The following is a 56,763-nucleotide window of genomic DNA, read 5'->3' on the forward strand; positions in this document are numbered from 1 at the left end:
GCCCACGCCAACCCCCACGCCGTCCCCCACGGTGGCCACCCTGGCGGTGTGCGGCGACATCATGAGCCACATGCCCGTCACCAACGACGCCTGGGACGAGGGGCAGGGGAGCTACGACTACTCCCCCATCTTCGCCCAGGCCGCGCCCTACCTCCAGGCGGCGGACTACGCCGTGGCCAACCTGGAGACCACCCTGTCGGAGGCGGGGCCCTATTCCGGCTACCCGGCCTTCAAGTCCCCCGCCGCCCTGGCCGGGGATCTGGCGGAGGCGGGCTTTGACCTGCTCCTCACCGCCAACAACCACTGTTTAGACCGGGGCTGGGACGGCCTGGTGTCCACCCTGGACGCCCTGGACGGCGCCGGGCTGGCCCACGTGGGCACCTACCGCTCGGCAGAGGAGCGGGCGGAAAACACCATCCACGTGGCCGACGTGGGGGGCATCTCGGTGGCCTTCCTGGGCTACACCTACGGCACCAACGGCATCCCCGTCCCCCAGGGGCGGGACTACGCCGTCAGCCTGTTCAACACCGACTACATGACCACCCTCTCCACCCCGGATACCGATAAGCTGGAGGCGGATCTGGCCGCCGCCCGGGCCCTGGACACGGATCTCATCGCCGTGATGATCCACTGGGGGGTGGAGTACCAGACCACCCAGAACTCCTATCAGGAGGAGCTTGCCGACCTGCTGATTTCCAACGGGGCGGATCTGGTGCTGGGGGGCCACTCCCACGTGCCCCAGCCCATCGAGCAGCGCACCGTCACCGGCTGGGACGGGTCGGAGCGCACCGGCTTTGTGTGCTACTCCCTGGGCAACTTCATCTCCTCACAGGTGGATCCCCTCACCGACACCACGGCGGTGCTCACCGTGGAGCTGACGAAGGACAACGCCGCCGGGAAGGCCTCCGTCACCGGCTGGGACTATGTGCCCATGCTCATGGTGCGCCGGGACGGGACGGAGCGGGTGTTCACCCTCACCGACGCGTCCTCCATCCCCGCCGGCGCCGACAGCGCCCTGGCCGCGCGGCTGGAGGAGGCCGCCGCCAACTGCCGGGAGATCCTGGGAGAGCCCCGTACCGGCGGCTGAAATTGTAAACAATTTTTGAACCCTCTTGAAATTTTCGGTTCGAAGGACTATGATAGCGTTAGCACTCGGAAACTTTGAGTGCTAACGCTGCTCTTTATTTGTAGGGCGCGGCATCCCTGACGCGCCGACTTTTTCACATAGGAGGCAACAACCATGGCAAAGAAACAGTTCAAGGCCGAGTCCAAGCGCCTGCTGGATCTGATGATCAACTCCATCTACACCCACAAGGAGATCTTCCTGCGGGAGCTGGTGTCCAACGCCAGCGACGCCCTGGACAAGCTGGCCTACAGGGCCCTCACCGACGACAAGGTGGGGGTGGATCGGTCGGAGCTGAAGATCACCCTCACCCCCGACCAGATTGCCCGCACCCTGACCATCAGCGACAACGGCATCGGCATGACCCGCGAGGAGCTGGAGAGCAACCTGGGCACCATCGCCCGCAGCGGCTCCCTCCAGTTCAAGCAGGACATGGCCGCGGCCGAGGGGGACAAGCCCTCTGACGTGGACATCATCGGCCAGTTCGGCGTGGGCTTCTACTCCGCCTTCATGGTGGCCGACAGGGTCACCGTCACCTCCCGGGCCTACGGCGCCGATGAGGCGTGGCAGTGGGAGTCCACTGGCGCCGACGGGTACACCCTCACCCAGTGCGGGAAGGACACCGTGGGCACCGACATCGTGCTCCACATCAAGGCCAACACCGACGACGACAAGTACGACGAGTACCTGGAGCAGTACCGCCTGGCGGAGCTGATCAAGAAGTACTCCGACTACGTCCACTACCCCATCGTCATGCTCATGCACAAGTCCCGCCAGAAGCCCCGCCCGGAGGACGCCGGCGACGACTACAAGCCGGAGTGGGAGGACTATGACGAGTGGGAGACCCTCAACTCCATGGTGCCCCTGTGGCAGCGGCCCAAGAGCGAGGTGAAGCCCGAGGAGTACAACCAGTTCTACAAGGAGAAGTACGGCGACTGGGAGGATCCCCTCAGCGTGATCCACGTGTCCGCCGAGGGCGCGGTGGAGTACAAGGCCATGCTCTATATCCCCTCCCACGCCCCCTTTGACTTCCACTCCCGGGACTACCAGAAGGGCCTGCAGCTCTACTCCTCCGGCGTGCTCATCATGGACAAGTGCGCCGATCTGCTGCCCGACCACTTCCGCTTTGTGAAGGGCGTGGTGGACTCCCAGGACTTCTCCCTGAACATCTCCCGGGAGATGCTCCAGCACACCCGCCAGCTCAAGGTGATCGCGGGCAACCTGGAGAAGAAGATCAAGGCCGAGCTGCTCCGCCTCCAGAAGGACGAGCGGGAGAAGTACGAGACCTTCTGGAAGGCCTTCGGCACCCAGATCAAGGTGGGCGTGGTGTCCGACTACGGCATCCACAAGGAGCTGCTGAAGGATCTGCTGCTCTTCTTCTCCTCCAAGGAGGGCAAACTCACCTCCCTGGCTGAGTACAAGGCCCGCATGCCCGAGGAGCAGAAGTATATCTACTACGCCTGCGGCGAGGACGCGGCCCAGCTGGACAAGCTGCCCCAGGCCGAGCGCATCCGGGACAAGGGGTACGAGATCCTCTACCTCACCGACGAGCCCGACCAGTTCGTGGTGGACGCTCTGGGGGCGGTGGACGAAATCCCCTTCAAGTCGGTGGACGACGCCGACGCCCTCCCCGAGACCGAGGAGGAGAAGGCCGCCCTGGAAAAGAAGGCCGAGGAGAGCAAGCCCGTGCTGGACTTCCTGAAGGAGACCCTGGGCGACCAGATCAAGGAGGCCCGGGTGTCCAGGATCCTCAGGAGCGGCGCGGTGTGCCTCACCGCCGACGGCCCCATCACCCTGGAGATGGAAAAGTACTTCCAGCGGGTGGATCCGGAGAACGCCAGGAACATGAAGGCCCAGCGGGTGCTGGAGCTCAACCCCGACTCCCCCGCCTTCGCCGCCCTGCAGCAGGCGGTGGAGACCGACAGGGACAAGGCCGCCAAGTACGCCAAGCTCCTCTATGCCCAGGCCCAGCTGATCGCCGGCATCCCCCTGGAGGATCCGGCGGGATACACCGAGCTGGTGTGCTCCCTGATGCAATAAGTTCATCACAAAACCGGCGCCCCGCGTGGAAACACGCGGGGCGCCGGTTTTGTCAGAACCGATAGATGCCGTCGGCGGTGAGGGTGAACTCCGCCTGATAGAGGGCGGCGCAGGCGCGGGCCAGGTACTCCGGATCCCGGCTGCCCGCCGTCTCCACGGCGGCGTGCATGGCCAGCTGGGCCATACCGATGTCCACCATGGGTATGCTCACCTGGCGGCCCAGGAGGTTGCCCAGGGTGGAGCCGCCGGGCTCGTCGGCCCGGTTGGCGAACACCTGCACCGGCACCTCCGCCTTCCGGCAGATGGCCTGGAACAGCCCGGCGGTGAGCCCGGTGGTGGTGTACTTCTGGCTGGCGGCGACTTTCACCACCACCCCGCCGTTGGGGTAGACCTTGTTGGCCGGGTCGGCCTTCTCGGGGAAGTTGGGGTGGACGGCGTGGCCGTTGTCGGCGGAGAGGAGCAGGCTGTTGGCCAGGGCCCGGCGGGCGTCCTGGGCCGACAGGCCCAGCACCTCCCCGATGCGGGAGAGCACGTCGGGCAGGAAGGTGCTCAGGGCCCCCTGGCGGGTGCCGCTGCCCACCTCCTCGTTGTCAAAGAGGCAGTAGATCTGCCCGAACCGCTGGCTGCCGCCAGCGGTGAGGAAGCCCTCCAGCGCGGCGTAGGCGCAGCCCAGATCGTCGATGCGGGGGGCCTGGAACAGCTCCCCCTCCGGCCCCAGGTACACCGGCCGCTGCCGGGGGCAGAGCATCAGGTCGGTGGACAGGATGTCCCCCGCCTCCACCCCCAGCTCCTCCGCGATCAGGGCGGTGAGGGGCGTTCCGCCGGAGAGGGCGTACAGGGGCTGCATGTCCTTCTGAGCGTTGTAGTCGTGGCCCTTATTCACGTCCCGCTGCTGGTGGATGGCCAGGCTGGGTATGGTGAGCAGATCCTGATCCAGGTATACCAGCCGGCCCTCCACGCCCTCGCCCGTGCGCACAATGGCCCGCCCCGCCACGGTGAGGGGGCGATCCAGCCAGCTGGCGCAGTTCATGCCGCCGTAGCCCTCCACCGACAGGCGGATGTAGCGGGAATCCCCCTCCAGGGCGTCGTTCTTCACGTGGAAGGTGGGGGAGTCGCTGTGGGCGGCGGCCAGGCGCCACCCCTCCGGCGCGCCCTCCGGAAGGCGGAAGGCGATCAGGCTGCTCTGGTTGCGGGTGGTGTAGTAGCCCCGCCCCCCCTCCAGCGTCCAGGGGGCGCACTCCTCCAGCCGGGTGAAGCCCGCCTCCTCCAGCAGGACGGCGGCGCTGTGCACCGCGTGGTAGGGGCTGGGGCTGTTTTCTATGTACTCCATGAGCAGATCTGTGGTCTGCATGGCAATCCCTCCTTTGTTCCCCCACATTATACGATATTCCGCCCCAAAAGAAAAGGTTGACATTGTCTGCCTTCTGTGATACATTACAGGTAGACAAAGTCTGCCTTTTACGGAATGAGGTGATTGCATGGAGCCGGTACGGCTGACGGGTACGGAGTGGGCGGTGCTGGACTGCCTGTGGGAGAAGGCTCCCCAGACCATGACCCAGCTGGCCCGCACGCTGTCTGCGCGGGAGGGCTGGGCCAAGGGCACCACCACCACGGTGCTCAAGCGGATGACCGACAAGGGCCTGCTGGCCTGCACCCAGGAGGGGCGGGCCCGGCAGTACGCCCCGGCGGTAGACCGCCGGGCCGCCGTGGTGGGGGAGACCCGCAGCTTCCTCCGCCGGGTGGGGAAGGGCAGCGTGGAGCTGCTCATGAGCGCCGCCGCCCAGCCCGAGGAGCTGAGCCAGGAGGAGCTGGACGCCCTCTACGACATTTTGAAGGGACTGGAGGAGAGCCGCCATGACTGAGTGGATCATCACGTCGTCCCTGCTGATTCTCATCGTCCTGCTGGTGCGCCGGATCTTCCGGGGGAAGCTGTCCCTGCGGCTGCAATACGCCCTGTGGCTGGTGGTGCTGGTGCGCCTGCTCATCCCCGGCACGGTGGCCCAGACGGGCCTGAGCGTGCTCAACTACCTGCCCCGGACGGAGGTGGAGGTGAGCCAGGGCACCGTCACCGCCCCCGCCCCGATTGACGGCGGCGGCGTGCAGACGCAGCCAGCCGAACCGGCGGGGGACGGAGAGGCAGATCCCGTCCAGCCCGCCGCCCCAGCGGAGCCGACGGGGGAGGGGGAGCCGATCCAGACGCCCTCCCCGCCGGAGCCCATCCCCTGGCAGGGGGTGCTCACCGCCGTGTGGCTGGCGGGTGCGGCGGCTGTGGCCGCCGCACTGGTGATCTCCAACCTGCGGTTCTACCTCCGCCTGCGGCGGGTGCGGCGGGCCCATCCAATTCCGGGGCTGGCCGTTCCGGTATATGTGGCCCGGGGGCTGCCCTCCCCCTGCCTGTATGGCTTCCCCCGCCCGGCGGTGTACCTGACCCCCGCGGCGGCGGAGGATCCGGCGGTGCTGGGCCACGTGCTCTCCCATGAGCTCACCCACCGCCGCCACGGCGACCACGTCTGGGCGGTGCTGCGGGGGGCGGCCCTGGCTCTCCACTGGTACAACCCTCTGGTGTGGCTCTCCGCCGCCCTGTCCAAGCGGGACGGGGAGCTGGCCTGCGACGAGGGGGCCCTTCGGCACGCGGACGGCCCCACCCGGGCGGCCTACGGCCGGGCGCTGATCCGGCTGGTGACCACCAAGCCAGCACTCACCGACCTTTTCTGCTGCGCCACCACCATGACCGCCGGCAAGTCCGGCCTGAAGGAGCGCATCGCCATGATCGCCAGGAGGCCCAGAACCCTGCTGACCGCCTTTGCGGCGGCGGCCTTTCTCGTGGGCCTGGCGGTGGGGTGCACCTTCACCGGCGGGCGGAGCGACACCTGGGAGCCCCTGTCCGACGAGGAGCTGGCCTGGTTCAACGGAGACGAGTTCTTCAACGGGGACTACCTGAACATCCGCAACCAGTTTTTGAGCTCCACCTATGAAAATCCGGAGGACGTCGACCTGTTTGAGCTGTTCTACTGCGGGGACGGGGCCGCCAACTACGCCGATGCGCCGGAGGGCGTGGACGCGGCGGAGCTGGAGGCCGCTATGCTGGCCGCTATAGGGGGAGAAGACCCCGACTGTCCGGCCACCATTCTGACCACCGCCCGGATGGACGCGGTGCTGGAGGAGTACCTGGGCCTCACCCTGGACGAGACCAACCAGGTGGGGCTGGACAATTTTACTTATCTGCCCGAGTATGATATTTACTACTATTTCCACGGAGACACCAACTACCGCGCCTCCGTCACGTTTACCAGCGGGGAGCGAAACGGCGATCTTGTGCGCCTGATCTACGACGCCACCTTCCTGGTCGATGATCTCAAAGAGGTCACCCTGCGGGAGCACGGGGACGGCTGGCGGTTTGTGTCCAACCTGGCCGTGGAGGAGGGGGACAGCGTCCCCCTGGAGAGCCGCCTGGCCGCCCTGCCGGGCAGCCTGCCGGACAGGGTGGTGGTGGTTGAGCCGGGGGACGTGACCGAAAACAGCTCCGGCGTGCTGGCCTCCTACTACTACGAGCCGGACTACAACACCGAATGGGGCGGCTGGATGCTGGACGTGGCCCGCAATACGCCGGTGGAGTTTGAGCAGTCTTATACTACCTGGGACTTGATCGGGGGCGCCTCTTACCTGGGGCGGGACGCGGACTGGTACTATGTGTGCCTCACCCCCACCGATGTGAATTTCGACCCCGAGCATATGGAGGGCTATCAGAACACGGAGGAGACGCTTACGGCGTGGCTGGAGAAGCTGGCCGCCGATATCGGCCTCACCCCCTTGGAGGAGGATCTCTTTTATCAGCGGGTCAGCATGAACCTCTCCTATCAGGAGGGGGAGCACTATACGGTGCGCTACTATCCCTATTACGGCCTCAGCGGCTATGAGGAGCAGGCGGACACCGTGTACACCCTGGTGCTCTCCCAGCCCGTCACCCAGGGAGAGGACGGGATCTGGTGCGTGGATCGCTGGTACGATGACGCCGGAAACAAGCATCTGGTGATCCCGGAAAGTGACCAGACCATGGACGAATACTACGCATCCCTTCAGGCCGCCTGCGACGAGGGGCACCGGCCCGGCCTGCTGGATCCAATGCAGGTAGCCCTGGAGTTTGAGCAGGCGTATACCGACCGGGAGCTGTCCCTGGATGCCTTCGCCCTGGAGGGCCCCACCGACATTGCGGACACCTTCGACCTCTACCTGGCCACGGCGACGCTAAAGGCAGAAAGCCCCTCCACCGCCCTGACATGGCTCTTCAGCAAGGACGATCCCCTCGAGTTCTGGGGGCACAAGGACGGGGCCAGCGGGCCGGGGATTGAATACCTGTACCAGTCGGAGCTGGACACGGTGCGGGCTTGGCTGGACGAGTGCACCTGGGAGGTGGTGGAGCAGGTGGACTGGACGGAGGAAGAACCGCCGGCCGGCGAGCCCCCCTACGGCAACTACCACGTCCGCTTCCAGGGCATGGGGCTGGACTATCTGTCCCTGTCCTGGGAGTCGCCCTATGCCCAGGTCTGGATAGGTTCAGACAGCCGGATCTGGCGGTGCACCAGCGGCTACGACCAGCTTTACACCCGCCTGGCCTATCTGTGGGAGACCAAGGCGGCCGCCGGGTTCCCGGAGATGTTCCAGGGCTGGTTCCTGGAGCGGGAGGGGGATCCCATCCCGGGGGGAGAGGCCCTGGCCGCGGCCATCGACAGCCTGTCCTGGACGCCCGGCGAGCCCGCTCCGGAGGGAACGGAGGGGATCTTTGTGGACAGCCCGGATCACTATGTCAACATCACGGTCTATCCCGGCAATCTGGTCTACTATTATATGGACGACTGCTGGAACTACTGGTTCCAGGGTACGGGGGAGACCGACCTGTATGCCCTGGCGGCGGAGTATGGGACATAACGGCATAAAAGAGCCGGGGGCGGAGAATTTCTCCGCCCCCGGCTTGTTCTGATGGATTACGCGGACTGCTGCTCCTCCTCGTCCTCGGCGTTGCCGCCCAGGGCGGCCAGGGGGAGCACGATGGTCATGCGGGTGCCCACGCCGGGCCAGGAGCGCACCTCGAACCAGCCGCCGTGGCGATCCACGATCCACTTGGCGATGGCCAGCCCCAGGCCGGTGCCGCCGGTCTGGCGGGCCCGGGACTCGTCGGTGCGGTAGAACCGGTCGAAGATGTGGGGCAGGCTCTCCGCGTCGATGCCCTGGCCCTCGTCCTGGACGGACAGGCGGGCGAAGCCGTCCTTCACCCCGGCGGACAGGGTGATGCGCCCCCCGGCGGCGGTGTACTTGATGGCGTTGTCCACCAGGATGCGCAGGGCCTGCTTGGTCAGGCCCACGTCGGCCCGCACGGGCACCGCCCCCTCCCACCTGGCGGCAAAGGTGTGGGTATGGTCGATCATCTCGGTCTCCTTGAGCACCTCGGCGGCCACCTCGGTCAGGTCGAACATCTCCATCTGGATGTGCATGGAGTCGTTGTCCCCCCGGGCCAGGAACAGCAGCTGCTCCACCAGCTCCTTCATGGAGTCGGCCTCGGCCCGGATGGCGTCGATGGCCTCCTGCCGGGTGGCGGGGTCGTCCTTGCCCCAGCGGTTGAGCAGGTTGGCGTACCCCTGGATCACCGCGATGGGGGTGCGCAGCTCATGGCTGGCGTCGGAGACGAAGCGCATCTGGGAGCGGTAGGCCTCGTCGATGCGGTCCAGCATGGCGTTGATGGCCTGGGCCAGGGTCTGCAGCTCCCGCTGGGTGCCGGAGACCGACACCCGCTGATCCAGATGGGTGGCGTTGATCTCGTCCAGCTTGCCCGCCAGGGCCCGCAGCTCCTCCGGCGACATGCGCTCGGCCTGGTTGAGCTTGGCCGCGGTGGCGGCCAGCTCCTGAATGGGGCGGAGCACCTTCTTGATGGAGCCGGCGTTCTTGAACAGGTTGGTGATCAGGCTGACCAGCTGGCAGATGAGCAGCACCCGGGCGGCGAACACGAAGATGGCCGCCGGGCTGCTCAGGTCGATCTGGATGGTGTAGGGGTCGCCGTCGTGGGGCAGATAGAGGGTGTAGCTGGTGGTGTCCCCGGTGGAGAAGGTCACCAGGAAGAGCAGATCCACCGAGCCCGGGTTGAACCAGCGCACGCCGCCCTCGGTCTCCGCCGGGGAGGGGAGCCAGCCGGGCAGGCGGAAGCCCAGGGGCGCCAGGGCGCTGCCGGCCTCGGCCGCCTGTCCCGCCGTGCCCCCGGTGATCACCACAGTGCTGGCGGTGCTCTCCGCCGGGGCACTGGTGTCTGTCGGCATATCCGTCACCACGGCGGACTCGTCGGTGACCAGCCAGCCGGCCTCCAGCTCCTCCGGCGCGCCGGCCACCACGGTGTAGCTGCCCGCGCCCATCCACTCGGTGGCCTCCGCCGTGGGCACGCCCCGCTCCTCCACCAGGGCGCTGATCTGGGCCGCCTGGCCCTCCGCCCACACGAACAGCCCGCCGCAGAACAGGAGGGTGAGCAGCAGATCCATGGTGAAGTAGATGCCCAGCAGCCGGAAGAACAGCCGGGTGTTGAGCCGGGCCACAATGGAGGACTTGATGCGTCCGGGAGGCCTCCGTTCCGCTTGCTTTTTTGCCATTACGATCCCTCCAGCCAGGCCAGCACCGGCGCCAGCGCGCCCTCGTCCACCCAGTCGCCCCCGTGCCGGAAGGCCTCCTGCATGACGGCCTCGTTCTCGTCCTTGGGCGGGTGTCCGGTGACCGCCTTTGTCATGGGGGCCATCATCAGCTTGTAGGGGCCGGGCAGCTTTTCCGGGGCGTAGCCGCCCCGCAGGTAGAAGAAGGGGAGCCCCTCCAAGTGATTCTGTCCGGCCAGCTTGTTCACCACTTCCGGAGAGGACGGGGCCATGCCCACGGCGCAGACGGCCCGCACCGCCAGGCGCTTCCGGGCCTTCTTCAGCCCCTTGATCCCTCCGGCGCAAAGCCAGCCCAGGTAGACCACCCCCGTCCCGGCGGGCAGCTCCTTCGCCCGCTCCAGAGCCAGGCAGGGCAGTCCGGTCTTCCGGGCAAGCAGCTGGGCGTACCGGGCGGTGAAGCCGGTGGCGCTGGTATACACAATGGCGGATGCGGTCATAGCAAATACCTCCCCCGGGCGGAATGTCTCCGTCCACAGATGGTCAGGAGCCTCGCAGAGTTCGCGCCTGAAGGCGCGAATAGGATGAAAATCTGTTTTCAGCCGCGACATGCGCGTGGCTGAAAACACATCTCAGCCCGCAAGTGTGGGGTTTGTCCGCATACAGCGGGCAAACCCTGCGCGCGGCGGGCTGCGGCCTTCTCAAAAAAGCGGCTCCGCCGCTTTTTTGACGGGTTTTATTCCTCCCGGATCACGTACCCCACGCCGCGGACGGTGTGGATAAGCTTGATGCCGAAGTGCTCGTCGATCTTGGAGCGCAGGAAGCGGATATACACGTCCACGGCATTGGTCTCCCCCACGAAGTCGAAGCCCCACACGTGATCCAGCAGGGACTCCCGGGTGATGACCTTCTCCTTGTTCTCCAGCAGGTAGCGCAGCAGATCGAACTCCCGCCGGGTGAGCTCCACGTTCTCGCCGTCCACGGTGACCTCGTGCCGGTCGGTGTCCATGGACAGGGGCCCGGCGGTAAGCAGGCTGCGGGGCGGCTCCGCTGCCTGGGCGGGACGCTTGCGCAGGGCCGCCCGGATGCGAGCCAGCAGCTCCTCAATGGCGAAGGGCTTGGTGATGTAGTCGTCCGCCCCCATGTCCAGGCCGGACACCTTGTCCACCACCGTGTCCCGGGCGGTGAGCATGATGACGGGCATCTGGCTCTCCTTCCGCAGGCGGCGGAGCACCTCCATGCCCGACAGGGCGGGCAGCATGATGTCCAGCAGCACCAGGTCGAATTTCCCCGACAGGGCCAACTCCAGCCCCGTGCGACCGTCAAAGGCCTTCTCCACCTCATAGCCCTCGTACTGGAGCTCCAGCTCCACCATCCGGGCCAGCTTTTCCTCGTCCTCCACCAGCAGAATCCGTTCCGCCATGTGCCTCTCTCCTCACTTGCTTACTTGCCTTTTCTGTGCCGGGATCTGCTAAACTCCTTTTTGAACTGCTCCCGCACCTGGCCCACCGCGTCCCGCACCGAGTCGGACACCTGGTTTGCCACCTCGCCCACCTTGTTCCTGTCCAGATCCGGGCCGGAAAACCGGTACCGGCACCCGAACAGCAGGCCGATGACCAGCAGGGGCAGGGAGATCCAGTAGGCCAGCACCACCAGCAGGATCAGGATCAGCACCGGCAGGGAGGTCATCCGCTCCCCGCCGCGCCACACCTCGAACTGGTTCACCGTGCAGTGGCGCAGCAGATCCGCCGCCGCCAGCAGCAGCTCCTTTAACTTTGTCCCGAATCCGGAGCCCTCCCGGCGTCCCCGCTGCCGCCGCCTTCCGCCCACCGTCAGGGCCAGGCCGAAGAAGCGGGGGCGCTCCCCGGCCGGCACCTGGGACGGAGCGGGCCCGCCGGCGGGCGGCGGGGACGGGGCATCCTCTCCGCCGGGCCGGGTGGTGAAGAAGGCGCCCCGGGCGCCGTCGGGGCGGAGCTTACCCGCCCGCTCCAGGGAGATCAGCGCGTCCAGCAGACCGCCGCCGCTGTCCTCCAGGGCGGCCCGGGCCTCCTCATAGGACACCTCCGCCCGCGCCCGCAGGGCCTCCACCTGCTCCAGGGTTACCGCCATGTGCTCCACCATCCTCTCCGGCTTTTCTGGATGTATTATATCCCCATGGGGCTGGGAATGGAATTTAGGTTTCCTTAAAATTTGATGAAAGGGAATCCACCCCATGATACCACGCCGGGGCCGCCGGCGCAAGGCACCCTTTACCCGCCGCCCGATCCATGCTATAATTGTCCCATCCAAACAGGGGAGGTGGGGCCATGGCCCGCAGAGGAAAACAGATCCTGTCCGCGGTGTGCGCGCTCGCGCTGCTGTGCGCCCTTGTGCTGCCCGCGGCCAGGGCGGACACGCCCACCATCTACCTGATGGCGGAGAACGACCGGATGCTCACGCTCCCCCTGGACGCCATGCCCGCCTGGGTGGGCGGGGTGCTCTATGTGCCCTATCTGGCCTTCGACCGGACGGTCACCGGGGTCAACCTGGGGGTGTCCTACGGGCAGGAGCACACCGAGAGCACCTACACCTTCACCCTCTACAGCCTGCGGGGCACCCTGGTGTTCGATCTCAACGCCGGCACCTGTGTGGATCAGCTCAACGGCACCTCCCTGGACATGCGGGCGGTGCAGCGCAACGGCCGGGTGTTTCTCCCCCTGGCGGGTGTGTGCTCCTTCTTCGGCCTGAACTACACCTATACCCCCACCCAGTACGGCACCCTGATCCGCATCACCAACGGACAGGAGTGGCTGAGCACCCAGGACTTTGTCTCCACCGCCAGCGGCGACGCCATGCGCACCCGCTATTACGAGTACCTGCGGCAGCTGGAGGGGGACAGCCAGGAGACCAGCACGCCCCAGACCCCGGGTGAGAGCACCGGGGGGGAGACGGAGCAGGAGGGCCTGCCGGTCTATCTGGCGGTTCAGTGCACCGGCGCCGGGGGGCTGGAGAGCATCCTGGACAGCCTGGATGACCGGGGCGCGCGGGCCCTGTTCCTCTTCCAGGGGGAGGCCCTGGCCGATTCCGCCGACCAGCTGCGGCGGCTGGTGGGCACCGGCCACGCCGTGGGCCTGTCGGTGTCCGGCGCCTCCCTGGAGACGGCCCGGGCGGAGCTGGAGGAGGGTACCGCCCTGCTGGAGGAGCTGGCCCACCTGCGGCCCCACACCGTCTATCTGGAGGACGCCGCCGCCGGCGTGGCCGACGCCCTGGAGGCGGAGGGCTGGGTGTGCTGGACGGCCAATGTGGACGCCCGGGACGACGGGCGCAGCGCCAGCACCCAGGCCACCGCCCTGCTCCAGAACCTGGAGGGGCGGCGCAGCACCGCCCGGGTGCTGCTGGACGACAGCACCGCGTGTGCGTCCATGCTGGAGCGGGCCCTGCCCCGGATGAGCCGGTCGGACTACCAGTTCCGGCTGGCCCTGGAGACGCGCATCTGAATCAAAACGGACACGCAGGGGCGGGCGGGATCTTCCGTCCGCCCCTGCGGCATGGAGGGCGAGCGCCTATGGACAAGACCATCTACCTGGACAATGCGGCCACCTCTCTCCCCAAGGCCCCCGGTGTGGGGGCGGCCATGGCGGACTACCTGGAGCATGGGGGCTGCAACATCGGCCGGGGGGGCTATCAGCGGGCCTGGGACGCCGCCGGCGGGGTGCTGGCGGTGCGGGAGAAGCTGTGCGCCCTGGTGAACGGCCCGGATCCCCGAAACGTGTGCTTCACGCCGGGGGCCACCTACGGCCTCAACTTCCTGCTCCACGGCCTGTTGCGGCCCGGCGACAAGGTGCTCACCTCCCCCATGGAGCACAACGCCGTCCTGCGGCCCCTGGAACAGCTGAAGAGCAGAGGGGTGGAGGTGGAGTATCTGCCCTGTACAGACCGGGGAGAGCTGCTGCCGGACGGCCTGGCGGAGCGCCTGACGGAGGATGTGCGGGCGGTGGTGCTCACCCACGCCTCCAACGTGTCGGGCACCCTGTTTCCCATCGGACAGGTGGGCGCCCTGTGCCGGGAGCGGGGGAGCTTCTTCCTGGTGGATGGAGCCCAGACCCTGGGCGCCGTGCCGGTGGACATGGCGGCCATGGGCATCGACGGCCTGGCCTTCCCCGGCCACAAGGGCCTGCTGGGCCCCCAGGGCATCGGCGGCCTGGTGGTGACGGACGCCCTGGCCGCGGAGCTGGAGCCCCTGGTGTCCGGCGGCACGGGGAGTTTGTCGGAGTCCCTGTCCATGCCCCCCTTCCTGCCCGACCGGCTGGAGCCGGGCACCCTGAACCTGCCCGGCATCTTCGGCCTGGGGGCCGCCCTGGACTATCTGGCGGAGCAGGGCGAGGCGCTGCGGGAGCGGGAGCGGAAGCTCTCCCGCCACCTGTGGTACCGGATGAAGGAGCTGGAGGAGGACGGCCTGCGGGTGCTGGGCACCGACGACTGCTTCAACCGGGCGGGGGTGGTGTCGGTGGACTTCCTCCGCACCGACAACGGGGAGATGGCCTTCCGGCTGGAGCGGGAGTACGGCGTGCTCACCCGGGTGGGGCTCCACTGCGCCCCCCTGGCCCACAGGACGCTGGGCACCTTCCCCCAGGGGGCGGTGCGCTTCTCCGTGGGGCCCTTCACCACCTTCGCGGAGATTGACACCGCCGCCGGGGCGGTGGAGGCGCTGCTGACGGAGGCCCGCAACCGATAGTTGCGGCCGTGAAAGCCAGAATAGGTGGCCGTCCGGCGGGGAAACTGATAAGATAGCATCCGAAGAGAGGAGGCCTGTCCATGAACATCGAGATCGCCAACCGGCTGGTGGAGCTGCGCCGCGCCCACGGCTATTCCCAGGAGGAGCTGGCCGGCAGGCTGGGGGTGAGCCGGCAGGCCATCTCCAAATGGGAGCGGGCGGAGTCCTCCCCGGACACCGACAACCTGATCGCCCTGGCCCGGCTCTACGGCATCTCCCTGGACGGCCTGCTGCTCCACACGCCCGCCGGGGGCGCGGCGGCCCAGGCCGCGCCGGAGCCGGAACCGGAGGCAGAAACGGCCCCGGACAGGGACACAGAGGCGGAGGAGGTCTTTGCCGCCGCCTCCGCCTGGGACGCCGCCGAGAAGGCGGAGCGGAAGGCCCGGAAAAAGGAGTGGAAAAAGTGGAAGGAGCGGCTGCTGTGGCTGCTCACCCTGGTGCTGATGGTGGCCCTGCCCAATCTGACCAGCGCCCTGGGGCTGCAGGAGGTCTACGCCCTCATCGTCACCATGGTCTACCTGCTTACCGGATTTCTGCTGGACAACTGGCACCCGGGGTGGATGCTGTTCCTCACCATTCCCCTCTACTATTCTTTCCTGTATCTGCGGTAAAAAAGACGGATTTCCCAATACGGGAAATCCGTCTCAGCCTGTCGAAAAAGTCAAGTATAAGCTTAATCTCATTAAGATAAGTGTTCCAACGCAGCTGGCTCCGGGGGAGGAGTTCGGAGCTGGCTTAGCAAATATACGCGACAAGAAAGAGGGCATGGCAAAAGCGGCGTTGAAGCGGTAGAGATGCTTGCCCTCGGTTGCGTAAAACAGCATGGAGACGAAGCAGAGCGGCGAAATTATAGAGCGTCATTTTGGCGAAGATCTCCTGCTCAATGAATGGGCGCTTTTTGGCATGAAAGTGCGTCAATGCCAGGGTGTACTTTAAGTCCTGAAAAGATGTCTCGATTCCCCAGCGTTTGTGGTAAAGCGCACGGAGAAGCGGTCTGGGGGAAGGTTGGCGATCACGGCCTTATACAGGCCCTCTTTGACTGCAAATCCGACCACGCGGAAGGAGATGGGATGCGACGAATCGCTTGTATTTCTGATATAATCGAAATGAACCTTGCTGGGAATCCAACGGTATCTCTGAGGCTCTCGGCGGATACGGTTGGTAAGGTGTTTGTACAGAAAATAACTGAAAACGACATCGAATTCCGGCGTATCAGGCAGCTTAAGCCCTGAAAGTATGCCGCGCTTCTCTTTTGCGCGGATCAGATAGTTCCGTCTCTTCTGCTCTATTTGAGCTATGTCGTTGTATGCCTCATGGCCGCGGTCCGCTATAAGGATGGCCGGTTCTTTGATCCGGAACCGGTCAACCGGTTCCACAAGCGCCCGAGATCCGTGTTCCTCATCTTAATGAGATTACGGCTTTGCCGGAGGTTTTGACTTTTAATCGGGGTACTCAAACACCGCGCCGGCGGTGAGGGGACGCAGGCGGTCTCTCAGCTCCTCCGCCAGCAGGGCGTAGGCGGGGGCGCCGGTGCAGTGGCCGGTGCAGATCTCCCCCACGTCCAGCTCGTCCCGCAGGCGGCTGGCCAGGGCCCGCACCTCCTCCGGCGCGGGGCCCAGGGTGGCCGTGCCGCCTTTCCCCATCAGGTGGAAGCCCCCCAGCACCGCCCGGATGGGCCGGCCGGGGAAGCGGGCGCGGAGGTCGGCCAGAATGTGATCCACGCCGGCGTGACAGCAGGAGTTGAGCACCACCAGCCCTTCGGCCGTCTCCGCCGCCAGGGACTGCTCGTGGCGGACGGCATCGGGGATCAGGTGGAGCCCCTCCACCAGCGCCCGGGGGCCGTCGGCCAGGTCAAAGCGGCGGGCGTGGCGGCGGAACAGGCCGGGGTTGAGCCCCACGTGCTCCCCGTCCAGTACGTCGTCCTCCCGCACGGCGGGGCGGGCGCAGATCTGCGCCGTCCGGTTCACCCGGAAAAAGGCGGTGAAGCCGTCTCCGTGGTCGTAGTGGCCGTGGGACAGGGCGGCCGCCTCCACCCGGGACAGATCCACCCCCAGCCGCTGGGCGTTGAGCAGGAAGGCCCCCGACTCCCCGGCGTCCAGCAGATAGCGGCCGCCCCGGTACTCCAGGTAGAAGGACAGGCCGTGCTCCGCAACCAGCCCTTCGGGGGCGGAGTTCTCGATCAAAACCGTGATACGCATGGGGCAGGGCTCCTTTCCAGACAGAATTACAGGGAGACGCGGGAGGCGGTGATCTGCCTCAGGCCGTCCACCAGGGCATCCACGTCCTCCCTGGTGTTGTCCGGGCCGAAGGAGATGCGCAGCACCCCCATCAGGGTGCGCTTGGGCAGGCCCAGGGCGGCAAACACGTGGCTGGGTTTGCCCTTGTGGCAGGCCGAGCCGGAGGACACATACACCCCCAGGTCGGACAGAGCCCGCACCAGCATCTCGCTTGGGTAGCCGGGCAGGGACACGGCGCAGATGTGGGGGGCGTCCCCCCGGCTGACGATCTCCAGGCCGGGGAGGGCGGAGAGAGATTCCAGGGCGTATTCTTTCAGCGCGGAAATACGAGCGGGATAGTCCTCCTCCCATGCGTCACAGGCGGCGGCCAGGGCGGCGATCTGGGCGGTGGGCTCGGTGCCGGAGCGCAGACCGCCCTCCTGTCCGCCCCCCAGCAGCAGGGGCTTCAGGTTCAGGCCCTTCCGGATGTACTGCACGCCGATGCCCTTGGGGGCGCGGAGCTTGTGGCCGCTGAGGGTGAGCATATCCACCCCCAGCCGGGCCGGGGTGAAGGGCACCTTCAGAAACCCCTGCACCGCGTCACAGTGGAGCAGGGCGGGGGAGCCGGCGTCCCGGATGGCCTGGGCCGCCTGGGCCACCGGCTGGAGGGTGCCCAGCTCGTTGTTCACCAGCATCATGGACACCAGTACCGTGTCCTCCCGCAGGGCGGCCCGCAGCTCGTCCACGGACACGCGGCCCGCCCGGTCTGGCTTGAGATAGGTCACCTCATACCCCTGGGCGGCCAGGGCCTTCACCGGCTCCAGCACGGCGGCGTGCTCGATGGCGGTGGTGATGATGTGCCTGCCCCGCCGCCTGCCGTGCTCCGCGGCGGCCCGGACGGCCCAGTTGTCCCCCTCGGTGCCGCAGGAGGTGAAGGTGAGCTCCGCCGGGTCACAGCCCAGGCGGCGGGCGACGGCGGCCCTGTGCTCCGCCACCCGGGCGGCGGCGGCCTGACCCGCGGCATAGCGGGCGGAGGGGTTGCCGTACCCCTCGGTCATGGCCTCCAGGGCGGCCCGGGCGGCCTCGGGGCAGACCCGTGTGGTGGCGGCGTTGTCTAAATAAGCGGGCATGAAACAGTCACCTCAGAGTATAGTTGCAATTATTCTATGCCCCGCCGGATATAAAGTCAAGGCCCGGCCCCCCATCAGGGGCCGGGCCTGTATGTTTAATAGGTGAAAGTGCCGTATGGATCTTGGGTGGAGACAGCCCGCTCCGGCAGGGTGGACACCAGGTTGGTCACCGCCTCGGCGGGGAGGCTGTAATAGCTCCACAGCCGGATATCCCCGGGGGCGTAGCCGTCGTAGAAGGCGGCCCGGCCGTCGGCGCAGAGGTAGAGCTCGTAGCGCTCCCCAAAGCGGAGGGCCAGCTCCGCCCCCTCCGGCCGGAAGGACTCCGCGGGAGTCCAGCTGTCCGCCTGGAGCAGCGCCCCCAGGCCGGAGCCCTCCGACACTTCGTAATGGGCGCCCGCCTCCAGCCGGGCCAGGCCGCCGCTCTCCAGCTGCTCCGCCGCGGCCTGGGGGCTGAGGTTGGGGTTGCCGTGGCGGAGCGCCGCCGGCCAGCCGAACAGGGAGCACCAGAACCAGAAGCACCCGAAGGCCAGCAGGGCCAGCCCCAGCAGCACCGCGGCCAGCAGCCGGGCGGTTTTCCGCCGGATGGCGGCGGCATCCTGTTCTGTCATTGGCGATCCCTCCTTTTTCCCGCAGTATACCAGAATACGGAGGGGCAGGTGTGAAAAAACCGTGACGGATTTCTGACGATTTGCGGAAGAAGCTCAGGAGGGGGTGCGGTGTACCTCCGTGTCGTTGGCGTACATGCGGAAGTCCAGCCCGTCCACGGCGGGCACGTAGGCCGCGGCCACCCCGGTGAAGCGGGAGACATCCGCCCCATCGCCCATCCACTCGGCCAGATAGGCATCCCAGTAGTCCTGGGTGAAGAGGATGCGGTACACCGGCTGGAAGAAGGCCTGGTAGTCCTCAGCGGCGTACTCCAGCGTGACCTGCAGGATCTCCGCCCGCTCCGGATAGGCCGTCTCCATGGTGCTCCAGTAGTCGCCGGAGCGGAATTGGGCTACCGCCTCCGCCGCCGTACAGATGGGATAGGTGTCCCAGATGTACGCAGGCGGAAGCATCAGCCGGGCGCCGCCGCTTTCCGTGGTGGAGAAGCGGAGGAAGCTGTAGTTGTAGAGCTGCTGCTCCAGAGAGGCGCCGGGGTCGTCATAAAACCAGCTCCGGCTGATGCTCTGCGTGCCGTCGTAGCTGTATTCCTCCACAGTCTCCGTGCTCCACAGGGCGGAGTCCGCCGCCGTATCGTACAGGCCGTACAGGGCCTCCGGCGGGGGCGCGTCTCCCAGAAGATCCAGGCTGTACAGTCCGTAGAGGCGGAGGGTGGAGCCATCGGCGCAGTTGGCCCACAGGGAGGGGGACCACCCCTGGGAGGGCTCCGCCGTGCCCTCATACCACCGGCTGGAGGTGATGGTCAGTCCCAGCTCCCCGGCCAGGGCCTCCATGCGGAGTGTCTGCTGGCCCTCGGTGGGCTTCTGGTTGTAGTAGACCGGCAGCTCGGTGAGCTCGTCCAGGCGGCCCTCCGTGGGGTTGCTGCCCATCTGCTGGGCAGGATCCTCCACGATGGTGATCCAGCCCCCGGCGTCGGACAGGCTCCACACGTCATCCGTGACAGCAGGCGTGCGGTGGAGATCCCTCCCCTCATCGGAGCGGTATTGGAAGGTTAGCCCCTCCACCGCGGGGACATAGGCCACCGCCGCCGGGATCATCCCTGCGGGCCACGCGGCGTAATCCGAACCCATCCAGTTTGTGCCGTCCTCATAAACCTCCCAGTAGTCCTGGGTGAAGTAGATGGCGTAGACGGGCTGGAGCTGCTCCATATAGGGCTCGGTCAGATAGGTCAGGCGCACCTCCAGAATCTCCGCCCGCTCCGGGTAGGCCGTATGCATGGCGCTCCAGTAGTCGCCGGAGCGGAAGAGGGCCACGGCCTCCTCTGCGGGGCGGATGGAATAGCGGGTGTATGCCTCCGGAATGACCGTACAGTCGCAGTAGGACAGATCCTCGGCATAGCTCATGTCCAGAAAAGCCTCCGCCAGGAACTCCTGCTCCAATTCGCTCTCCCCGGCGGGGGTGTTCAGGACTTCGAGCGCACTTTGAACGGTGTCCGCGTCCGAGCCGGGGGGTAGCTCCACGTGGAGATCGGTACGCCCCTGGAGGGTGAGCTCCGAACCGTCGGCCAGGACGGCCTGGTAGCGGCCGCAGCCCTCCCCCGCGTCCCAGCTGTCGCTCACCAGGGAGGTGCCCAGGGCCCCGGCCACCCGCTGCCCGATGGGGCGGGCATCATCCAGGCCGGTGGTTCGGTTGTCGTAGACCGGCAGGCTGGTGAAGGCATCCAGATAGCGCCCGGCATCGGGAGCCGCCGTACGGTCGGAGGGGAAATAGGTCATGCTGAAGGTGGAGCCGAGCCAGTAGGCGGCGTCGGGCAGGAACCACACGTCGTCGGGCGGGGTGTAGACCGGCGCGGGGGTGCGGGCCACGCCGCCGGGGGTGTGGACGGGTGCCACCGTCCCCTGCCGGGGCAGGTTCCACCACACGGCCCCCAAAAAAACCGCCACAAACACCGCCGCGGCTGCGGCCCAGCGGAGGGGATGGCGGGCGGGCCGGGCCCGGCGCGTGCCTGCGGCGGCCTCCTCCATGGCGGCCAGGGTGCGCCTGCGCCAGGCGGGGGAGGGGCGCAGGCCGTTCATGGCCCTGCGGTAGTCGTTGACACGGCTCATGTCCATTCCTCCTTCAGCGCGTCTTTCAGCTTCTTCCTGGCCCGCTGGAGCCGGGAGAGCACCGTGTTCCGGGGACAGCGGAGGATGGTGCCGATCTCCTCGGCGGTGTAGCCCTCGATGTAGTGGAGGTACACCGGCCAGCGGTACTTGGCGGGCAGGGCGGCCACCGCCTCCAGCACACCCGACTCCGCCGCCGCCGGAGCGGGGGCGTCCCACCCGGGCTCCAGGGGCACGGTGTGCCGCCGCCAGGCGGAGGTGCCCCAGCTCCTGCACCGGTTGGCGGTGGCCCGCACCAGCCAGGCGCGCAGGTGCAGCTCGTCGGTAAAGCGGGGGTCGGACTGGATCAGGCTCACGAACACCTCCTGGGCCACGTCCTCCCCGTCCACAGGGCTGCCGGTGCCCTGCACCGCCAGACGGTACACCAGGGCGCCGTAGCGATCCAGGATCTCCTCGCAGGAGAGGGGGACGCCGTTCAGCGTGGGCATGCTGTTCACTCCCTTCTGTTTAGAATAGCGGCGCAGAGGGGGAAATGATTGCATCGAAAGCGAAAAAAAGCGGGAGCAAAAAATGGGCGGCCCGCAGGGGCCGCCCATTCTGGGAGAATCCTTATTTGATGGTGCGCACCGGCACGTTCCAGATGTCCCGGGCGTAGTCCCGGATGGAGCGGTCTGCGGCGAAGATGCCGGATCGGGCGATGTTCATCAGGGCCATCTTGTTCCACCGCTTGGGGTCGCGGTAGGCCAGGCCCGCCCGGACATGGGCGTCCCGGTAGCTCTCGAAGTCAGCCAGCAGCAGGTACTCGTCGGCCATGCCGCCGTCGCCGAAGAGCAGCCGGCGGGCGATGTCCTCATAGGTCACGCCGTCGCCGAAGCCCACGTTGAGCTGATCCACCACGGCCCGCAGCTCCGGGTTGTGGACGTAGTACTCATAGGACTTGTAGCCCTTTTCCTTCATCTCGGCAACCTCATGGGCCTTCAGGCCGAAGAGGAAGATGTTCTCGTCGCCCAGCACCTGGTGCATCTCCACGTTGGCGCCGTCCAGGGTGCCGATGGTCACCGCGCCGTTCATCATGAACTTCATGTTGCCGGTGCCGCTGGCCTCCTTGCCGGCGGTGGAGATCTGCTCGGAGAGCTCGCTGGCGGGCATGAGCTTTTCCGCCAGGCTCACCCGGTAGTTCTCCAGGAACACCACCTGGAGCCGGTCCTTGCAGACGGGATCCTTGGCGATCATGTCGGCCACGGAGTTGATGAGACGGATGATCCGCTTGGCCACCGCGTAGCCGGGGGCCGCCTTGGCGCCGAACAGGTAGGTGCGGGGGGTGAAGTCGAAGTGGGGATCCGCCTTCAGCTTCTGGTACAGGTAGATGATGTGCAGCACGTTGAGCAGCTGCCGCTTGTACTCGTGGAGCCGCTTCACCTGCACGTCGAACATGGCGTCGGTGTTGAGCACGATGCCGCTCTCCCGCTGCACCCAGGCGGCAAAGGCCTTCTTGTTGGCCGCCTTGATCTCCCCCAGGCGGGTGAGCACGCCGGCGTCGTCCTGGAACTTCTCCAGCTCCTTCAGCGCCTCGGGCTTGAGCAGGTACTTGTCCTTGCCGCAGCACTCCTGGATCAGGGCGTCCAGGGCGGGGTTGCTCTCGGAGAGCCAGCGGCGGTGGTCGATGCCGTTGGTCACGTTGGTGAACTTGTCGGGGGTGCGGACGTAGGCGTCGTGGAATACGTCCTTCTTGAGGATCTCCGAGTGGAGGGCGGACACGCCGTTGACCTTGAAGCAGGCGCACACGCACAGGTTGGCCATGCGCACCTCGCCCCCCCAGATGATGGCCATGGGGGCCACCTTGGACAGATCGCCGTGGAAGTAGGTGGTCAGGGCGTCCTGATAGCGGCCGCTGATCTCCTTCAGGATCTGCCAGATGCGGGGCAGCCACCGCTCAATGAGCTGCTGGGGCCAGCGCTCCAGCGCCTCGGCCATGACGGTGTGGTTGGTGTAGGCGATGGTGTGGGTGGTGATGTACCACGCCTCGTCCCAGCCGTACCCCTCCTCGTCCAGCAGGATGCGCATCAGCTCCGGGATGGCCAGGGTGGGGTGGGTGTCGTTGATCTGAATGACGTGCTTGAGGTGGAAGTTGCGCAGGGTGCCGTACTCCGCCCGGTGCTTGCGCACGATGGACTGGACCGTGGCGGAGACGAAGAAGTACTGCTGCTTCAGGCGCAGGGACTTGCCCTCGTAGTGGTTGTCCTCGGGGTAGAGCACCTTGGAGATGGACTCGGCCATGGCCTTCTGCTCCACCGCCTTCAGATACTGGCCGGAGGAGAACAGGCTCATGTCCACCGGCGTGGGGCTCTTGGCGTCCCACAGGCGCAGGGTGTTGCCGTGCTCGGTCTTGTAGCCGGCAATCTCCATGTCCCGGGGCACGGCCAGCACCGTGTCATAGCCGGTGTGCTTGATCTGGTGGCGGCCCTGGCTGTCCCAGTCGTCCTCCACCGTGCCGCCGAAGCGGACTTCCTCCACCTCGTCCATCTTGGGGATGAGCCAGGCGTCGCCCAGGCCCAGCCAGTTGTCGGGCAGCTCCACCTGCTGGCCGTCCACGATCTTCTGCTTGAAGATGCCCAGCTCGTAGCAGATGGAGTAGCCGGTGGCGGGGATCTCCAGAGTGGTCATGGAGTCCAGGTAGCAGGCCGCCAGGCGGCCCAGGCCGCCGTTGCCCAGGCCGGCGTCGGGCTCGGCCTCGAACAGGTCGGCGGCGGAGAAGCCCAGGCCCTCGATGGCCTGCTTCAGCGGCTCCACAACCCCCAGGTTGTAGGCGTTTTTCATCAGGGAGCGGCCCATCAGAAACTCCAGGGACAGGTAGTGAACCTGGCGCTGGTGCTCCGCCACCACCTTGTCGGCGGACTTCATCTGCCGCTCGGACATGATGTCCCGCAGCACCATGGCGCAGGCCTTGAACATATGCTGGCTGGTGGCCTCCTCCACGTCCCGGCCGAAGTTGCGGCGCAGCTTGCCGGTGATGAGGGTCATCAGCTCCTTTTTGGTATAGTTATGCAACACAGACATCTCCTATCAGATGAGATCTACACAGGAACGCCCCGCAAGGGGTGCAACCCCTGCGGAGCGCCCATTCTATCACGGGAAATACTGAACTGTCAAGAAAGAGTATGGTAAGGAATGTGTAAAACTGGATTATTTTCCCGTAATCCAGCCGTAGATCTCCTCGTAGGCCCTGGCCGAGCGATCCCAGGAGAAGTCGGCGGTCATGGCGTTCTTCTGCAGACCCTTCCACGCCTTCTTGTCGTTGTGGTAGAGGCTCACCGCCTCATAGAGCACGCCGGTCATCTCCTGCACGTTGATGTTGGCGAAGGAGAAGCCGGTGCCCTCCCCGGTGAACTTGTTGTAGGGGATGACGGAGTCCTTCAGGCCGCCGGTCTCCCGCACCAGGGGGATGGTGCCGTAGCGCATGGCGATCATCTGGCTCAGGCCGCAGGGCTCGGAGATGGAGGGCATGAGGAAGATGTCGGCGCCGCCGTAGATGGCGGTGGACAGGTTGGGAGAGTACATCATGTGGGCGGCGAAGCGGCCGGGGTACTGGTTCTGGGCCTGGCGGAAGGCCTCCTCATAGTTCCAGTCGCCGGTGCCCAGCACGATCATCTGCACATCCATGCCCATGATGTCGTGGATGGCGGCGGTGACCAGATCAAAGCCCTTGTGGCGCACCAGCCGGGACACGCAGGCCACGATGGGGGTGTCCGGACTCTCCCGCAGGCCGCTCATCTGCTGCAGGGCGGCCTTGCAGTTCTTCTTGCCCGCCATCTGCTTGTAGGAGAAGAACTTGGTCAGCCCCTTGTCCCGCCAGGGGTCGTACAGCTCGGTGTCGATGCCGTTGAGGATGCCCCGCAGCTTGTGGCGGTTGTCGGCGATGACCCCCTCCAGCCCGTGGGCATAGAAGCTGTACTGCAGCTCGTCGGCGTAGGTGGGGGAGACGGTGGTGACGTAGTCGGCGGCGTAGATGGCCCCCTTCATCAGGTTCACGTCCCCGTGGTACTCCAGCATGTGGGGGTTGAGGTAGCCGGCGTTGAGGCCGAACAGATCCTTCAGGGTCTGGCTGCCGTAGCGGCCCTGGTACTCGATGTTGTGGATGGTGAACACGCTCTTGGTGTCATAGAGCTGGGGGATGCGGTGGCGCTCCTCCAGCAGGTAGATGGGCACCAGGGCGGTCTGCCAGTCGTTGCAGTGGAGCACGTCGGGGTGCCAGTCCAGATGGCCCATGCTCTCCACCACGGCCCGGGAGAAGTAGGCGAACCGCTCACCGTCGTCATAGTGGCCGTAGATGTTGGAGCGCTTGAAGTAGTACTCGTTGTCCACGAACCAGTAGGTGACCCCGTCCCGCTTGAGCTCAAACAGGCCGCAGTAGGGGGTGCGCCAGGCCAGGGTGATGTGGAAGCACTGGAGATAGGTCATCTGGCAGCGCCATTCCTCCCCGATGCCCTCGTAGAGGGGGAGGATGACCCGCACGTCGTGGCCGTCCCGGGCCAGGGCCTTGGGCAGGGCCCCGGCCACGTCGGCCAGTCCGCCGGTCTTGATGAAGGGCGCGCACTCAGAGGTGGCAAATAAGATGTTCATAGGCTCTCCTTATGTCAGTGTTGAGAGGGACAAAAACGGCGAGAGGGATTCGAACCCTCGAGATGGCCCCCCCCTCATCCGCCTCGCAGAGTTTCCGCCGTTTGCGGCGGAAATCAATAGAAGGGATATGCGGAGCAGGACATGCGCCTGCGGAGCACACCGATACCCCTGGCCGCGGCGGCCAGGGCCTCCCCCGCTGTGCGGGGGAGAGGGGGGTATCAAAACCGCTGTGCCGCACAGCGGCGCGGCGGTTTTGTATCTAGGGGGGACAACGTCCCCCCTAGAGTCCTTACACGATTTCGTTTTTCGCAATGGACAGCGGATAGGTATTGTGGCCCATCAGCATCCGGCCCGGGTTGACCCGGACGTTCTTGTCGGTGATGGCGTACTTGAGCACCGCGCCGGCCTGGATGGTGGTGCCCTGCATGAGCACACAGCCGGACACCTTGGCGCCCTTCTCCACCCGCACGCCGCGGAAGAGGATGGAGTTCTCCACCTCGCCCTCGATGATGCAGCCGTCGGCCACCAGGGAGTTGATCGACTTGGCCTCGGGGCCGTAATAGGTGGAGGGGTCGGAGCGGTCTTTGGTGCGCACGGGGCGCTCGGGGGCGAAGAGATCGGCGCGCACGGCGGGATCCAGCAGATCCATGCTGCGGGCGAAGTAGCCCGCCACCGACTGGAGCCGGGCGGCGTAGCCGTCAAACACGTAGGGGCAGATCTTCAGCTGGCCCACCATGCCCTGGAGCACGCCGGTGCTGAAGGAGGGGATGTTGTGGGCGGCGCAGTGATCCACCAGGGAGAGCAGCAGCTCCTTGGACAGTACGTAGACCTCCAGGGACTCGCAACCCTGGGCGATGGGGGGATGCACCGACACGTCGGTGATGCGCCCGCCGGCGCCGATGGTGAAGTAGTCGCAGTTCTTGGGGGAACCCAGGGGGCGGCTGGTGCACACGGCGGTGATGTCCGCGTCGTTGCGCATGTGGGCCTCAAAGATGTCGTTGAGGGGCAGGTTCACCGCCAGATCGCCGCCGGCCAGCACCACGTAGTCCTGCCGGATGTTCTGGAGGTAGGAGCGCACGCCGGCCAGGGCGTCCATGCGGCCCCGGTAGGCGCCCTCCCGCTTGCCGGCGGAGTAGCCGAAGGGGGGGAGGATGCGCAGGCCGCCGTGCTTGCGGGAGAGATCCCAGTCCTTGCCGGAGCCCACGTGATCCAGCAGGGACTGATAGTTGGCGTCCACAATGAGGCCCACGTCGGACATGCCGGCGTTGACCATGTTGGAGAGCATGAAGTCGATCACCCGGTACCGGCCGCCGTAGGGGATGGAGCAGGTGTTGCGGTTCTGGGTCAGCTCCCGCAGATCCGGGTTGGAAAGGTAGGCGAAGATGATGCCGTGCAGAGTCTTCATCATTTCACCCCACCTCCTTTCACGTTACGGGTAATCATGGCCTTGGGGGAGACCACGGCGCTGGGGCCGATGCTCAGATGCTGGGCGATGACGGCGATGCCCCAGTCCTCGCTGCCGTCGGGGGAGGCGCCCACCCGGGCGTTCTCGCCGATGACCGACTCCTCGGCCACGATGGCGTACTCCACCACGGCGCCCTTCTTCACCACCGTGCCGGGCATGAGGATGGAGTAGCGCACCACCGCGCCCTCCTCCACAATGACAGAGTGGAAGAGCACCGAGTTCTCCACCGTGCCGTAGACCTCACAGCCGCTGGTGACCATGGAGTGGGTCACCCTGGCGTCCTTGCCCATGAAGTGGGGGGGACGGATGGGGGTGCGGGCGTAGATGGGCCACTCGTTATCGTACAGATCAATGCCGTTGTCCGGGGAGAGCATATCCATGTTGGCGTCCCACAGGGAGTCGATGGTGCCCACGTCCTTCCAGTAGCCCTGGAAGCGGTAGGCGGTCATCTTCTCGCCGGCGTTCAGCATGGCGGGGATGATGTTCTTGCCGAAGTCGTTGGAGCTCTTCTCATCCGCCTCGTCGGCCACCAGATACTCCCGCAGCTTTTTCCACGTGAAGATGTAGATGCCCATGGAGGCCAGGTTGCTCTTGGGCTTCTTGGGCTTCTCCTCAAACTCGTAGATGTCGTCGTTCTCATCCACGTTCATGATGCCGAAGCGGGGGGCCTCCGCCATGGGAACCTCCAGCACCGCGATGGTGCAGGCCGCCTCCGCCTCCTTGTGGCGGCGGAGCATCTGGGCATAGTCCATCTTGTACACGTGGTCGCCGGAGAGGATGAGCACGTATTCAGGGTCGTAGGTCTCCAGGAAGTTGATGTTCTGATAGATGGCGTTGGCCGTGCCCTTGTACCAGGTGCCCTTCTCGCCCTCCCGCATATAGGGGGGCAGGATGTGGACGCCGCCGTAGGAGCGATCCAGATCCCAGGGCTCGCCGTTGCCGATGTAGGCGTTGAGCTCCAGGGGCCGGTACTGGGTGAGCACGCCCACCGTGTCAATGCCGGAGTTGATGCAGTTGGACAGCGGGAAGTCGATGATGCGGTACTTTCCTCCAAACGGTACCGCGGGCTTGGCCACGTGGCTGGTGAGGGCGTGGAGACGGCTGCCCTGTCCCCCTGCCAGCAGCATGGCGACACATTCCTTTTTCACTTCTTATCACCTCAGCGTTTGAACTGGAAATCCGCGATGGGATAGGCTTACGCCTTCTTGGGGCTCTTGGCCGGTTTTTCGGCCTTGGCGGGCACGGGGGCCTTCTCCGCCTTTCTGGGGAGAGGCGCTTTCTCGGCCTTCCTGGGCAGCGGGGCCTTCTCCGCTTTCTTGGGCAGCGGGGCCTTCTCCGCTTTCTTGGGCAGCGGGGCCTTCTCCGCTTTCTTGGGCAGCGGGGCTTTTTCCGCCTTGGCGGGCAGCTTTTTCGACCCCTTGGCGGCCAGGGCCGTCTTTTTGGACTTGGTGCCCTTGGCGGCCTTTTCCGCCTTGGGGGCGGCCTCCGCCTTCTTGCGGCGGGGCGGGAACTTGCGGGTGCACTTGTAGATGGCCGCGCTCATGGGCGGCAGAGCCAGGGTGATGGACTGCTCCTTGCCGTGGCAGGGGTTGTACTGGCTCTTCACCGGCGCCTGATCGCCCCGGCCCGCGCCGCCGAAGGCGGGGTCGTCGGTGCTGAACAGGCAGGTGTAGGTGCCGGCTGCCGGCACGCCGATGGTATAGCCCGTCCGATCCACGGGGGAGAAGTTGCACACCACCACCAGGGGGTTGCCCTTCTTGTCCTTGCGGAGGAAGGCGATGGTGTTGGCCTGGTTGTCGTCGGCCTCGATCCACTCGAAGCCCTCCCAGGAGAAGTCCAGCTCCCACAGCTCCGGGTGCTCCAGATAGAAGGCGTTGACCGCCTTGAAGAAGGCCTGGAGCTTCCGGTGCCGCTCCCCGTCCTCGTTGTCCATGCCCAGCAGGTGCCAGTCCAGGGAGTGCTCGTAGTGCCACTCGTTCCACTGGCCGAACTCGCTGCCCATCATCAGCAGCTTCTTGCCCGGATGGGTGAGCATGTAGGTGTAGAAGGCCCGCACGCCGGCGTACTTCTCCTCGTCGGTGCCCGGCATCTTGTTGATGAGGGAGCCCTTCATGTGCACCACCTCATCGTGGGACAGGGGGAGCACGAAGTTCTCCGAGAAGGCGTAGAAGAAGGAGAAGGTGATGTCCTTGTGGTTGTACTGCCGGAAATAGGGGTCCAGCTTGATGTAGTGGAGGATGTCGTTCATCCACCCCATGTTCCATTTCAGGTTGAAGCCCAGGCCGCCCTCCAGGCCGCCCTCCCCCACCGGGTGGGACACACGGGGCCAGGCGGTGGACTCCTCGGCGATCATCATCACGTCGGGATGGGCGTTGAAGATATGGGTGTTCAGGGCCTGAAGGAAGTCCACCGCCTCCAGGTTCTCGTGTCCGCCGAACACGTTGGGCACCCACTGGCCGTCCTGCCGGCCGTAGTCCAGGTAGAGCATGGAGGCCACCGCGTCCACCCGCAGGCCGTCGATGTGATACTGCTCCAGCCAGAACAGGGCGGAGGAGAAGAGGAAGGAGCGCACCTCATACCGGCCGTAGTCGAACACCCGGGTGCCCCAGTCGGCATGCTCCCCCTTGCGGGGGTCGGCGTACTCGTAGCAGGCCTCCCCGTCGAACTCGTACAGGCCGAAGGCGTCCTTGGGGAAGTGGGCGGGCACCCAGTCCAGGATCACGCCGATGCCGGCCTGGTGGAGCTGATCCACCAGCCACATGAAGTCGTGAGGGGTGCCGAAGCGGCTGGTGGCCGCGAAATAGCCGGTGCACTGATAGCCCCAGGAGGCGTCCAGGGGGTGCTCGGTGACGGGGAGCAGCTCCACATGGGTGAAGCCCATCTCCTTCACGTAGGGCACCAGGTACTTGCCGATGTCCCGGTAGGAGAGCATCTGGTCGTCGCCGGTGCGCCGCCAGGAGCCCAGGTGGACTTCATAAATATTCAGCGGGCGGCTGTATATGGGGTTCTTGGCCCGGTAGTCCATCCAGCTCTGGTCGCCCCACTGGTAGCCGGACAGGTCGTACAGCTTGGAGGCGTTGCCGGGGCGGGTCTCGGCGTGGAAGGCGTAGGGGTCGGCCTTGGCCAGCACCCGGCCGGAGGGGGTGTGGACGGCGTATTTATAGGTGTCATACTGCTGCAGGCCGGGAATAAAGACCTCCCAGACGCCGCCGTCCAGGGGCTCCATGGGGTTGGCATCCTCGCTCCAGCCGTTGAAATCGCCCATGACGGCCACCTGCTTGGCATGGGGAGCCCAGACACGGAACACCCAGCCCTCCTGGCCGTCCCGGACGGCGGGGTGGGCGCCCATGAACTCCTGCGCGCGGACAGAATCCCCGGCAGAAAACTGCGCCAGGGCCTCATTATCCTTTGTAAAAGCCATAGGTAACACTCCTTATTGGCAAAAATCTCCAAAATCAAGGGGGAGTAAACCAGAGATCCTTGTCATTGGTGATAAAATAACTCCAAAAGCAATGGAAATTATTTGTGTAAATTATACAACAAGCGAACCGAGTAGTCAAGACATGTATGAAAAACCAGTGTAAAATTTCAGCAGGTGCAGCGGCGGCCATTTGGGGAACCTGCGCAGACGGGAGGGGCGGCAAAGCCGCCCCTCCCGCGAAGGATGTCGAAAAAGTGGCAAAGCCACTTTTTCGAGCAGGATGCAGTCCGCCGCGCGCAGGATTGCCCGCTTCAGGCGGACAAATCCCACACTTGCGGCCTGAGAAATGTTTTCTCCGATGCACACCCCCCATGGGGCCCTCTCTTGCCCCTTCGGGGCAATCAGCCTGTCGAAAAAGTCTTTTCGACAGGCTGCTGAACTTTTTGAAACTTCAAAAAAGTTTCAAAAAGTTATTTGATCCAACGCGAAAGGGAACCCTGACGGTTCCCTTTCACACTATCCTTCCCTCCGAATCCTTTGGCTGGAGGGTTTATCGACAGTCTCTCTTGCCCCTTCGGGGCAATTCACCTTGTGTCGCCGGAGAAAACGGATTTCCATTTTTTCGCGCCTGCGGGCGCGAGCTCTGCGAGGCTTTTTCGAGAAGGATGTCGAACCGGGGTCTCCGGCCTCAGCCGGCCATGAACAGGGTTTTCAGGAACCGGGAGAAGATGCCGGGCAAGGTGAGCCGGGCCACCGCCCGGTCGGCCACGATGGGGATGGTCTGCTGCGCCTCATCGCCCACATAGACCGCCATCTCGCCCAGCTTCTGCCCCTCCTCCACCGGGGCCTCCACGTCCTCACACAGCCGCAGCTCGGTGGTGATCTCGTTGAGCCGGGCCTTTTCCACCAGGATGCGGCTGGACTGGGCCAGCACGGGCTGCACCGTGTCCGCCTCCCCCAGCAGCACGTCGACGGGGGGCAGGGCCTGGCTGGGGTAGACGTCGGTGAGGGTGTAGTTGGCAAAGCCGTAGCTGAGCAGGCTCTTGGCGCTCTCGAACCGCTTCTCCGAGGTGTCCGCCTTGAGCACCACGGCGATGAGCTCCATGCCCTCCCGCTCCGCCGAGGCGGACAGGCAGTACCCCGCCGAGTCGGTGGAGCCGGTCTTCAGGCCGGTGGCCCCCTCATAGAAGCGGATGAGCTTGTTGGTGTTGGCCAGCTGGAACTGCCCGCCCCGGATGGAGTCCATCCAGATGGTGGTGTAGTCCCGGATCCTGGGGTGTTGAAGCAGGGCCCGGCTCATGACGGCGATGTCGTGGGCAGAGGTCAGGTGCCCCGCCGCCGGCAGGCCGGTGCAGTTGACAAAGCAGGTGTCCGCCATGCCCAGCTCCGCCGCCCGCTGGTTCATCAGGGAGACAAAGGCCTCCTCGCTGCCCGCCAGATGCTCGGCCAGGGCCACGGCGGCGTCGTTGCCCGACACCACCGCCACGGCCTTGAGCATGTCGTCCACGCTCATCTGCTCCCCCTCCTTCAGGTAGACCTGGGAGCCGCCCATGGACGCGGCGTGGGCCGAGACGGACACCATGTCGTCCAGGGCCAGGCGGCCGTCGTCCACCGCCTCCAGCACCAGCAGCAGGGCCATCACCTTGGTGACGCTGGCGGGCTCCAGCTTGTCGTGGGGGTTCTGTTCATATAAAATCGTGCCCGTCTCCTTCTCCATCAGCACCGCCGCGCCGGCGTCCACGGCGGGGGCCCCGGCGGCGGCACCCGCCGCCGGCTGCTCCGCGGCCCGGGCGGGGAGGATCAGGAACGCGGCGGCCAGCAGGGCCGCGGCCAGTTGTTTCATCAGGTATCACGCCTCCGTTTGCAAATCTCTGTTTCAGAGGATGTGGAATCCAGGGCGGTTCTATACCGCAGGGCCCCGTTTTTTGCCGGTGGGAAAATTTTCGGGATTTCCTCTTTACAACAGCACTTTAGTGTGGTAATATACGAAAGCGACAACACTCTTGCAGTTTGGAGGAAGATGGATATGAAACGGAAACTGACTGCGCTGGCCCTGGCTCTGGGCCTGACCCTGTCCCTGGCCGCCTGCGGCGGCGGCACTGCCAGCACCGCGGACACCCCGGCGGGCAGCTCCGAGTCCCCCGCGGCGGAGAACACCGCCGCCCAGACCAGCGAGACCCCCGCCGCCGAGAGCGACGTGGCCTACATCCAGGACAAGGGCACCCTGGTGGTGGGTATCACCGAGTTTGCCCCCATGGACTACCAGGACGAGAACGGCGAGTGGATCGGCTTTGACGCCGACCTGGCCCGCAAGGTGGCCGAGGCCCTGGGCGTGGACGTGGAGTTCAGCGTCATCGACTGGAACAACAAGCTGATGGAGCTGGACAGCCGCACGGTGGACTGCCTGTGGAACGGCATGACCATCACCGACGAGATCACGGGCGGCGCCTCCGCCACCAACCCCTATGCCACCAACGCCCAGGTGGTGGTGCTCAAGGCCGACGTGGCCGGGGACTACCAGGACGCGGCGAGCCTGTCCGGCCTGAACTTCGCCGTGGAGGCCGGCTCCGCCGGCGAGGCCGCGGCCCAGGAGGCGGGCCTGACCTATGTGTCCGTGTCTGACCAGGCCACCGCCCTGATGGAGGTCAGCTCCGGCACCTCCGACGCCTGCATCGTGGATCTGCTCATGGCCGGCGCCATGATCGGCGAGGGCACCAGCTACCCCGACCTGACCTACACCGTCCGCCTCACCGAGGAGGACTACGGCGTGGGCTGCCGCAAGGGCTCTGACCTCACCGACTTCATCAACGAGCAGCTCAAGGTGCTCTACGACGACGGCACCATCGCGGAGCTGGCCGAGCAGTACGGCATCTCCGACAACATCGTCCCCCAGGAGTAAGGGACGGAAACAAGAGAGCACAAAGGCAGGGGGCGTTGCAAGACGCCCTCTGCCTTTGACCGGCCCTGCCGGAACACAGACGGAATGAGGGATGGACATGTTTTGGACGGTGACGCGCACCCTGCTGGAGGGCTTCGGCACCTCGGCGGAGATCTTTGCCCTGACCCTGGTATTCGCCCTGCCCCTTGGGCTGTTGGTGGCCCTGGGCTCCATGAGCAAGTGGGCCCCCTTCCGGGGGCTGGCCCGGGCGGACAGTCCGGCGTGGCTCCGCGTACTGGCCGGGCTGCGGCCCGTCAGCGCTCTGGTGGATGTGGTGGTGTGGATCATCCGGGGCACCCCCCTGATGCTTCAGCTGGCGGTTATTTTCTACGTGCCCGGCATGGTCATGGGAACCAACCCCTGGGGCTCCGGCACCCAGGGGCGGATCACCGCCACCGTGGTGGCCTTCGTGATCAACTACGCCTGCTACTTCTCGGTGATCTACCGGGGCGGCATCCAGGGGGTGCCCCAGGGCCAGCGGGAGGCCGGACAGGTGCTGGGCATGACCCGGGGGCAGATCTTTTTCCGCGTCACCCTGCTCCAGATGGTCAAGCGGGTGGTGCCCCCCATGTCCAATGAGATCATCACCCTGGTGAAGGACACCTCCCTGGCCAACACCATCGGCGTGGTGGAGCTGATCCGGGCCGGCAGCACCTTCCGCACCAACGGGGGCCTGGTCTGGCCCTTCTTCTATACCGCGGTGTTCTACCTGGTGTTCGTGGGCGTGCTGACCATCCTGTTCAACTGGCTGGAAAAGAAACTCAACTATTTCCGGGTGTAGGAGGAGGCGGGGACATGGCAATTTTGCAGGCAGAGGGCATCCAGAAGCGGTTCGGAAAGACCCGCGTGCTGGAGAATATCAGCTTTGAGCTGGAGCAGGGCCAGGCCCTGGCCATCATCGGCTCCTCGGGCAGCGGCAAGACCACCCTGCTGCGGTGCCTCAACTTTCTGGAGCGGCCCGATCAGGGGCGCATCACGGTGGGGGGGCAGGTGCTCTTCGACGCCGCCGACCCGGCCACCCAGCGGGAGAGCGAGGTGCGCCGCAAGCGCCTCCACTTCGGGCTGGTGTTCCAGTCCTTCAACCTGTTCCCCCAGTACACCGCCCTGGAGAACGTGACCCTGGCGGGCCGGCTGCTGGCCAAGGAGCGGGAGGACTTCAAACAGAACCACAAGCAGCTCTATGCCGAGATTGAGGAACAGGGGCGGCAGCTGCTCTCGCGCATGGGCCTGGCCGACCGGGCGGGGCACTACCCCCACCAGCTCTCCGGCGGGCAGCAGCAGCGGGTGGCCATCGCCCGGGCCCTGGCCCTTCACCCGGACATCCTGTGCTTTGACGAGCCCACCTCCGCCCTGGATCCCGAGCTCACCGGAGAGGTGCTCAAGGTGATCCGCTCCCTGGCGGAGGAGAAGACCACCATGATCATCGTCACCCACGAGATGGCCTTTGCCCGGGACGTGGCCGACCAGGTGATCTTCATGGACGGCGGCGTGATCGTGGAGCAGGGGGAGGCCCGGCAGGTCATCGAGCACCCCCGGGAGGAGCGCACCCGGCAGTTCCTCTCCCGCTACAGCGAGAATTGAAAAATGCCAAAAAGGGTGGTATGATCATACCATCCTTTTTGCGTATGAGGAGGACAGAATGGACGAGGAGCTGTTTCTGCCGGTGCTCTCCCACTTCGAGAACGGCAACTTCTGGACGGCCAGCGGCGGCGCTCTGCGCTGCCGGGTGGAGCCGGACACGGGGGAGAACCCCCGCCTCACCGCCCAGGTGTGGGAGGGGCCGTGGAGCCTCCGGGACAGCAGGGTGGAGGAGACGCAGGAGTTCCCCCTCACCGAGGAGGGGCTGGAGGCGCTGCGCGCCTGGCTGCTCCGGTGGCGGGAGACCATGAACGCCCGGCCGAAAAAGACCCTGGCGGAGGCCATCGCCGCCCGGGACGCCCGGCGGGCCGAGATCCAGAAGGAGAAGGAGGAGACGGAAGCATGACCTGGGGAACCTATTACTTTTTCTACCAGTGCCCGCAGTGCGGCAAGAAGTACCGCTATGAGCTGGAGGGCAGCAGCGACGAGGAGTTCGGCTACTGCCCCGACTGCCATGTGATGGGCACTTTCGTGGGGGAGACCAAGGACAACAAGCAGGGCGAGGACAAGTTCGCCGACTACGAATTTGTGTAAGCCAAAATGCGGATGCGGGCGGCCATGTCACATGGCCGCCCGCGCGTTGTCTATCCGAAGATCACCCGCACGGCCCAGGCCGCGGCCAGGAAGCCGGCCAGATCGGCGCACAGGGCGGCGGGGACGGCGTAGCGGGTCTTGACGATGCCCGCCGCGCCGAAGTAGACGGCGATGGTGTAGAAGGTGGTCTCGGTGGAGCCCAGCATCACCGCCGCCGTTCGGCCCACGGCGGAGTCGGGGCCGTAGGTGGCAATCAGCTCCGCCCCCACCCCCAGGGCGGCGGAGCCGCTCACCGGCCGCACCAGCAGCAGCCCCACCGTCTCCGGCGGGATGCCCAGGAGAGAGAGCACGGGGGAGAGGGCCTGGGCGGCCAGCTCCAGGGCGCCGGAGGCCCGGAGCATGTACACCGCCGTCAGCAGGCCGATGAGGGGCGGCACGATGCGGGCCAGCACCCCCAGGCCCTCCCCGGCCCCCTGCACCAGGGCGTCGTACACGTCCACCCGGCGGGCCATGCCGTACAGGGCCACGGCGGCCATGATCAGGGGCACCAGCATGGTGAAAAACAGACTCATGTCAGTCCCTCCAGATACGTCCAAACACCTTGGCCGCGGTGATCCCCGCCGCCACCGACAGGGCCGAGGCCAGCCAAACGGCGGGCAGGATGTCGAAGGGGGTCTCGCACCCGGCGGCCAGCCGCACCGAGGCCACGGTGGTGGGGATGAGCTGGATGGAGGCGGTGTTGCACACCACCAGCATGCACAGGGAGTCGGAGGCCCGGCCGGGGGAGCGACGGCTCATGAGCCGGGCCGCCTGGATGCCCAGGGGGGTGGCCGCGTTGCCCAGGCCCAGCAGGTTGGCCGACACGTTGGCCGAGATGCTGTCCATCACCGCCCTGTCCCGGGCGAAGTCGGGGTAGAGCCGGCGGAGCACCGGCCGCAGCAGCCGGGACAGCCCCTCCGACAGGCCGGAGCGTTTCATGATCTCCATCACCCCCATCCACAGGCAGAGCACCCCCGCCATGGACAGGCACAGCTCCACCGCGGCGGCCGCCCCCTCCATGGCCGCCGCCGCCACCGCCGGCCCGTTTCCCGTGGCCAGGCCGCAGAGGATGGATGCCGCCACCATTCCCGTCCAGATCACCGCCATCGCCATGCCGGCCGCCCCCTTTCTCCTCCCATATATACGGGCTGTCCGGGGGAAACATGCCTGCCGGCGGCGGCGGGGCAAAAAGCCGGCGGCCCAGGAAAGATTTCCGGGCGGCATACCTGAGAAATTCCGCCAGAACGGGAAATCTGTCTATGGCGCTTTGGGGCGAACTGCGGTATAATACTCCTATTCCAGGAACGACGATGTAATCTTGCAGCTTGCGCGGCCCCGCGCGGCGGGAAAGGAGTGTGTGCCCATGCGCTTGCCGGCCAGCATCAAGGCCTTTGGGATCACCCGGGCGCTGGACTACCTGGAGCGGGATCCGGATGCCAATCTTCCCCGCCTGATGGAGTGGGTGGACAAATATACCGAGGAACGGCTGAGCCCCGCCTACCGGGAGCTGTTCCACAAGGCCATGACCGACCCGGAGAACAACTGGCACCGGCTCATCAAGAGCATGTATACCGACATTGACAACCGGGTGCTCAAGAAGATTTTTGAGAATTTTGTCATCCACGGCGGCCTGCTGGAGTGGCCGGAGCGCAGCGCGGCGGGGAAGCTGAATCAGGAGGACGCCCCATGGTCGGTGCTCATCGATCCCTCCTTCCCCTGCGCCATGGACTGCGCCGGCTGCGGCGCCTCCATCTACGGCGTGCGGCCCTCCCTGGAGTTTGACAGCATGGACGAGGCGGTGGAGCGCCGGAAGGCCCAGGGCTGCCACCTGTTTATCGTCAGCAGCGGCGACCCCCTGGCTAAGGAGCAGGAGGCCATCGCCCTGTGCAACAAGCACAGCGACTGCGTGTTCGCCGCCTTTACGCCCCCCCAGTCCATTACCGAGCAGCTGTGTGTGGATCTGCTGCGGGTGTGCAACCTGTTCCCCGCCATCCGGGTGGATGTGGATCCCCAGGACGCCAGGCGGGCGGCGGAGCTGCTGCGGCGGTACCGGCTGCCCTTCGGGGTGGCCTGCGGCTGCACGGCGGACAACGCCGACCAGGTGGCCACCAAGACATATTATGACACGGTCATCGGCGTGGGAGCCAAGTTCTGCTGGTTCTTCTCCTGCCCGGCCTACGGGCCGTCCAGGCCCCCCACGCCGGAGCAGCTGGCGGCCATCCACCAGCGTGTCAAAGCCTTCCGCAAAACAGAGCCCCTGCTCACCCTGGATTTCTGGGACGGGCCCGGCATTTCGGAGGCCGCCCCCCAAGGAGGAAAAACATGAGTATTGTAAAGGATATGTCCCTGGCCCCCTCCGGGCGCAGGAAGATCGGCTGGGTGCGGGACTTCATGCCCGCCCTGGGCGGCATCGAGGCCCGGTTTGAGAAGGAGAAGCCCTTTGCCGGGCTGCGGGTGGCGGTGTCCGTCCACCTGGAGGCCAAGACCGCCAACCTGGGCTATGTGCTCTCCAAGGGCGGGGCGGAGGTGCACCTCACCGGCTCCAACCCCCTGTCCACCCAGGACGACGTGGCCGCCGGCCTGGCCGATCTGGGGGTGGAGACCTTCGGCGTCCACGGCGTCAGCGCCGAGGAGTATGAGCGGCTGCTCATCGAGACCATCAAATTCAAGCCCCACCTGATCGTGGACGACGGCGGCGACCTGGTTCACCTGCTGGGGGGCAAGTGCGCCGATCTGGCGGAAAACCTGTTCGGCGGATGTGAGGAGACCACCACCGGCATCCTCCGCCTCAAGGCCCGGGAGCGGGAGGGCATCCTGCCCTGCGCCATGATGGCGGTGAACGACGCCAAGGCCAAGCACTACTATGACAACAAGTACGGCACCGGCCAGAGCGTGTGGGACGCTATCATGCACACCACCAACCTGGTGGTGGCGGGCAAGACCGTGGTGGTGGCCGGGTACGGCTGGTGCGGCAAGGGCGTGGCCATGCGGGCCAGCGGCATGGGGGCCGACGTGATCGTCTGTGAGGTGGATCCCTTCAAGGCCCTGGACGCCACCATGAACGGCTTCCGGGTCATGCCCATGGACGAGGCCGCCAGATACGGCGACGTGTTCGTCACCGTCACCGGCTGCAAGGACGTGATCACCCCGAAGCACTTCGAGGTGATGAAGAACAACGCCATCCTCACCAATGCGGGCCACTTCGACTGCGAGGTGGATGTGGCCGGACTGGCGAAAATGGCCGTACGCCGGGAGGTGCGCCGGGAGAACATCGAGGGCTTCACCCTGTCCGACGGCCGGGTGCTCAACGTCATCGGCGAGGGGCGGCTGGTGAACCTGGCCGCCGGCAACGGCCACCCCGCCGAGATCATGGACATGTCCTTCGCCGTCCAGGCCCTGGCCCTGGAGTGGCTGGTGAAGCACCGGGACGGCCTGGAGAAAAAGCTCTATCAGGTGCCCGCCGAGATCGACGACCAGATCGGCCGGGTGAAGCTGGCCGCCATGGGATTGTCCATCGACACCCTCACCCCCGAGCAGGAGGCGTATCTCAACGGCTGGAAGGCGTGAAAACCGGGGGCCGGAGGCCGGCTATACATATGTCCCGTTTTGTCTATTGAAAAACAGGAGAAAAGCCGGTAGAATAATGACAGTCAATTGAATAGCCTTATCGAGAGCGGTGGAGGGAACGGCCCGATGAAACCCGGCAACCTGCGATGCAAGGTGCCAAATCCGGCGAGGTAATCGAAAGATGAGGATGGATGAGCTCCGCGCGCTCCGCCATCCGGCGGAGCGCGTTTTTGCGCTCACAGTCAGAAAGGAAGGAATTATAACATGGCAAAGCGTCTGTTCACCTCGGAGTCCGTCACCGAGGGACATCCCGACAAAGTCTGCGACCAGATCTCCGACGCCGTCCTGGACGACATTCTGGCCGCCGATCCCACGGCCCATGTGGCCTGCGAGACCTTCACCACCACCGGCATCGTGACGGTGATGGGCGAGATCACCACCAAGCACTACACCGACATCCCCTCCATCGTCCGCCGCACTGTGGAGCGCATCGGCTACACCGATCCCGCCTACGGCTTCGACTACCGCTCCTGCGCGGTGATGACCGCCATTGACGAGCAGTCCCCCGACATCGCCATGGGCGTCAACGAGTCCTACGAGCTCCAGCAGGGCGGCACCGACGAGGCCGACCGCATCGGCGCCGGCGATCAGGGCATGATGTTCGGCTACGCCTGCGACGAGACCCCCGAGCTGATGCCCGCCCCCATCTCCATGGCCCACAAGCTGTCCCGCCGCCTGGCCGACGTGCGCAAGTCCGGCCAGCTCAAGTGGCTACGCCCCGACGGCAAGAGCCAGGTCACCGTGGAGTACGGCGACGACGGACAGGTTCTCTCCTGCCCCGCCATCGTGGTGTCCACCCAGCACGACCCCGACATCGCCCTGAAGGATCTGCGGGAGGCCGTGGTGGAGGAGATCATCAAGCCCATCATCCCCGCCCAGTACATCACCAAGGACACCAAGTTCTACGTCAACCCCACCGGCCGCTTCGTGGTGGGCGGCCCCGTGGGCGACACCGGCCTGACCGGCCGCAAGATCATCGTGGACACCTACGGCGGCTCCGCGGCCCACGGCGGCGGCTGCTTCTCCGGCAAGGATCCCACCAAGGTGGACCGCTCCGCCGCCTACATGGCCCGCTACGTGGCCAAGAACCTGGTGGCCGCCGGCCTGTGCCGCAAGTGCCAGATCGAGCTGGCCTACGCCATCGGCGTGGCCCACCCCGTCTCCGTGCTGGTGGACACCTACGGCACCGGCGTGCTGGACGAGGAGAAGCTCTCCGCCATCGTCAATGAGAACTTCGACCTGCGCCCCGCCAAGATCATCGAGCACCTGGATCTCCGCCGCCCCATCTACGAGCAGACCGCCGCCTACGGCCACTTCGGCCGCACCGACATCGACCTGCCCTGGGAGCACACCGACATGGTGGAGAAGCTGAAGAGCTATCTGTAAGAAAAAACCGGTAGCCTGGAAAAATCCCCGGCGCGGGCACTGCCCGCGCCGGGGATTTCTGCGTATTTCCGGTTGACAGAAGGGCAGGATCTGCTAAAATGAACTTTGTTCAGAATGGGGGCGAGGCGCGTGAATACGGCGGTTACCTCCCGGCAGGCCCTGCTGGCCGCCAGCCGGGCCGTGGCCCGGCGGCAGGGGCTGGACGGCCTGAGCATCCGGGCGGTGGCGGCGGAGGCCGAGGTCTCCGTGGGCTCGGTGTACAACTACTTCTCCGGCAAGGCGGAGCTGATGGCCGCCACGGTGGAGGAGATCTGGGGGCAGATTCTGTCCGCGCCGGAGGCGGAACCGCCGGAGGACTTCGTCTTCTGCGTCCACGGGCTGTTCCGCCGCATCCGAACCGGGGCGGGGGAGTACCCCGGCTTTTTCCGGGGACACGCCGCCGGCTTCCTGCCGGAGGGGCAGGCCGGCGGCCGCCAGGCCATGGAGGAGACCCTGGGGCAGCTCCGCCGGATGCTGCTGCGGGCGCTGGAGGAAGATCGGGCCGTATCGCCCGCCGCCTTTGACGATTGTTTCACCAGGGAGCAGCTGGCCGCCTTTGTGCTGGACAGCCTGCTGGGACAGCTGAGCCGGGGGGCGGACAGCTGCGGCGGGCTGGAGCAGGTGCTCCGGCGGCTGCTCTACCGCTGAAGAGTCCCCGCGCCCGCCGCGGCGCGGAACATGAGATCTGAGACAAGGGGGAACCCGATTTGGTGAAAAAAGAGACGCTGCTCCTGCTGGCCGGACTGGTGTGGGGGGCGGCGGGGGTCAACATCCTGCGCATCGGGCTGCTGGCCTACCCCGGCCACGCCGCGGTGTGGAGCATCGCCCTCTCCGTGCTGGTCTTCGCCCTTTTTCAGGGGAGGGTGTTCGGCCCGCTGGTGCGGCGGCACACGGTGCGAATCCGCGGCTACGGCGCCGTGCGCCAGTGGTTCTGGCGCTTTTTTGACCGGAAGTCCTTCCTGATCATGGCCCTGATGATGACGCTGGGCATCGGCCTGCGGGCCAGCGGCCTGGCGCCGGAGGGCTTTATCGCCGTGTTTTACACCGGCCTGGGCGCCTCCCTGCTGACGGCGGGCATCCGCTTCCTGCTGGCGGCCCCCCGCAGGGAATTTTGAAACCCCGCCTTTACTTTTGCCCCGCATCCTGCTATAATAGCAGGGAATTCAATGCACCCGCAGTGCGCGGCGGAGTCGCGCATCGGGAAGCCGGTGAAAATCCGGCGCAGTCTTACCTCTACTGTAAGCGTGGACAAAGGCGCACAGGCCATTGGTTCTCAGAGAGAACCGAGAAGGCGCGCCGGAGGAGGAAACGCAAGCCAGGAGACCTGCTGTGGTGTGCGAACCGGCGTAGCTCTGAGGTGGAGAGGTGCGGCAGACCCCGACAGCAGGGATGCAAAAGGGATGCAAGGATCCTCCTCGTCAGCCGAGGAGGATCTTTTTTGTTGTCAGGAGGTGTCTGTGTGGCAAAGCTGGAGCTCTATATCCCGGTGGGGCGGCAGAAGCTGCGCTGCGGCTACACCACCGGCACCTGCGCCGCGGCGGCCGCCGCCGGGGCCGCGGCCCGGCTGCTCACCGGCGAGACCCTGCCCGCCGTGCGCATCGCCACCCCGGCGGGGGTGGCGGTGGAGGCCGAGCTGCTCCGGCACGCCGCCGGGGAGGGCTGGGCCGCCTGCGCGGTGCGCAAGGACGGCGGCGACGACCCGGACGTCACCGACGGGGCGCTGATCTTCGCCCGGGTGGAGCGGGCGGACACCCCCGGCATTATTATCGACGGCGGCGAAGGGGTGGGCCGGGTGACCCTGCCCGGCCTGGATCAGCCGGTGGGGGCGGCGGCCATCAACTCCACCCCCCGGCGGATGATCGCGGAGCAGCTGGAGAGCGCCGCCGCCAAAGCCGGGTACACCGGCGGCCTGCGGGCGGTGATCTCCGTGCCGGAGGGGGAGGCCCTGGCAAAGCGCACCTTCAACCCCCGGATGGGCATCGTGGGGGGCATCTCCATCCTGGGCACCAGCGGGATTGTGAGGCCCATGAGCGAGGCGGCCCTGATCGACTCCCTCTACCTGGAGATGGACCAGCGGCGGGCGGCGGGGGTGGAGGATCTGCTCCTCACCCCCGGCAACTACGGGGAGAGCTTCGCCAGGGAGGTGCTGGGCCTGAACCTGCACCGCTGGTGCATGTGCAGCAACTACCTGGGGGCGGCCATCGACCACGCCGCCGGGGCGGGGTTCCGCTCGGTGCTGGTGGTGGGGCACCTGGGCAAGCTGATCAAGGCGGCGGCCGGGTGCATGAACACCCACTCCAAGACCGCCGACGCCCGGCGGGAGACCCTCACTGCCCACGCCGCCCTGGCCGGGGCGGACAGGGCGCTGCTGCGGGCCCTCTTTGACAGCCTCACCACCGACGCGGGGGTGGAGCTGCTGAAACAGGCCGGCCTGCTGGGGCCGGTGATGGCCTCCATCGGGGAGGCCCTGGACGGACAGCTGAAGCGCCGGGCGGGGGAGGGGCTGGCCATCGAGGCCCTGTTCTTCTCCAACCAGTACGGCATTTTGGGAAAGACCCCGGGGGCGGAGCGGCTGCTGGCCCTCCACCGGGCGGAGCCGGATGGCGAAACGGCGGGCGGATGATATCCGCCCCTGTGGATATGGATGTAGGGGCGGCCTGCGGCCGCCCGCACGATACAGATAGGAGTTTTATTATGGTACATTTCATCGGCGCGGGCCCCGGCGGGGCGGATCTGATCACGGTGCGGGGCGCCAGACTGCTGGGGGAGGCCGACGTGATCATCTACGCCGGATCCCTGGTGAACCCCGCCCTGCTGGACTACAAGAAGGAGGGCTGCCAGGTCTATGACAGCGCCTCCATGACCCTGGAGCAGGTCATCGAAGTGATGAAGGCCGCCGAGGAGAGGGGCGGCGTCACCGTCCGCCTCCACACCGGCGACCCCTCCCTCTACGGGGCCATCCGGGAGCAGATGGACGAGCTGGACGCTCTGGGCATCCCCTACGACGTGACCCCCGGCGTGTCCTCCTTCTCCGGGGCGGCGGCGGCCCTCAACGCCGAGTATACCCTGCCGGAGGTATCACAGTCTGTGATCATCACCCGCATGGCGGGACGGACGCCGGTGCCCGAGGGGGAGAGGCTGCGCAAGCTGGCCTCCCACGGCTGCACCATGGTGCTGTTCCTGTCCACCGGCCTGCTGGAGCAGGTGGAGGAGGAGCTGCTGGCCGGGGGCTATGCCCCCGACACCCCGGCGGCCATCGTCTACAAGGCCACCTGGCCGGAGGAGAAGGTGTTCCGCTGCACCGTGTCCACCCTGGCAAAGACCGCCAGGAAGAACAAGATTGCCAAGACGGCGCTGATTACCATCGGGCATTTTCTGGGGGATGATTACGAGCGCTCCAAGCTCTACGACCCCGCCTTCACCCACGAGTTCCGGGAGGCCAGTCGATGACCGTGGCGGTGATCGCCTTTACCCGCAGAGGCGCGGCCCTGGGGAAAACCCTGGCGGCCGCCCTGGGCGGCACCCTGGCCGCCCCCGCCCGCTTTGCCGCAGACGTGGGGGCGGAGCCGGTTCCCTCCCTGGACGCCTGGACGGCGGCACAGTGGGGGAGGGCCGAGGGGCTGATCTTCGTGGGGGCGGCGGGCATCGCCGTGCGGGCCATCGCCCCCCATGTCAAGGATAAGTTCACCGACCCCGCCGTAGTCAGCGTGGACGAGGCGGGGCGGTTTGCCGTCCCCCTGCTGTCCGGTCACGTGGGGGGCGCCAATGCGCTGGCCCTCCGGGTGGCGGCCCTCACCGGCGGACAGGCGGCGGTGTCCACCGCCACCGACGTCAACGGCCTCTTCGCCGTGGACGTGTGGGCGAAAGGGAACGGCCTTGCCATCACCGACCGGACGCTGGCGAAAGAGGTCTCCGCCGCCCTGCTGGACGGGACGCCGGTGGGCTTTGCCAGCGACTTCAGCCACCCCTGCCCGGAGGGCCTCACGGACGGCCCGGCGGAGCTGGGGGTGTGGGTCACCGATCGGACGGGGGCGGGGCCCTTTTCCCGCACCCTGCGGCTGGCTCCCCAAAGCCTGATTTTAGGCATCGGCTGCCGCCGGGGGACGGAACAGGCGGCCATCGAGGCCCTGACCTCCGCCGCCCTGGCGGGGTATGAGCCCCGGGCCGTGGCGGCGGTTGCCACCATCGACTTAAAGAAAGACGAGCCGGGCCTGCTGGCCTTCTGCCAGGCCCATCACCTGCCCCTGCGCACCTTCCCGGCGGAGGTGCTGGCGGCGGCGGAGGGGGACTTCACCCCCTCGGATTTTGTGAAAAGTGTCACCGGCGTGGACAACGTGTGCGAGCGGGCGGCGGTGTGTGCCGGGGGGTGGATCATCGTCCCCAAGCAGGCGAAAAACGGCGTCACCGTTGCGGTGGCGAGAAAGGAAACCCTATGAAAGTGACTGTCATCGGGCTGGGCCCCGGCGGCGGGGCGGATCTCACCGGCCGGGCCCGGGCCGCCCTGGAGGAGTGCGACCTGCTTGTGGGCTATACCGCCTACATCGACCTGGTGAAGGAGGACTTCCCGGACAAGGAGACCCTGTCCACCGGCATGCGGCGGGAGGTGGACCGCTGCCGGGCGGCGGTGGAGGCCGCCCTCACCGGCAAAAACGTGGCGGTGGTGTGCTCCGGCGACTCCGGTGTGTACGGCATGGCGGGCCTGATCTACGAGGTGGCCCAGGAGTACGACCCCATCGACATCGAGGTGGTGCCCGGCATCACCGCCGCCTGCGGCGGGGCCGCCGTGCTGGGGGCCCCCCTGACCCACGACTTCGCCGTGGTGTCCCTGTCCGACCTGCTCACCCCCTGGGAGAAAATCGAGGCGCGGCTCACCGCTGCCGCCCGGGCGGACTTCGTCCTCTGCCTCTACAACCCGGCCAGCAGGAGCCGGCCGGACTACCTCCGGCGGGCCTGCGACATCCTGCTCGCCGCCGGCAAGAGCCCGGACACCGTCTGCGGCACCGTGCGCAACATCGGCCGGGCGGGGGAGGAGGCCCGCATCCTCACCCTGGGCCGGCTGCGGGACACCCAGGTGGACATGTTCACCACCGTGTTTGTGGGGAACAGCCAGACCAAGGTGCTGGGCGGCAAGATGGTCACCCCCCGGGGTTATTTCCAGCGGGAAAATTGAGGTGGGCGCGCCGGGTCGTCGCGCCCCACGGACACCCGCACACAAGGAGGAGGACGATGGACAAAATCCTATTGTTCGGCGGCACCGGGGAGGGCCGGGCCCTGGCGGAGTGGATGCTTGCAGAGCGCATCCCCTGCACGGTCTGTGTGGCCACGGAGTACGGGGAGACCCTGCTCCCCGCCGGGGCGGAGGCCCACGTGGGCCGCATGGACCGGGATGAGATGGCGGCCCTGATGGGGCGAGGCTACGCCCTGGTGGTGGACGCCACCCACCCCTACGCGGTGGAGGTGACGGAGAACATCAAAGCCGCGGCGGAGGCGGCGGGCCTGCCCCGGCTGCGGCTGGTTCGCCAGTCCGGCGGGGGGGACGGCTGCCTCCGGGCGGCGGACATGGCCGGTGCGGCGGCGCTGCTGAGAGAGCTGCCCGGCAACGTACTCCTCACCACCGGCAGCAAGGAGCTCCACCACTTCGCCGTCCCCGGCCTGGCGGAGCGGTGCTATCCCCGGGTGCTGCCCATGGTGGACTCCCTGGAGCGGTGCCTGACGCTGGGCTTTCCGCCCAGGAACATCATCTGCATGCAGGGGCCCTTCTCCAAAGAGCTGAACGTGGCCCTGCTGCGGCAGTACCGGATCAAAACCCTGGTGACCAAGGACACCGGCGGCTATGGCGGCTTCCGGGAGAAGGCGGAGGCGGCCCAAGAGGCGGGCTGTGCCCTGCTGGTGGTGGAGCGGCCCGGCGCGGAGGACGGCCTGACCCTGGAACAGATTCAGGCAGAGATTGCAAGGAGGACGGGCGTATGAAGGTCTATCTCATCGGCGTGGGCATGGGCAACCCGGAGACCCTGACAGTCCGCGCCCTGGAGGCCATCCAGGCGTGCCCCGTGCTGGTGGGGGCCCGCCGCCTGCTGGAGCCCTGGGCGGAGAGCCACGAATGTGTGCCCCTCATCACCGCCGCCGACATCGCCGAGTTCATCGGAAAGACCCCGGAGGGCCCTGTGGCCGTCCTCCTGTCCGGCGACACCGGGTTTTACAGCGGGGCCAGGAACCTGTGGCCCCTGCTGGGCAGCTACGAGGTGGAGACGGTGCCCGGCATCTCCTCCCTCACCTACTTCTGCGCCAAGATCCAGACCACCTGGCAGGACGCGAAACTGGTCAGCGCCCACGGCCGGGCCCACAACCTGGCGGGGGAGATCCAGCGCAGCGTCAAGACCTTCGCCCTCACCGGCGGGGCCACCAGGGTGGAGGACGTGTGCCGGGAGCTGGTGGAGCGGGGCCTGGGGGAGGTCCAGCTCTCCGTGGGGGAGCGGCTGAGTTACTCCGACGAGCGCATCGTCACCGGCACGGCGGCGGAGCTGGCGGGGGAGACCTTCGCCGACCTGTCCGTCCTGCTGGCGGAGAACCCCGACCCGGTGGTGCGGCCGTGGAACGGCTCCGGCCTGCCCGACGGGGCCTTCCTCCGGGGGGACGTGCCCATGACCAAGGAGGAGGTGCGCGCTCTCGCCCTGTCCAAGCTGCGGCTGGAGGAACACCACGTGGTGTGGGACGTGGGGGCGGGCACCGGCTCCGTCTCCGTGGAGTGCGCCCTGTCCTGCCCCGCCGGGCGGGTGTACGCCGTGGAGAAGAAGGACGCCGCCCTGGCCCTGCTGGCCGAGAACAAGGCCCGGTTCCACGCCGTCAATCTGGAGATTGTGGCGGGGACGGCCCCGGAGGCCCTGGAAAATCTGCCCGCCCCCGACCGGGTGTTCCTGGGGGGCACCTCCGGCAGCCTGGAGGAGATTCTCCAGGTGGTGTTCCATAAGAATCCCGCCGCCCGGGTGGTGTGCACCGCCGTCACTCTGGAGACGGTGGGGGAGGCGGCCAAATGCTTTGCCCGGCTGGGCAGTCCGGACATGGTGCAGATCTCTGTCACCCGCACCCGCCCGGCGGGGCGGTACCACCTGATGGACGCCCAGAACCCGGTGTGGATCTTCTCCGGGGAGGGGCTGGCATGAGCGCGCCCCGTCTGCTGCTCTGCGCCCCGGCCAGCGGGGGCGGCAAGACCACCCTGACCTGCGCCATCCTCCAGGTTCTGGTGAACCGGGGGGCAAACCCGGTGGCCTTCAAGTGCGGCCCGGACTACATCGACCCCATGTTCCACAGCGAGATCATCGGGGCCAAAAGCCGCAACCTGGATCTGTTCTTCCTGGGGGCGGACACCACCCGGTATCTGCTGGAGGAGAACAGCCGGGACAGCAGCCTGGCCCTCATCGAGGGGGTCATGGGCTACTACGACGGCATCGGCCTCAGCGCCGAGGCCAGCGCCTACGACCTGGCCCGCGCCACCCGCACCCCGGCGGTGCTGGTGCTGGACGGCCGGGGGCGGGCCCTCACCGCCGCCGCCGTGGTGAAGGGCATGAAAGACTTCCGGCCGGACAGCGGCATCGCGGGGGTCATTCTCAACCGGGTGTCCCCCATGCTCTACCCCCGCTTGAGGGAGGCCATCGAGAGGGAGACGGGGGTAAAGGTCTACGGCTTTCTCCCCAACCGGCCGGACTGCGCCCTGGAGAGCCGCCACCTGGGGCTGGTCACCGCCGCCGAGGTGGCGGGCCTGAAGGAGAAGCTGTCCGCCCTGGCCGCCCAGACCGAGGAAACGGTGGATATCGACGGCCTGCTGGCCCTGGCGGCCTCCGCCCCGGAGCTGGCGGCCAAACCCATGGCCCTGCCGGAGCCGGTGGAGGGGAGGCCCCGCATCGCCGTGGCGAGGGATAAGGCCTTCTGCTTCTACTACGCCGACGGCCTGGCCCTGCTGGAAAAGCTGGGGGCGGAGCTGGTGGAGTTCTCCCCCCTGGCCGACGAGGGCCTGCCCGAGGGAATCTGCGGCCTCTACCTGGGGGGCGGCTACCCGGAGCTGTACGCCGAGGCGCTGGCGGACAACCGCCCCATGCGGGAGGAAGTGCGCGCCGCCGTGCTGGGCGGCCTGCCCACGGTGGCCGAGTGCGGCGGATTCCTCTACTTGAATCAGACCCTGGCCGACGGGGAGGGCCGGGAATGGCCCATGGCGGGGGTGTTCCCAGGCCGGGCGGCCAACACCGGTAAGCTGGGCCGGTTCGGGTATATCACCCTGACGGCCAAAACCGACGGGCTGCTGGGCCCGGCGGGGACGAAGATCCCCGCCCATGAGTTCCACTACTGGGACACCGACGCGCCGGGGAGCGCCTTCCGGGCGGAGAAGCCCCAGAGCACCCGGGGCTGGGACTGCGCCTACCACACCCCAACCCTCTACGCCGGGTTCCCCCATTTCCACTTCTGCGCCGCGCGGTCGGCGGCACAGAGATTCGTGGCGGCAGCCCGCCGCTGTCAAAACAATCAGGAGGCATTGTCATGACGCTGGAAGAAGTCATTCAGGGGATCGTCCCCGCCGATGAAGAGGCCATGGGTCGGGCGAAGGCCCGGTGGGACTCCATTGCCAAGCCCCTGGGCAGCCTGGGGGCGCTGGAGGACGCGGTGATCCGCATCGCCGGCATGACCGGAAGCCCCGACGTGGACATCTCCAAACGGGCGGTGGTGGTCATGTGCGCCGACAACGGCGTGGTGGCCGAGGGGGTCACCCAGACCGGCCAGGAGGTCACCGCCATCGTGGCGGAGAACATGTCCACCGGGGACACCAGCGTGTGCGCCATGTCCCGCGCCGCAGGCGCGGAGGTGGTGCCGGTGGACATCGGCACCGTCACCCCCCTGAAGGGAGCGCGCATCCGCCAGAAGTGCGTCCGCCGGGGCACCGCCAACATGACCCAGGGCCCCGCCATGAGCCGGGAGGAGGCCGTCCAGGCCATCCTGGCGGGGGTGGAGATTGCCCGGGAGCTGCGGGGCCGGGGCGTCAAGCTGCTGGCCACCGGTGAGATGGGCATCGGCAACACCACCACATCCTCCGCCCTGGCCGCCGTGCTGCTGAACCGGCCGGTGGAGGATATGACCGGCCGGGGGGCGGGGCTGTCCTCCGAGGGCCTGCAGAGAAAGATCCGGGCCATCGAGACCGCCGTCCGGGTGAACCGGCCCGACCCCGGCGACGTGCTGGACGTGCTCCACAAGGTGGGGGGGCTGGACATCGCCGGGCTGGCCGGCGTGTTCCTGGGGGGCGCCCTGTGCCGCACCCCCGTGCTGGTGGACGGGTTCATCTCCTCCGTGGCCGCCCTGGTGGCCGCCCGGCTGTGCCCCCAATGTAAGGACTACATGCTGGGCTCCCACGCCTCCGAGGAGCCGGCCAGCCAGCTGGTGCTCTCTGAGCTGAACCTGCGGCCCTTCCTCTACGCCGGGATGCGCTTGGGGGAGGGCACCGGCGCCGTGGCCGTTATGCCTCTGCTGGACATGGGCCTGGCGGTCTATCGGGAGATGACCACCTTTGAGGATACGAACATTGAGGCATACCAGCCATTAGTCTAGGGGGGACTTTGTCTTCTGAAATCAAGGTGGCTGACGCTTGATTTCCATCGAACCTGCCCCCGGCAGGTTCGACCCTAGATACGGCGGCGGTTCCCAAGGAAACCGCCGCCGATACCCCCCTCACCCGCGCCTGCGCGGGTGGTTGCCCGCCGGTGGCGGAGCAAGCAGTGGTGTGCTGCGCAGGCGCGCAAGGTGAATTGCCCCGTAGGGGCAAGAGAAGGCACCCTGGGGTGTGTCCTGCTCCGCACAGATTTTGATTGGATTTCGCCGCGAGGCGGCGAAACTCTGCGAGGCCGTAGGGCGGGGGCTTGCCCCCGCCGATGGGAGGTGCACGCATGCTGATACTGGTATCCGGCGGCGCGGGGAGCGGCAAGTCGGAGTTTGCCGAGGGGCTGGTCACCTCCTCCGGCCTGGATCGGCGGGTGTACCTGGCCACCATGAGGGTGTGGGACGCGGAGAGCGTCCGCCGGGTGGAGCGGCACCGGCAGATGCGGGCGGGGAAGGGCTTTGAGACCCTGGAGTGCCCGGAGAATCTGGCGGGGCTCACCCTGCCCTCCGGTTGCGCCGCCCTGCTGGAGGATCTCTCCAACCTGACCGCCAACGAGTTTTTCGGAGAGCAGGGCCGTCAGGGGGCCTTTGACCGGGTGCTGGCGGGCATTGACCGCGCCGCCGGGCAGGCCGGGCTGCTGGTGGTGGTGACCAACGAGCTGTTCTCCGACGGGATGGACTACGGCCCGGACACCCTGGCCTATCTGGATGTGCTGGCCCGGCTGAACCGGGCCGTGGCCGCCCGGGCCGACGCGGTATACGAGGTGGTCTGCGGGATTCCCGTGGCCTGGAAGGGGGAGAAGCCGTGAAATCCGTCATCATCGCCTTTGCCATGTACTCCAAGCTGCCCATGCCCCGGGTGGACTGGGAGGAAAAGGCCCTGTCCTGGGCCCTGTGCTGGTTCCCTCTGGTGGGGCTCTTCATCGGGGCCGCCTTGCGGCTGTGGCTGGCCCTGGCCCGCTGGCTGGGCTTTGGGGACATCTTCACCGCCGCCTTTGCCCTGCTGCTCCCCATCGCCCTCAGCGGCGGCATCCACCTGGACGGCTTCTGCGACACCTGCGACGCCCTGTCCTCCCACCAGAGCCGGGAGCGGAAGCTGGAGATTTTGAAGGACTCCCACACCGGGGCCTTCGCCATCATCTGCTGCGGGCTGTACCTGATCGTGTTCTTCGCCGCCTGGTGTGAAGTTTCCGTAGCAGGGCGGGCCGCCCTGGCCCTCTGCCTGGGGCCGGTGCTGTCCCGGGGCCTGTCCGGCCTGTTCGCCGTCACCCTGCCCAACGCCCGGGGCACCGGCCTGCTGGCTACCTTCACCGGCCCCATGGACGCGGCCAAGGCCCGGGTGGTGCTGGCGGCGTGGGCGGCGTTGGCCGCCGTCGCCATGGTGCTCCTGTCCCCCTGGACGGGGGTGGGGGCGCTGGCGGGCGCGGCCCTGGCGTGTCTGTACTATGTGACCACCGCCAAACGGCAGTTCGGCGGGGTCACCGGCGATCTGGCCGGGTTCTTCCTCCAGCTGTGCGAGCTGGGCATGGTGCTGGGGGCGGCTGCGGCCCAGCGGATGGAGGTGCTGGTATGATGCTCATCATCGGCGGCGCGGGCCAGGGCAAGCTGGCCTACGCCCTGGAAAAGACCGGGTACGGCCCCGACCAGGTGGCCCGCACCCCGGAGGAGGCCCGCACGAGGCCCATCTTTGCCGGGCTGGAGCAGTGGCCGGAGCTGGACGAGAACGAGCTGCTCGCCGCCAACCCGGACGTGATCCTCATCTGCGACGAGGTAGGCTGCGGCGTGGTGCCGGTGGAGCCGGCGCAGCGGAGACGGCGGGAGCAGGTGGGGCGGCTGTGCTGCCGCCTGGCGAAGCGGGCGGAGCGGGTGGAGCGGATTTTCTGCGGCCTGCCCATGGTTTTGAAAGGAGAGGGCCCATGGAACTGATTTTGATCCGTCACGGTACCACCCAGGGCAACCTGGAAAAGCGGTTTATCGGCACCCTGGACGTGCCCCTGCTCCCCCAGGGGGAGGAGCTGGCCCGGCGGGTGGGCCCCACCCTGCCCAGGGTGGAGCACATCTACCGCAGCCCCCTGCGGCGGTGCCTCCGGACGGCGGAGCTGCTGTGGCCGGGGGTGCCCATGACGGTGGTGGACGAGCTGCGGGAGAGCGACTTCGGCCCCTTTGAGGGGAAGAACCACGAGGAGCTGAAGGACGACCCCCTCTATCAGGCGTGGATCGGCATGGGGGAGCACCCCGACTTCGCCAACATGCCGGTGGGGGAGAGCGCCCAGCAGGTCACCGACCGGGTGTCCCGGGGGCTGGAGAAGGTGGCGGCGGACGCCGCCGCCCGCGGCTGTGCGCGGGTGGGGGTGGTGTCCCACGGCGGGGCCCTCATGAGCCTGCTCACCAAATACGGCCGCCCGGAGCGGGCGTACTACGGCTGGATGTGCCCCAACTGCGGCGGCTTCCGGGCAGAGCTGAACCCGGATACCCTGGAGCTAACCATTCTGGAGGAGTATGAGGGGGAGAAGGGACTGTGAGCTGGGGCGTATCCCATCTGCTGGCTCTGCTGCTGGGCTTCTGCCTGGATCTCCTGCTGGGGGATCCCCACTGGGCCCCCCACCCGGTGCGGGCCATCGGGGAGCTGATCGCCGGGCTGGAGAAGCTCCTGCGGCGGATCTTCCCCAAGACAACCGGGGGCGAGCTGGCCGCCGGCGTGGCGCTGGTGGCGCTGACCCTGTGCATCCCCACCGGCGTGACCGCCCTGCTGCTGTGGGGCTGTGCCCAGGTGAGCCCCTGGCTGGCCCTGGGGGTGGAGACGCTGATCAGCTACCAGCTGCTGGCCGCCAAGTCCCTCCGGGTGGAGAGCGGAAAGGTCTATCAGGCCCTCAAGGCGGGGGATCTCCCCGCCGCCCGCCGGGCCGTGTCCATGATCGTGGGCCGGGACACCGACCGGCTGGACGAGGCGGGGGTGGCCAAGGCCGCCGTGGAGACGGTGGCGGAGAACGCCTCCGACGGGGTGATCGCCCCGCTGCTCTTCCTGGCCGTCGGCGGCGCGCCCCTGGGCATGTTCTACAAGGCCGCCAACACCATGGACTCCATGGTGGGCTACAAGAACGACAAATACCTCTATTTTGGCCGGGCGGCGGCCAGGCTGGACGATGTGCTCAACCTGATCCCCGCCCGGGTCGCCGGGGTACTGATGTGCCTGGGGGCGGCGGCCAGCGGCTATGACGGCCGCAACGCCTGGCGGATTTTCCGGCGGGATCGGAAAAACCACAAGTCCCCCAACTCCGCCCACACCGAGGCGGCCTGCGCCGGGGCCCTCCAGCTCCAGCTGGCCGGGCCCAGCTGCTACTTCGGCAAGCTGGTGGACAAGCCCACCATCGGCGACGACCAGCGGCCCATTGAGGCCCTGGACATCCTGCGCGCCGGGCGGATTTTATACGCCACCGCCTTTTTCGCCCTGCTGCTCTTCTGCGGCGTGCCGCTGATGATTCTGCTGTTCCCGTGAGAGGGGGGGCGCGTCAAGGATGCCGCGCCCTACAGGCGGGCGGCTGGGTGGCACTTCGTGGGGCACGACGACCCGGCGCGCCCGGCAAATCCGTACGGCAGCGTCTATAGGGGCGGCCTGTGGCCGCCCGATTCAGAAATTTCCCGGAAAGGAGGCCCGCCCATGCTCCCGTACACCCACGGCGGGGACGTGCTCACCGCCCAGGCCCGCTATGGCGGGCCGGTGCTGGACTGCTCGGCCAACCTGAACCCCCTTGGGATGCCGCCCCAGGTGGGAGAGGCGGCCGCCCGTGCGGCGGCCCAGGCGGCCCCCTACCCCGACCCCCTGTGCCGGGAGCTGCGCGCGGCCATCGCCGCCCACGACGGGGTGGCGCCGGAGCGGGTGCTCTGCGGCAGCGGGGCGGCGGAGCTGATCTTCCGGCTGGCCTTCGCCCTGCGCCCCCGCTGGGCCCTGGTCACCGCCCCCACCTTCTCCGAGTATGAGGGGGCCCTGTCCGCCGCGGGGTGTGCCGTCACCCGCCACCTCCTGCGGCGGGAGCGGAACTTTGACGTGGACGAGGGGCTTCTGGAGGCCATCGGGCCGGACACGGAGCTGGTGTTCCTGTGCACCCCCAACAACCCCACCGGGCGGCTCATTGACCAAGAACTGCTGCTGGCGGCGGCGGAGAAGTGCCGGGGGCTGGGGGCGGTGCTGGCGGTGGACGAGTGCTTCCTGCCCCTCGCCTGCGGCGGGCCGGGGCTGGTCCCCTGGCTGGAGGAGTACCCCAACCTGCTTCTGCTGCGGGCCTTCACCAAGAGCTACGCCATGGCGGGCCTGCGGCTGGGCTATGCCCTGTGTGCCGACACCGCCCTGCTGGAGAGAATGTCCGCCGGCGGCCCGCCCTGGAGCGTGTCCACCCCCGCCCAGGCGGCGGGGCTGGCGGCGCTGACACAGTGCCCCCACTGGCCGGAGAAAGCCCGGGCCTTCCTGGAGGGGGAACGGCCCGCCCTGGCGGAGGGCCTGTCCGCCCTGGGCCTGGACGTGGTGCCGGGGCAGGCCAACTACCTGCTGTTCCGGGCGGCGGGGGCGGCAGATCTGAAAGAGAAAATGGTCGCACAGGGCGTGCTGATCCGCTCCTGCGCCAACTACCACGGCCTGGGGGAGGACTGGTACCGGGTGTGTGTGGGACAGGCGGAGCAAAACCGGCGGCTGCTGGCCGCCCTGAGGGAGGTGCTGTGATGGCAAAGGCGATTATGATACAGGGGACGGCGTCCAACGCGGGCAAGTCCCTGCTGGCGGCGGGGCTGTGCCGCATTTTCAAACAGGACGGCTACAGGGTGGCCCCATTCAAGTCCCAGAACATGGCCCTCAACTCCGCTATCACCCCCGACGGGCTGGAGATGGGCCGGGCCCAGGTGGTGCAGGCCGAGGCGGCGGGGGTGGCCCCCGACGCCCGGATGAACCCCATCCTCCTCAAGCCCACCAGCAACGTAGGCTCCCAGGTGATTGTCAACGGCGTGCCCCGGGGCACCATGCCGGCGGGGGAGTACTTCCACTACCGCAAGACCCTGATCCCCGAGGTCATGGCCGCCTACGAGTCCCTGTCCGCCGACTACGACATCATTGTCATCGAGGGGGCGGGCAGCCCGGCGGAGATCAACCTGCGGCAGGACGACATCGTCAACATGGGCATGGCAAAGCGGGCAAAGGCCCCGGTGCTCCTGTGCGGCGACATCGACCGGGGGGGTGTGTTCGCCTCCCTCTACGGCACGGTGAAGCTGCTGGAGCCCGACGAGCAGGAGCTGATCCGCGGCCTGATTATCAACAAATTCCGGGGGGATGTGGACATTCTCCGGCCCGGCCTGGGGCAGCTGGAGGAGCTCACCGGCAAGCCGGTGCTGGGGGTTGTCCCCATGATGGACGTGGATGTGGACGACGAGGACTCCCTGTCCTCCCGGCTGGGGAACACCGGCAAGGTGGGCCTGGTGGACATCGCGGTGGTGCGCCTGCCCCGCCTGTCCAACTTCACCGACTTCAACCCCCTGGAGCGGATGGAGGCCGTCACCCTCCGCTATGTCACCTCTCCCCGGGAGCTGGGGCACCCGGATCTGGTGGTACTCCCGGGCACCAAGAACACCATGGACGATCTGCGCTGGCTGCGGCAGACCGGCATGGAGGCCGCCATACTCAAGCACGCCGCCGCCGGAGGCGCGGTGGCGGGCATCTGCGGCGGCTATCAGATGCTGGGACAGACCGTCTCCGACCCCGACGGGGTGGAGGGGGGCGGCACGCTGGCCGGCCTGGGCCTGCTGCCCGCCCACACGGTGTTCCAGGGGGAAAAGACCCGCACCCGGGTGACCGGCGCCTTCCGGGCCCCGGAGGGTATCTTCGGCGCCATGGCGGGCGTTCCCTTCGAGGGCTACGAGATCCACATGGGCCGCACCGAGAGCGCCGCCGCCCCTCTGGCGGACTTCACCACCCAGACCGGGGAGCGCCGCACCGACGGCCTGAGCGCGGGGAACGTGTGGGGCTGCTACGTCCACGGCATCTTTGACAAGGCCGGGGCGGCGGAGGCACTGGTCAACGCCCTGCTGGCGGCCAAGGGGCTGGAGCCCGGCGCGGCGGCGGTGGACTGGCAGGACTACGCCCAGGGGCAGTACGACAAGCTGGCCGCCGGCCTGCGGGAGAGCCTGGACATGGCGCGGATTTACCGTATCTTGAACGGGGAGGAATAATCCATGAAGGAAATTCAGTTACAGCGGGTGGCCCCGGCGGACATCGAGGCCCGGAGCATGGAGCTCATCGCCCAGGAGCTGGGCGACCGGGTGTTCCCGGCGGAGCAGCTGCCGGTGGTCAAGCGGGTGATCCACACCACGGCGGACTTTGAGTATGCCGACAATCTGGCGTTCTCCCCCGGCGCGGTGGAAAAAGGGATCGCCGCCATGAAGGCCGGCTGCACCATCGTCACCGACACCCAGATGGCCTTCTCCGGCGTGAACAAGCGGGTGCTGGAGAAGTTCGGCGGCAGGGCCGTGTGCTTCATGTCCGACCCGGACGTGGCGGCCGAGGCCAAGGAGCGGGGGGAGACGAGGGCCACCGTGTCCATGGAGCGGGCCGCCGCCCTGGACGGCCCCCTGGTGCTGGCCATCGGCAATGCCCCCACCGCCCTGGTGCGGGCCTGCCAGCTCATGGACGAGGGGAAGATGAAGCCCGCCCTGGTCATCGGTGTGCCTGTGGGGTTTGTCAACGTGGTGGAGAGCAAGGAGCTGCTGCTCACCATGGACGTGCCCCACATCGTGGCCCGGGGCCGCAAGGGCGGCTCCAATGTGGCCGCCGCCATCTGCAACGCCCTGCT

52 protein-coding genes and 2 riboswitches (1 of these 54 only partly in view) are annotated in these 56,763 nt (G+C 67.1%); of the genes, 33 read left to right on the forward strand and 19 right to left on the reverse strand.

Annotation, left to right across the window (positions count from 1 at the left end; all coding sequences use genetic code 11):
- Together B5E42_RS07565 and htpG are read left to right on the forward strand one after the other, a co-directional pair.
- A partial coding sequence (locus B5E42_RS07565; protein ID WP_141242490.1) for a CapA family protein occupies positions 1-1,087 on the forward strand: 1,087 nt, incomplete at its 5' end.
- Positions 1,088-1,240: 153 nt separating this feature from the next.
- On the forward strand, positions 1,241-3,163 hold the full coding sequence (htpG, locus tag B5E42_RS07570; protein WP_087238304.1) for a molecular chaperone HtpG: 1,923 nt from the start codon (positions 1,241-1,243) through the stop codon (positions 3,161-3,163).
- Between the two features lie 52 nt (positions 3,164-3,215).
- Here the strand turns inward: htpG and B5E42_RS07575 are convergent, their stop codons facing one another.
- Positions 3,216-4,514 (reverse strand): M18 family aminopeptidase, encoded by a 1,299-nt coding sequence (locus B5E42_RS07575; RefSeq protein ID WP_087238306.1) that lies wholly within the window; start codon positions 4,512-4,514, stop codon positions 3,216-3,218.
- A gap of 127 nt (positions 4,515-4,641) precedes the next feature.
- On the opposite strand from B5E42_RS07575, the gene B5E42_RS07580 reads away from it, so the two are divergent.
- Together B5E42_RS07580 and B5E42_RS07585 are read left to right on the forward strand one after the other, a co-directional pair.
- Complete coding sequence (locus tag B5E42_RS07580; protein ID WP_087238308.1) at positions 4,642-5,025, forward strand: BlaI/MecI/CopY family transcriptional regulator; 384 nt, start codon at positions 4,642-4,644, stop codon at positions 5,023-5,025.
- Positions 5,018-8,089, forward strand: coding sequence for a M56 family metallopeptidase (locus B5E42_RS07585; RefSeq protein ID WP_087238311.1), 3,072 nt, complete (start codon positions 5,018-5,020; stop codon positions 8,087-8,089). Before B5E42_RS07580 ends, B5E42_RS07585 begins: the two co-directional genes overlap by 8 nt.
- 56 nt (positions 8,090-8,145) lie before the next feature.
- Here B5E42_RS07585 and B5E42_RS07590 read toward each other — a convergent pair whose 3' ends face one another.
- From B5E42_RS07590 to B5E42_RS07605, 4 genes are all read right to left on the reverse strand, one after another.
- Entirely contained in the window at positions 8,146-9,792 is a 1,647-nt protein-coding gene (locus B5E42_RS07590) for a HAMP domain-containing sensor histidine kinase (RefSeq protein WP_242967059.1), read from the reverse strand.
- Complete coding sequence (locus tag B5E42_RS07595) at positions 9,792-10,286, reverse strand: hypothetical protein (protein WP_087238313.1); 495 nt, start codon at positions 10,284-10,286, stop codon at positions 9,792-9,794. Before B5E42_RS07595 ends, B5E42_RS07590 begins: the two co-directional genes overlap by 1 nt.
- Before the next feature lie 236 nt (positions 10,287-10,522).
- The gene (locus B5E42_RS07600; protein ID WP_087238315.1) at positions 10,523-11,209 is read right to left on the reverse strand and encodes a response regulator transcription factor; all 687 of its coding nucleotides are present in this window, start codon (positions 11,207-11,209) and stop codon (positions 10,523-10,525) included.
- 20 nt (positions 11,210-11,229) lie between these two features.
- Positions 11,230-11,895 carry a ubiquitin gene (locus B5E42_RS07605; protein WP_087239059.1) on the reverse strand — a complete coding sequence of 222 codons (666 nt, stop codon included), beginning with the start codon at positions 11,893-11,895 and terminating at the stop codon, positions 11,230-11,232.
- Between the two features lie 197 nt (positions 11,896-12,092).
- On the opposite strand from B5E42_RS07605, the gene B5E42_RS07610 reads away from it, so the two are divergent.
- From B5E42_RS07610 to B5E42_RS07620, 3 genes are all read left to right on the forward strand, one after another.
- Entirely contained in the window at positions 12,093-13,262 is a 1,170-nt protein-coding gene (locus B5E42_RS07610) for a hypothetical protein (protein ID WP_087238317.1), read from the forward strand.
- A gap of 68 nt (positions 13,263-13,330) precedes the next feature.
- A complete protein-coding gene (locus tag B5E42_RS07615; protein ID WP_087238319.1) occupies positions 13,331-14,500 on the forward strand; it encodes an aminotransferase class V-fold PLP-dependent enzyme in 1,170 nt (389 codons plus the stop codon).
- Between the two features lie 80 nt (positions 14,501-14,580).
- Positions 14,581-15,150, forward strand: a complete 570-nt coding sequence (locus B5E42_RS07620) for a helix-turn-helix transcriptional regulator (protein WP_087238321.1) — start codon at positions 14,581-14,583, stop codon at positions 15,148-15,150.
- Positions 15,151-15,471: 321 nt separating this feature from the next.
- On the opposite strand, the gene B5E42_RS07630 is transcribed toward B5E42_RS07620, so the two are convergent.
- From B5E42_RS07630 to B5E42_RS07685, 12 genes are all read right to left on the reverse strand, one after another.
- A complete protein-coding gene (locus tag B5E42_RS07630) occupies positions 15,472-15,915 on the reverse strand; it encodes a transposase (protein WP_087238325.1) in 444 nt (147 codons plus the stop codon).
- Positions 15,916-15,978: 63 nt separating this feature from the next.
- Positions 15,979-16,737 carry an MBL fold metallo-hydrolase gene (locus tag B5E42_RS07635; RefSeq protein WP_087238327.1) on the reverse strand — a complete coding sequence of 253 codons (759 nt, stop codon included), beginning with the start codon at positions 16,735-16,737 and terminating at the stop codon, positions 15,979-15,981.
- 26 nt (positions 16,738-16,763) lie between these two features.
- Positions 16,764-17,885 (reverse strand): cysteine desulfurase family protein, encoded by a 1,122-nt coding sequence (locus B5E42_RS07640; RefSeq protein WP_087238329.1) that lies wholly within the window; start codon positions 17,883-17,885, stop codon positions 16,764-16,766.
- 95 nt (positions 17,886-17,980) lie between these two features.
- A complete protein-coding gene (locus B5E42_RS07645; RefSeq protein ID WP_087238331.1) occupies positions 17,981-18,493 on the reverse strand; it encodes a hypothetical protein in 513 nt (170 codons plus the stop codon).
- Between the two features lie 93 nt (positions 18,494-18,586).
- On the reverse strand, positions 18,587-20,593 hold the full coding sequence (locus B5E42_RS07650; RefSeq protein ID WP_087238334.1) for a hypothetical protein: 2,007 nt from the start codon (positions 20,591-20,593) through the stop codon (positions 18,587-18,589).
- Positions 20,590-21,078, reverse strand: a complete 489-nt coding sequence (locus tag B5E42_RS07655) for an RNA polymerase sigma factor (protein WP_087238336.1) — start codon at positions 21,076-21,078, stop codon at positions 20,590-20,592. Before B5E42_RS07655 ends, B5E42_RS07650 begins: the two co-directional genes overlap by 4 nt.
- 121 nt (positions 21,079-21,199) lie before the next feature.
- On the reverse strand, positions 21,200-23,647 hold the full coding sequence (locus B5E42_RS07660; RefSeq protein ID WP_087238338.1) for a glycogen/starch/alpha-glucan phosphorylase: 2,448 nt from the start codon (positions 23,645-23,647) through the stop codon (positions 21,200-21,202).
- Positions 23,648-23,773: 126 nt separating this feature from the next.
- Positions 23,774-25,210 carry a glycogen synthase GlgA gene (glgA, locus tag B5E42_RS07665; protein WP_087238340.1) on the reverse strand — a complete coding sequence of 479 codons (1,437 nt, stop codon included), beginning with the start codon at positions 25,208-25,210 and terminating at the stop codon, positions 23,774-23,776.
- Positions 25,211-25,499: 289 nt separating this feature from the next.
- Positions 25,500-26,618, reverse strand: a complete 1,119-nt coding sequence (gene glgD, locus B5E42_RS07670) for a glucose-1-phosphate adenylyltransferase subunit GlgD (RefSeq protein ID WP_087238342.1) — start codon at positions 26,616-26,618, stop codon at positions 25,500-25,502.
- Positions 26,615-27,823, reverse strand: coding sequence for a glucose-1-phosphate adenylyltransferase (locus B5E42_RS07675; protein ID WP_087238344.1), 1,209 nt, complete (start codon positions 27,821-27,823; stop codon positions 26,615-26,617). The genes glgD and B5E42_RS07675 overlap by 4 nt, the downstream gene beginning before the upstream one ends.
- Positions 27,824-27,870: 47 nt before the next feature.
- Complete coding sequence (gene glgB, locus B5E42_RS07680; protein ID WP_242967061.1) at positions 27,871-30,096, reverse strand: 1,4-alpha-glucan branching protein GlgB; 2,226 nt, start codon at positions 30,094-30,096, stop codon at positions 27,871-27,873.
- 688 nt (positions 30,097-30,784) lie between these two features.
- A complete protein-coding gene (locus B5E42_RS07685; RefSeq protein ID WP_087238346.1) occupies positions 30,785-31,939 on the reverse strand; it encodes a D-alanyl-D-alanine carboxypeptidase family protein in 1,155 nt (384 codons plus the stop codon).
- A gap of 183 nt (positions 31,940-32,122) precedes the next feature.
- Between B5E42_RS07685 and B5E42_RS07690 the strand changes: the two genes are divergently transcribed.
- The 5 genes from B5E42_RS07690 (at position 32,123) to B5E42_RS07710 (ending at position 35,206) form a co-directional block, all read left to right on the forward strand.
- A complete protein-coding gene (locus B5E42_RS07690) occupies positions 32,123-32,995 on the forward strand; it encodes a transporter substrate-binding domain-containing protein (RefSeq protein ID WP_087238349.1) in 873 nt (290 codons plus the stop codon).
- Positions 32,996-33,092: 97 nt separating this feature from the next.
- Positions 33,093-33,815, forward strand: a complete 723-nt coding sequence (locus tag B5E42_RS07695) for an amino acid ABC transporter permease (protein ID WP_087238351.1) — start codon at positions 33,093-33,095, stop codon at positions 33,813-33,815.
- 14 nt (positions 33,816-33,829) lie between these two features.
- On the forward strand, positions 33,830-34,615 hold the full coding sequence (locus B5E42_RS07700) for an amino acid ABC transporter ATP-binding protein (RefSeq protein ID WP_087238353.1): 786 nt from the start codon (positions 33,830-33,832) through the stop codon (positions 34,613-34,615).
- A gap of 58 nt (positions 34,616-34,673) precedes the next feature.
- Positions 34,674-35,018, forward strand: a complete 345-nt coding sequence (locus tag B5E42_RS07705; protein WP_087238355.1) for a hypothetical protein — start codon at positions 34,674-34,676, stop codon at positions 35,016-35,018.
- Positions 35,015-35,206, forward strand: a complete 192-nt coding sequence (locus tag B5E42_RS07710) for a hypothetical protein (protein WP_087238356.1) — start codon at positions 35,015-35,017, stop codon at positions 35,204-35,206. Before B5E42_RS07705 ends, B5E42_RS07710 begins: the two co-directional genes overlap by 4 nt.
- Positions 35,207-35,256: 50 nt before the next feature.
- On the opposite strand, the gene B5E42_RS07715 is transcribed toward B5E42_RS07710, so the two are convergent.
- Positions 35,257-35,778, reverse strand: a complete 522-nt coding sequence (locus tag B5E42_RS07715; RefSeq protein WP_087238358.1) for a nucleoside recognition domain-containing protein — start codon at positions 35,776-35,778, stop codon at positions 35,257-35,259.
- Between the two features lies 1 nt (position 35,779).
- Positions 35,780-36,358, reverse strand: coding sequence for a nucleoside recognition domain-containing protein (locus B5E42_RS07720; RefSeq protein WP_087238360.1), 579 nt, complete (start codon positions 36,356-36,358; stop codon positions 35,780-35,782).
- Between the two features lie 250 nt (positions 36,359-36,608).
- On the opposite strand from B5E42_RS07720, the gene B5E42_RS07725 reads away from it, so the two are divergent.
- From B5E42_RS07725 to B5E42_RS07825, 21 genes are all read left to right on the forward strand, one after another.
- On the forward strand, positions 36,609-37,571 hold the full coding sequence (locus B5E42_RS07725) for a radical SAM protein (protein WP_087238361.1): 963 nt from the start codon (positions 36,609-36,611) through the stop codon (positions 37,569-37,571).
- Positions 37,568-38,812, forward strand: a complete 1,245-nt coding sequence (locus tag B5E42_RS07730; RefSeq protein ID WP_087238363.1) for an adenosylhomocysteinase — start codon at positions 37,568-37,570, stop codon at positions 38,810-38,812. Before B5E42_RS07725 ends, B5E42_RS07730 begins: the two co-directional genes overlap by 4 nt.
- 94 nt (positions 38,813-38,906) lie before the next feature.
- A riboswitch (SAM riboswitch) is annotated at positions 38,907-39,000 on the forward strand.
- Between the two features lie 76 nt (positions 39,001-39,076).
- On the forward strand, positions 39,077-40,258 hold the full coding sequence (metK, locus tag B5E42_RS07735) for a methionine adenosyltransferase (protein WP_087238365.1): 1,182 nt from the start codon (positions 39,077-39,079) through the stop codon (positions 40,256-40,258).
- A 129-nt stretch (positions 40,259-40,387) separates the two neighbouring features.
- Positions 40,388-40,945: a TetR/AcrR family transcriptional regulator gene (locus B5E42_RS07740; protein WP_087238367.1), complete on the forward strand. Its 558-nt coding sequence runs from the start codon at positions 40,388-40,390 to the stop codon at positions 40,943-40,945.
- 59 nt (positions 40,946-41,004) lie between these two features.
- Positions 41,005-41,412 carry a hypothetical protein gene (locus B5E42_RS07745; protein ID WP_087238369.1) on the forward strand — a complete coding sequence of 136 codons (408 nt, stop codon included), beginning with the start codon at positions 41,005-41,007 and terminating at the stop codon, positions 41,410-41,412.
- 43 nt (positions 41,413-41,455) lie between these two features.
- Positions 41,456-41,644: riboswitch (cobalamin riboswitch) on the forward strand.
- A gap of 112 nt (positions 41,645-41,756) precedes the next feature.
- Positions 41,757-42,920: a cobalt-precorrin-5B (C(1))-methyltransferase CbiD gene (gene cbiD / locus B5E42_RS07750; RefSeq protein ID WP_087238371.1), complete on the forward strand. Its 1,164-nt coding sequence runs from the start codon at positions 41,757-41,759 to the stop codon at positions 42,918-42,920.
- A 71-nt stretch (positions 42,921-42,991) separates the two neighbouring features.
- On the forward strand, positions 42,992-43,747 hold the full coding sequence (gene cobM, locus B5E42_RS07755; protein WP_087238373.1) for a precorrin-4 C(11)-methyltransferase: 756 nt from the start codon (positions 42,992-42,994) through the stop codon (positions 43,745-43,747).
- Positions 43,744-44,733: a cobalamin biosynthesis protein gene (locus tag B5E42_RS07760; RefSeq protein ID WP_087238376.1), complete on the forward strand. Its 990-nt coding sequence runs from the start codon at positions 43,744-43,746 to the stop codon at positions 44,731-44,733. Before cobM ends, B5E42_RS07760 begins: the two co-directional genes overlap by 4 nt.
- A complete protein-coding gene (cobJ, locus tag B5E42_RS07765; protein WP_087238378.1) occupies positions 44,730-45,467 on the forward strand; it encodes a precorrin-3B C(17)-methyltransferase in 738 nt (245 codons plus the stop codon). Before B5E42_RS07760 ends, cobJ begins: the two co-directional genes overlap by 4 nt.
- A 56-nt stretch (positions 45,468-45,523) precedes the next feature.
- Positions 45,524-46,267: a precorrin-6A reductase gene (gene cobK, locus B5E42_RS07770; RefSeq protein ID WP_087238380.1), complete on the forward strand. Its 744-nt coding sequence runs from the start codon at positions 45,524-45,526 to the stop codon at positions 46,265-46,267.
- Positions 46,264-47,457, forward strand: a complete 1,194-nt coding sequence (gene cbiE / locus B5E42_RS07775) for a precorrin-6y C5,15-methyltransferase (decarboxylating) subunit CbiE (RefSeq protein WP_087238382.1) — start codon at positions 46,264-46,266, stop codon at positions 47,455-47,457. Before cobK ends, cbiE begins: the two co-directional genes overlap by 4 nt.
- The gene (locus B5E42_RS07780) at positions 47,454-48,830 is read left to right on the forward strand and encodes a cobyrinate a,c-diamide synthase (RefSeq protein ID WP_087238384.1); all 1,377 of its coding nucleotides are present in this window, start codon (positions 47,454-47,456) and stop codon (positions 48,828-48,830) included. Before cbiE ends, B5E42_RS07780 begins: the two co-directional genes overlap by 4 nt.
- Positions 48,827-49,885 carry a nicotinate-nucleotide--dimethylbenzimidazole phosphoribosyltransferase gene (gene cobT / locus B5E42_RS07785; protein WP_087238386.1) on the forward strand — a complete coding sequence of 353 codons (1,059 nt, stop codon included), beginning with the start codon at positions 48,827-48,829 and terminating at the stop codon, positions 49,883-49,885. Before B5E42_RS07780 ends, cobT begins: the two co-directional genes overlap by 4 nt.
- Positions 49,886-50,220: 335 nt before the next feature.
- Positions 50,221-50,742: a bifunctional adenosylcobinamide kinase/adenosylcobinamide-phosphate guanylyltransferase gene (locus B5E42_RS07790; protein ID WP_087238389.1), complete on the forward strand. Its 522-nt coding sequence runs from the start codon at positions 50,221-50,223 to the stop codon at positions 50,740-50,742.
- Positions 50,739-51,506, forward strand: coding sequence for an adenosylcobinamide-GDP ribazoletransferase (cobS, locus tag B5E42_RS07795; protein WP_087238391.1), 768 nt, complete (start codon positions 50,739-50,741; stop codon positions 51,504-51,506). The genes B5E42_RS07790 and cobS overlap by 4 nt, the downstream gene beginning before the upstream one ends.
- Positions 51,503-51,859, forward strand: coding sequence for a bifunctional adenosylcobinamide kinase/adenosylcobinamide-phosphate guanylyltransferase (locus B5E42_RS07800; protein ID WP_087238393.1), 357 nt, complete (start codon positions 51,503-51,505; stop codon positions 51,857-51,859). Before cobS ends, B5E42_RS07800 begins: the two co-directional genes overlap by 4 nt.
- Positions 51,850-52,455 (forward strand): histidine phosphatase family protein, encoded by a 606-nt coding sequence (locus tag B5E42_RS07805; RefSeq protein ID WP_087238395.1) that lies wholly within the window; start codon positions 51,850-51,852, stop codon positions 52,453-52,455. The genes B5E42_RS07800 and B5E42_RS07805 overlap by 10 nt, the downstream gene beginning before the upstream one ends.
- Complete coding sequence (cbiB, locus tag B5E42_RS07810; protein ID WP_087238397.1) at positions 52,452-53,429, forward strand: adenosylcobinamide-phosphate synthase CbiB; 978 nt, start codon at positions 52,452-52,454, stop codon at positions 53,427-53,429. Before B5E42_RS07805 ends, cbiB begins: the two co-directional genes overlap by 4 nt.
- 162 nt (positions 53,430-53,591) lie before the next feature.
- The gene (locus B5E42_RS07815) at positions 53,592-54,647 is read left to right on the forward strand and encodes a threonine-phosphate decarboxylase (RefSeq protein WP_087238399.1); all 1,056 of its coding nucleotides are present in this window, start codon (positions 53,592-53,594) and stop codon (positions 54,645-54,647) included.
- Positions 54,647-56,143, forward strand: a complete 1,497-nt coding sequence (locus B5E42_RS07820) for a cobyric acid synthase (RefSeq protein ID WP_087238401.1) — start codon at positions 54,647-54,649, stop codon at positions 56,141-56,143. Before B5E42_RS07815 ends, B5E42_RS07820 begins: the two co-directional genes overlap by 1 nt.
- 3 nt (positions 56,144-56,146) lie before the next feature.
- Positions 56,147-56,763: the 5' portion of a precorrin-8X methylmutase gene (locus B5E42_RS07825; RefSeq protein WP_087238404.1), read on the forward strand. 31 nt of this gene lie beyond the right edge of the window; 617 of the gene's 648 nt are visible here — the first part of the coding sequence; its start codon is at positions 56,147-56,149; its stop codon lies off the right edge, out of view.

Origin of the sequence: Flavonifractor sp. An10 (assembly GCF_002161215.1) — a bacterium.
GTDB lineage: Bacteria > Bacillota > Clostridia > Oscillospirales > Oscillospiraceae > Flavonifractor > Flavonifractor avistercoris.

Bases quoted from the DNA above. Each gene is read 5' to 3' on its own strand.
- htpG (WP_087238304.1), top strand. From the start codon at position 1,241: ATGGCAAAGAAACAGTTCAAGGCCGAGTCCAAGCGCCTGCTGGATCTG.
- B5E42_RS07575 (WP_087238306.1), bottom strand. From the start codon at position 4,514: ATGCAGACCACAGATCTGCTCATGGAGTACATAGAAAACAGCCCCAGC.
- B5E42_RS07580 (WP_087238308.1), top strand. From the start codon at position 4,642: ATGGAGCCGGTACGGCTGACGGGTACGGAGTGGGCGGTGCTGGACTGC.
- B5E42_RS07585 (WP_087238311.1), top strand. From the start codon at position 5,018: ATGACTGAGTGGATCATCACGTCGTCCCTGCTGATTCTCATCGTCCTG.
- B5E42_RS07590 (WP_242967059.1), bottom strand. From the start codon at position 9,792: ATGGCAAAAAAGCAAGCGGAACGGAGGCCTCCCGGACGCATCAAGTCC.
- B5E42_RS07595 (WP_087238313.1), bottom strand. From the start codon at position 10,286: ATGACCGCATCCGCCATTGTGTATACCAGCGCCACCGGCTTCACCGCC.
- B5E42_RS07600 (WP_087238315.1), bottom strand. From the start codon at position 11,209: ATGGCGGAACGGATTCTGCTGGTGGAGGACGAGGAAAAGCTGGCCCGG.
- B5E42_RS07605 (WP_087239059.1), bottom strand. From the start codon at position 11,895: ATGGCGGTAACCCTGGAGCAGGTGGAGGCCCTGCGGGCGCGGGCGGAG.
- B5E42_RS07610 (WP_087238317.1), top strand. From the start codon at position 12,093: ATGGCCCGCAGAGGAAAACAGATCCTGTCCGCGGTGTGCGCGCTCGCG.
- B5E42_RS07615 (WP_087238319.1), top strand. From the start codon at position 13,331: ATGGACAAGACCATCTACCTGGACAATGCGGCCACCTCTCTCCCCAAG.
- B5E42_RS07620 (WP_087238321.1), top strand. From the start codon at position 14,581: ATGAACATCGAGATCGCCAACCGGCTGGTGGAGCTGCGCCGCGCCCAC.
- B5E42_RS07635 (WP_087238327.1), bottom strand. From the start codon at position 16,737: ATGCGTATCACGGTTTTGATCGAGAACTCCGCCCCCGAAGGGCTGGTT.
- B5E42_RS07640 (WP_087238329.1), bottom strand. From the start codon at position 17,885: ATGCCCGCTTATTTAGACAACGCCGCCACCACACGGGTCTGCCCCGAG.
- B5E42_RS07645 (WP_087238331.1), bottom strand. From the start codon at position 18,493: ATGACAGAACAGGATGCCGCCGCCATCCGGCGGAAAACCGCCCGGCTG.
- B5E42_RS07650 (WP_087238334.1), bottom strand. From the start codon at position 20,593: ATGAGCCGTGTCAACGACTACCGCAGGGCCATGAACGGCCTGCGCCCC.
- B5E42_RS07655 (WP_087238336.1), bottom strand. From the start codon at position 21,078: ATGCCCACGCTGAACGGCGTCCCCCTCTCCTGCGAGGAGATCCTGGAT.
- B5E42_RS07660 (WP_087238338.1), bottom strand. From the start codon at position 23,647: ATGTCTGTGTTGCATAACTATACCAAAAAGGAGCTGATGACCCTCATC.
- glgA (WP_087238340.1), bottom strand. From the start codon at position 25,210: ATGAACATCTTATTTGCCACCTCTGAGTGCGCGCCCTTCATCAAGACC.
- glgD (WP_087238342.1), bottom strand. From the start codon at position 26,618: ATGATGAAGACTCTGCACGGCATCATCTTCGCCTACCTTTCCAACCCG.
- glgB (WP_242967061.1), bottom strand. From the start codon at position 30,096: ATGGCTTTTACAAAGGATAATGAGGCCCTGGCGCAGTTTTCTGCCGGG.
- B5E42_RS07685 (WP_087238346.1), bottom strand. From the start codon at position 31,939: ATGAAACAACTGGCCGCGGCCCTGCTGGCCGCCGCGTTCCTGATCCTC.
- B5E42_RS07690 (WP_087238349.1), top strand. From the start codon at position 32,123: ATGAAACGGAAACTGACTGCGCTGGCCCTGGCTCTGGGCCTGACCCTG.
- B5E42_RS07695 (WP_087238351.1), top strand. From the start codon at position 33,093: ATGTTTTGGACGGTGACGCGCACCCTGCTGGAGGGCTTCGGCACCTCG.
- B5E42_RS07700 (WP_087238353.1), top strand. From the start codon at position 33,830: ATGGCAATTTTGCAGGCAGAGGGCATCCAGAAGCGGTTCGGAAAGACC.
- B5E42_RS07705 (WP_087238355.1), top strand. From the start codon at position 34,674: ATGGACGAGGAGCTGTTTCTGCCGGTGCTCTCCCACTTCGAGAACGGC.
- B5E42_RS07710 (WP_087238356.1), top strand. From the start codon at position 35,015: ATGACCTGGGGAACCTATTACTTTTTCTACCAGTGCCCGCAGTGCGGC.
- B5E42_RS07715 (WP_087238358.1), bottom strand. From the start codon at position 35,778: ATGAGTCTGTTTTTCACCATGCTGGTGCCCCTGATCATGGCCGCCGTG.
- B5E42_RS07720 (WP_087238360.1), bottom strand. From the start codon at position 36,358: ATGGCGATGGCGGTGATCTGGACGGGAATGGTGGCGGCATCCATCCTC.
- B5E42_RS07725 (WP_087238361.1), top strand. From the start codon at position 36,609: ATGCGCTTGCCGGCCAGCATCAAGGCCTTTGGGATCACCCGGGCGCTG.
- B5E42_RS07730 (WP_087238363.1), top strand. From the start codon at position 37,568: ATGAGTATTGTAAAGGATATGTCCCTGGCCCCCTCCGGGCGCAGGAAG.
- metK (WP_087238365.1), top strand. From the start codon at position 39,077: ATGGCAAAGCGTCTGTTCACCTCGGAGTCCGTCACCGAGGGACATCCC.
- cobM (WP_087238373.1), top strand. From the start codon at position 42,992: ATGGTACATTTCATCGGCGCGGGCCCCGGCGGGGCGGATCTGATCACG.
- B5E42_RS07760 (WP_087238376.1), top strand. From the start codon at position 43,744: ATGACCGTGGCGGTGATCGCCTTTACCCGCAGAGGCGCGGCCCTGGGG.
- cobJ (WP_087238378.1), top strand. From the start codon at position 44,730: ATGAAAGTGACTGTCATCGGGCTGGGCCCCGGCGGCGGGGCGGATCTC.
- cobK (WP_087238380.1), top strand. From the start codon at position 45,524: ATGGACAAAATCCTATTGTTCGGCGGCACCGGGGAGGGCCGGGCCCTG.
- cbiE (WP_087238382.1), top strand. From the start codon at position 46,264: ATGAAGGTCTATCTCATCGGCGTGGGCATGGGCAACCCGGAGACCCTG.
- B5E42_RS07780 (WP_087238384.1), top strand. From the start codon at position 47,454: ATGAGCGCGCCCCGTCTGCTGCTCTGCGCCCCGGCCAGCGGGGGCGGC.
- cobT (WP_087238386.1), top strand. From the start codon at position 48,827: ATGACGCTGGAAGAAGTCATTCAGGGGATCGTCCCCGCCGATGAAGAG.
- B5E42_RS07790 (WP_087238389.1), top strand. From the start codon at position 50,221: ATGCTGATACTGGTATCCGGCGGCGCGGGGAGCGGCAAGTCGGAGTTT.
- B5E42_RS07800 (WP_087238393.1), top strand. From the start codon at position 51,503: ATGATGCTCATCATCGGCGGCGCGGGCCAGGGCAAGCTGGCCTACGCC.
- B5E42_RS07805 (WP_087238395.1), top strand. From the start codon at position 51,850: ATGGAACTGATTTTGATCCGTCACGGTACCACCCAGGGCAACCTGGAA.
- B5E42_RS07815 (WP_087238399.1), top strand. From the start codon at position 53,592: ATGCTCCCGTACACCCACGGCGGGGACGTGCTCACCGCCCAGGCCCGC.
- B5E42_RS07820 (WP_087238401.1), top strand. From the start codon at position 54,647: ATGGCAAAGGCGATTATGATACAGGGGACGGCGTCCAACGCGGGCAAG.